54 protein-coding genes and 3 tRNA genes are annotated in these 57,671 nt (G+C 40.3%); 33 read left to right on the top strand and 24 right to left on the bottom strand.

Annotation, left to right across the window (positions count from 1 at the left end; all coding sequences use genetic code 11):
• Window positions 1-68 precede the first annotated feature (68 nt).
• The 18 genes from B1202_RS15815 to B1202_RS15730 all read left to right on the top strand — a co-directional run bounded on the left by B1202_RS15815 (window position 69) and on the right by B1202_RS15730 (window position 19,028).
• Complete coding sequence (locus B1202_RS15815; protein ID WP_078191554.1) at window positions 69-617, top strand: acyltransferase; 549 nt, start codon at window positions 69-71, stop codon at window positions 615-617.
• A 31-nt stretch (window positions 618-648) separates the two neighbouring features.
• Window positions 649-1,767 (top strand): glycosyltransferase, encoded by a 1,119-nt coding sequence (locus tag B1202_RS15810; RefSeq protein WP_078191553.1) that lies wholly within the window; start codon window positions 649-651, stop codon window positions 1,765-1,767.
• Window positions 1,764-2,858 (top strand): glycosyltransferase, encoded by a 1,095-nt coding sequence (locus tag B1202_RS15805; RefSeq protein WP_078191552.1) that lies wholly within the window; start codon window positions 1,764-1,766, stop codon window positions 2,856-2,858. Before B1202_RS15810 ends, B1202_RS15805 begins: the two co-directional genes overlap by 4 nt.
• Entirely contained in the window at window positions 2,855-3,994 is a 1,140-nt protein-coding gene (locus B1202_RS15800; RefSeq protein WP_078191551.1) for a glycosyltransferase family 4 protein, read from the top strand. Before B1202_RS15805 ends, B1202_RS15800 begins: the two co-directional genes overlap by 4 nt.
• Window positions 3,995-4,026: 32 nt before the next feature.
• Complete coding sequence (locus B1202_RS15795) at window positions 4,027-4,566, top strand: serine O-acetyltransferase (protein ID WP_060513820.1); 540 nt, start codon at window positions 4,027-4,029, stop codon at window positions 4,564-4,566.
• Window positions 4,567-4,719: 153 nt separating this feature from the next.
• Window positions 4,720-5,325 carry a sugar transferase gene (locus B1202_RS15790; RefSeq protein ID WP_078191550.1) on the top strand — a complete coding sequence of 202 codons (606 nt, stop codon included), beginning with the start codon at window positions 4,720-4,722 and terminating at the stop codon, window positions 5,323-5,325.
• The gene (locus B1202_RS15785) at window positions 5,322-5,978 is read left to right on the top strand and encodes a NeuD/PglB/VioB family sugar acetyltransferase (protein WP_078191549.1); all 657 of its coding nucleotides are present in this window, start codon (window positions 5,322-5,324) and stop codon (window positions 5,976-5,978) included. Before B1202_RS15790 ends, B1202_RS15785 begins: the two co-directional genes overlap by 4 nt.
• A gap of 35 nt (window positions 5,979-6,013) precedes the next feature.
• A complete protein-coding gene (locus B1202_RS15780) occupies window positions 6,014-7,183 on the top strand; it encodes a DegT/DnrJ/EryC1/StrS family aminotransferase (RefSeq protein WP_078191548.1) in 1,170 nt (389 codons plus the stop codon).
• Between the two features lie 60 nt (window positions 7,184-7,243).
• Window positions 7,244-9,082 carry a polysaccharide biosynthesis protein gene (locus tag B1202_RS15775; RefSeq protein WP_078191547.1) on the top strand — a complete coding sequence of 613 codons (1,839 nt, stop codon included), beginning with the start codon at window positions 7,244-7,246 and terminating at the stop codon, window positions 9,080-9,082.
• 151 nt (window positions 9,083-9,233) lie between these two features.
• Window positions 9,234-10,511, top strand: coding sequence for a Vi polysaccharide biosynthesis UDP-N-acetylglucosamine C-6 dehydrogenase TviB (tviB, locus tag B1202_RS15770; protein ID WP_078191546.1), 1,278 nt, complete (start codon window positions 9,234-9,236; stop codon window positions 10,509-10,511).
• Window positions 10,512-10,525: 14 nt separating this feature from the next.
• Window positions 10,526-11,545 (top strand): NAD-dependent epimerase/dehydratase family protein, encoded by a 1,020-nt coding sequence (locus B1202_RS15765; RefSeq protein WP_078191545.1) that lies wholly within the window; start codon window positions 10,526-10,528, stop codon window positions 11,543-11,545.
• A gap of 44 nt (window positions 11,546-11,589) precedes the next feature.
• A complete protein-coding gene (locus B1202_RS15760) occupies window positions 11,590-13,008 on the top strand; it encodes a lipopolysaccharide biosynthesis protein (protein WP_171262677.1) in 1,419 nt (472 codons plus the stop codon).
• A gap of 6 nt (window positions 13,009-13,014) precedes the next feature.
• Window positions 13,015-13,530 carry an acyltransferase gene (locus tag B1202_RS16725; RefSeq protein ID WP_078191543.1) on the top strand — a complete coding sequence of 172 codons (516 nt, stop codon included), beginning with the start codon at window positions 13,015-13,017 and terminating at the stop codon, window positions 13,528-13,530.
• Window positions 13,531-13,538: 8 nt separating this feature from the next.
• A complete protein-coding gene (locus B1202_RS15750; protein WP_078191542.1) occupies window positions 13,539-14,987 on the top strand; it encodes an O-antigen polymerase in 1,449 nt (482 codons plus the stop codon).
• A gap of 20 nt (window positions 14,988-15,007) precedes the next feature.
• A complete protein-coding gene (locus tag B1202_RS15745; protein WP_078191541.1) occupies window positions 15,008-16,108 on the top strand; it encodes a glycosyltransferase in 1,101 nt (366 codons plus the stop codon).
• A 20-nt stretch (window positions 16,109-16,128) separates the two neighbouring features.
• Window positions 16,129-17,154: a glycosyltransferase gene (locus B1202_RS15740; RefSeq protein WP_078191540.1), complete on the top strand. Its 1,026-nt coding sequence runs from the start codon at window positions 16,129-16,131 to the stop codon at window positions 17,152-17,154.
• An 11-nt stretch (window positions 17,155-17,165) separates the two neighbouring features.
• Window positions 17,166-18,392: a glycosyltransferase family 4 protein gene (locus tag B1202_RS15735; protein ID WP_171262676.1), complete on the top strand. Its 1,227-nt coding sequence runs from the start codon at window positions 17,166-17,168 to the stop codon at window positions 18,390-18,392.
• Between the two features lie 27 nt (window positions 18,393-18,419).
• On the top strand, window positions 18,420-19,028 hold the full coding sequence (locus B1202_RS15730) for a sugar transferase (protein WP_078191538.1): 609 nt from the start codon (window positions 18,420-18,422) through the stop codon (window positions 19,026-19,028).
• 512 nt (window positions 19,029-19,540) lie between these two features.
• Here the strand turns inward: B1202_RS15730 and glmS are convergent.
• The 8 genes from glmS to B1202_RS15690 all read right to left on the bottom strand — a co-directional run bounded on the left by glmS (window position 19,541) and on the right by B1202_RS15690 (window position 27,159).
• Window positions 19,541-21,379, bottom strand: coding sequence for a glutamine--fructose-6-phosphate transaminase (isomerizing) (glmS, locus tag B1202_RS15725; protein WP_078191537.1), 1,839 nt, complete (start codon window positions 21,377-21,379; stop codon window positions 19,541-19,543).
• Between the two features lie 12 nt (window positions 21,380-21,391).
• Window positions 21,392-22,756: a bifunctional UDP-N-acetylglucosamine diphosphorylase/glucosamine-1-phosphate N-acetyltransferase GlmU gene (gene glmU / locus B1202_RS15720; protein ID WP_078191536.1), complete on the bottom strand. Its 1,365-nt coding sequence runs from the start codon at window positions 22,754-22,756 to the stop codon at window positions 21,392-21,394.
• Window positions 22,757-22,777: 21 nt separating this feature from the next.
• Entirely contained in the window at window positions 22,778-23,254 is a 477-nt protein-coding gene (locus B1202_RS15715) for a phosphatidylglycerophosphatase A (protein WP_078191562.1), read from the bottom strand.
• Window positions 23,255-23,276: 22 nt separating this feature from the next.
• Window positions 23,277-24,194: a thiamine-phosphate kinase gene (gene thiL / locus B1202_RS15710; protein ID WP_078191535.1), complete on the bottom strand. Its 918-nt coding sequence runs from the start codon at window positions 24,192-24,194 to the stop codon at window positions 23,277-23,279.
• 20 nt (window positions 24,195-24,214) lie between these two features.
• Window positions 24,215-24,664: a transcription antitermination factor NusB gene (gene nusB, locus B1202_RS15705; protein WP_078191534.1), complete on the bottom strand. Its 450-nt coding sequence runs from the start codon at window positions 24,662-24,664 to the stop codon at window positions 24,215-24,217.
• A 4-nt stretch (window positions 24,665-24,668) separates the two neighbouring features.
• Window positions 24,669-25,139, bottom strand: coding sequence for a 6,7-dimethyl-8-ribityllumazine synthase (ribE, locus tag B1202_RS15700; RefSeq protein WP_067765591.1), 471 nt, complete (start codon window positions 25,137-25,139; stop codon window positions 24,669-24,671).
• An 11-nt stretch (window positions 25,140-25,150) separates the two neighbouring features.
• Window positions 25,151-26,272 carry a bifunctional 3,4-dihydroxy-2-butanone-4-phosphate synthase/GTP cyclohydrolase II gene (gene ribBA / locus B1202_RS15695; RefSeq protein WP_078191533.1) on the bottom strand — a complete coding sequence of 374 codons (1,122 nt, stop codon included), beginning with the start codon at window positions 26,270-26,272 and terminating at the stop codon, window positions 25,151-25,153.
• 314 nt (window positions 26,273-26,586) lie between these two features.
• Entirely contained in the window at window positions 26,587-27,159 is a 573-nt protein-coding gene (locus tag B1202_RS15690) for a TetR/AcrR family transcriptional regulator (protein ID WP_078191532.1), read from the bottom strand.
• 130 nt (window positions 27,160-27,289) lie between these two features.
• On the opposite strand from B1202_RS15690, the gene B1202_RS15685 reads away from it, so the two are divergent.
• Window positions 27,290-28,039: an SDR family oxidoreductase gene (locus B1202_RS15685; RefSeq protein ID WP_078191531.1), complete on the top strand. Its 750-nt coding sequence runs from the start codon at window positions 27,290-27,292 to the stop codon at window positions 28,037-28,039.
• Window positions 28,040-28,089: 50 nt separating this feature from the next.
• Window positions 28,090-28,683 (top strand): 2-hydroxychromene-2-carboxylate isomerase, encoded by a 594-nt coding sequence (locus B1202_RS15680; RefSeq protein ID WP_078191530.1) that lies wholly within the window; start codon window positions 28,090-28,092, stop codon window positions 28,681-28,683.
• Window positions 28,684-28,774: 91 nt separating this feature from the next.
• On the opposite strand, the gene B1202_RS15675 is transcribed toward B1202_RS15680, so the two are convergent.
• Window positions 28,775-30,286, bottom strand: coding sequence for an aldehyde dehydrogenase family protein (locus tag B1202_RS15675; protein WP_078191529.1), 1,512 nt, complete (start codon window positions 30,284-30,286; stop codon window positions 28,775-28,777).
• Window positions 30,287-30,507: 221 nt separating this feature from the next.
• On the opposite strand from B1202_RS15675, the gene B1202_RS15670 reads away from it, so the two are divergent.
• Complete coding sequence (locus B1202_RS15670) at window positions 30,508-31,689, top strand: helix-turn-helix domain-containing protein (RefSeq protein WP_078191528.1); 1,182 nt, start codon at window positions 30,508-30,510, stop codon at window positions 31,687-31,689.
• 21 nt (window positions 31,690-31,710) lie between these two features.
• On the opposite strand, the gene B1202_RS15665 is transcribed toward B1202_RS15670, so the two are convergent.
• Entirely contained in the window at window positions 31,711-32,673 is a 963-nt protein-coding gene (locus B1202_RS15665) for an alpha/beta hydrolase (protein WP_078191527.1), read from the bottom strand.
• A gap of 245 nt (window positions 32,674-32,918) precedes the next feature.
• Window positions 32,919-34,130, bottom strand: coding sequence for an iron-dependent methanol dehydrogenase (gene mdh, locus B1202_RS15660; protein WP_078191526.1), 1,212 nt, complete (start codon window positions 34,128-34,130; stop codon window positions 32,919-32,921).
• Between the two features lie 400 nt (window positions 34,131-34,530).
• Between mdh and B1202_RS15655 the strand changes: the two genes are divergently transcribed.
• Window positions 34,531-36,231, top strand: a complete 1,701-nt coding sequence (locus B1202_RS15655) for an NAD-dependent malic enzyme (RefSeq protein ID WP_078191525.1) — start codon at window positions 34,531-34,533, stop codon at window positions 36,229-36,231.
• A gap of 140 nt (window positions 36,232-36,371) precedes the next feature.
• Here B1202_RS15655 and B1202_RS15650 read toward each other — a convergent pair whose 3' ends face one another.
• From B1202_RS15650 to B1202_RS15610, 9 genes are all read right to left on the bottom strand, one after another.
• Window positions 36,372-37,031: a methionine ABC transporter permease gene (locus B1202_RS15650; protein WP_078191524.1), complete on the bottom strand. Its 660-nt coding sequence runs from the start codon at window positions 37,029-37,031 to the stop codon at window positions 36,372-36,374.
• Entirely contained in the window at window positions 37,012-38,082 is a 1,071-nt protein-coding gene (locus B1202_RS15645) for a methionine ABC transporter ATP-binding protein (RefSeq protein ID WP_078191523.1), read from the bottom strand. Before B1202_RS15645 ends, B1202_RS15650 begins: the two co-directional genes overlap by 20 nt.
• Before the next feature lie 10 nt (window positions 38,083-38,092).
• Window positions 38,093-38,923, bottom strand: coding sequence for a MetQ/NlpA family ABC transporter substrate-binding protein (locus B1202_RS15640; protein ID WP_078191522.1), 831 nt, complete (start codon window positions 38,921-38,923; stop codon window positions 38,093-38,095).
• Between the two features lie 64 nt (window positions 38,924-38,987).
• Complete coding sequence (locus tag B1202_RS15635) at window positions 38,988-40,409, bottom strand: LLM class flavin-dependent oxidoreductase (RefSeq protein ID WP_078191561.1); 1,422 nt, start codon at window positions 40,407-40,409, stop codon at window positions 38,988-38,990.
• A gap of 14 nt (window positions 40,410-40,423) precedes the next feature.
• The gene (locus B1202_RS15630; protein WP_078191521.1) at window positions 40,424-41,647 is read right to left on the bottom strand and encodes an SfnB family sulfur acquisition oxidoreductase; all 1,224 of its coding nucleotides are present in this window, start codon (window positions 41,645-41,647) and stop codon (window positions 40,424-40,426) included.
• A gap of 11 nt (window positions 41,648-41,658) precedes the next feature.
• Complete coding sequence (locus B1202_RS15625; RefSeq protein ID WP_078191520.1) at window positions 41,659-42,861, bottom strand: SfnB family sulfur acquisition oxidoreductase; 1,203 nt, start codon at window positions 42,859-42,861, stop codon at window positions 41,659-41,661.
• 410 nt (window positions 42,862-43,271) lie between these two features.
• Window positions 43,272-43,347, bottom strand: a tRNA-Gly gene (locus B1202_RS15620).
• 46 nt (window positions 43,348-43,393) lie between these two features.
• Window positions 43,394-43,469 (bottom strand) — tRNA-Gly (locus tag B1202_RS15615).
• Between the two features lie 47 nt (window positions 43,470-43,516).
• A tRNA-Gly gene (locus B1202_RS15610) sits at window positions 43,517-43,589 on the bottom strand.
• A 241-nt stretch (window positions 43,590-43,830) separates the two neighbouring features.
• On the opposite strand from B1202_RS15610, the gene B1202_RS15605 reads away from it, so the two are divergent.
• The 5 genes from B1202_RS15605 to B1202_RS15585 all read left to right on the top strand — a co-directional run bounded on the left by B1202_RS15605 (window position 43,831) and on the right by B1202_RS15585 (window position 46,762).
• The gene (locus B1202_RS15605) at window positions 43,831-44,142 is read left to right on the top strand and encodes a BolA family protein (RefSeq protein WP_078191519.1); all 312 of its coding nucleotides are present in this window, start codon (window positions 43,831-43,833) and stop codon (window positions 44,140-44,142) included.
• Between the two features lie 8 nt (window positions 44,143-44,150).
• Complete coding sequence (locus tag B1202_RS15600; protein WP_078191518.1) at window positions 44,151-44,543, top strand: SirB2 family protein; 393 nt, start codon at window positions 44,151-44,153, stop codon at window positions 44,541-44,543.
• 63 nt (window positions 44,544-44,606) lie between these two features.
• Complete coding sequence (locus tag B1202_RS15595; RefSeq protein ID WP_078191517.1) at window positions 44,607-45,443, top strand: ParA family protein; 837 nt, start codon at window positions 44,607-44,609, stop codon at window positions 45,441-45,443.
• Between the two features lie 13 nt (window positions 45,444-45,456).
• Window positions 45,457-45,861 carry a hypothetical protein gene (locus B1202_RS15590; RefSeq protein ID WP_078191516.1) on the top strand — a complete coding sequence of 135 codons (405 nt, stop codon included), beginning with the start codon at window positions 45,457-45,459 and terminating at the stop codon, window positions 45,859-45,861.
• A 307-nt stretch (window positions 45,862-46,168) separates the two neighbouring features.
• Window positions 46,169-46,762 (top strand): LysE family translocator, encoded by a 594-nt coding sequence (locus B1202_RS15585; protein ID WP_078191515.1) that lies wholly within the window; start codon window positions 46,169-46,171, stop codon window positions 46,760-46,762.
• 19 nt (window positions 46,763-46,781) lie between these two features.
• On the opposite strand, the gene B1202_RS15580 is transcribed toward B1202_RS15585, so the two are convergent.
• Entirely contained in the window at window positions 46,782-47,408 is a 627-nt protein-coding gene (locus B1202_RS15580; RefSeq protein WP_078191514.1) for a DedA family protein, read from the bottom strand.
• 194 nt (window positions 47,409-47,602) lie between these two features.
• On the opposite strand from B1202_RS15580, the gene B1202_RS15575 reads away from it, so the two are divergent.
• From B1202_RS15575 to B1202_RS15565, 3 genes are all read left to right on the top strand, one after another.
• Window positions 47,603-48,025, top strand: coding sequence for a DoxX family protein (locus B1202_RS15575; protein ID WP_078191513.1), 423 nt, complete (start codon window positions 47,603-47,605; stop codon window positions 48,023-48,025).
• Between the two features lie 212 nt (window positions 48,026-48,237).
• Complete coding sequence (guaA, locus tag B1202_RS15570; RefSeq protein WP_078191512.1) at window positions 48,238-49,806, top strand: glutamine-hydrolyzing GMP synthase; 1,569 nt, start codon at window positions 48,238-48,240, stop codon at window positions 49,804-49,806.
• A 226-nt stretch (window positions 49,807-50,032) separates the two neighbouring features.
• Window positions 50,033-50,968 (top strand): restriction endonuclease, encoded by a 936-nt coding sequence (locus B1202_RS15565; protein ID WP_078191511.1) that lies wholly within the window; start codon window positions 50,033-50,035, stop codon window positions 50,966-50,968.
• A 46-nt stretch (window positions 50,969-51,014) separates the two neighbouring features.
• Here the strand turns inward: B1202_RS15565 and B1202_RS15560 are convergent, their stop codons facing one another.
• Window positions 51,015-52,349 carry a GGDEF domain-containing protein gene (locus B1202_RS15560; protein WP_171262679.1) on the bottom strand — a complete coding sequence of 445 codons (1,335 nt, stop codon included), beginning with the start codon at window positions 52,347-52,349 and terminating at the stop codon, window positions 51,015-51,017.
• 144 nt (window positions 52,350-52,493) lie between these two features.
• Window positions 52,494-53,669, bottom strand: coding sequence for a GGDEF domain-containing protein (locus B1202_RS15555; protein ID WP_078191509.1), 1,176 nt, complete (start codon window positions 53,667-53,669; stop codon window positions 52,494-52,496).
• A 393-nt stretch (window positions 53,670-54,062) separates the two neighbouring features.
• Between B1202_RS15555 and B1202_RS15550 the strand changes: the two genes are divergently transcribed.
• The 3 genes from B1202_RS15550 to B1202_RS15540 all read left to right on the top strand — a co-directional run bounded on the left by B1202_RS15550 (window position 54,063) and on the right by B1202_RS15540 (window position 56,310).
• On the top strand, window positions 54,063-55,010 hold the full coding sequence (locus B1202_RS15550) for a pirin family protein (protein WP_078191508.1): 948 nt from the start codon (window positions 54,063-54,065) through the stop codon (window positions 55,008-55,010).
• A gap of 68 nt (window positions 55,011-55,078) precedes the next feature.
• On the top strand, window positions 55,079-55,477 hold the full coding sequence (locus tag B1202_RS15545; RefSeq protein WP_078191507.1) for an OsmC family protein: 399 nt from the start codon (window positions 55,079-55,081) through the stop codon (window positions 55,475-55,477).
• Between the two features lie 155 nt (window positions 55,478-55,632).
• Window positions 55,633-56,310, top strand: coding sequence for a glutathione S-transferase family protein (locus B1202_RS15540; RefSeq protein WP_078191506.1), 678 nt, complete (start codon window positions 55,633-55,635; stop codon window positions 56,308-56,310).
• On the opposite strand, the gene phoR is transcribed toward B1202_RS15540, so the two are convergent.
• Complete coding sequence (phoR, locus tag B1202_RS15535; RefSeq protein WP_078191505.1) at window positions 56,307-57,665, bottom strand: phosphate regulon sensor histidine kinase PhoR; 1,359 nt, start codon at window positions 57,663-57,665, stop codon at window positions 56,307-56,309. The genes B1202_RS15540 and phoR overlap by 4 nt on opposite strands.
• Window positions 57,666-57,671: the final 6 nt, after the last annotated feature.

The raw sequence follows: 57,671 nt of genomic DNA, 5'->3' as shown, positions 1-57,671 counted from the left end.
TTTTCAGCGTAAAATAGCTGACTTATTTTCCTCCTTTTAAGTTGCCTCGCCTCATTCAGGTATTGTGTATGTCATTTATGATTTCTGCTTTTCGACAGCTGTTTGATTTGGCTTATTTTATTGCAAAAGGCAGTGTGGCTTATGCACGTAAAAAAGGTGTAAAAGTCGGTGAAAATTGCCGAATTTATATTAAAAGCTGGGGCTCAGAACCATTTTTGGTCAGTATTGGTGATCATGTGACCGTGACCTCAGGGGTGAAATTTATTACCCATGATGGCAGTACTTGTTTAATCAAAGATGAGCAAGGTAAACGCTACCAACGCTTTGCACCAATTCAAGTGGGATCGCATGTGTTTATTGGGGTCAATACAATCGTTATGCCCGGTGTGAGCATTGGCTCCAACGTGGTGATTGGCGCAGGCTCGGTGGTGACCAAAGACATTCCTGATCATAGTGTGGCGATTGGCGTACCTGCTAAAGTGGTATCCAGTTTTGCAGACTATCAAGCCAAAATTCAAAGCACCTGTGCCAGTGACAGTGAGCTTGCTGGCATTACGGATTATCGTGAGCGGGTTGAACGCGCCATTGCGATTCAAGCCTCAAAAACACCACATTAATATTCTCCCATTTTAAAATTTAGGTCTGATTATGTTGAATAAAGTCATGTTCTTTTTGCCAAGCTTGGGCGGTGGCGGTGCAGAACGTACAGTCATTCAACTTGCCAATAGCTTTGCAGAACAAGGTCTCAATATTCATTTGGGTGTGTGTGATGTCACAGGTGATAAAGCCAAACTCTTGCCTGAAGTCAGCCCGAAAATTCAATTGGTCAATTTTAATTGCGGTCGTGTGATGAATAGCCTCACAGCATTGAAAAACCAAATGCAAAAAGAACAATATGATTGTGTAGTGGCCACTCAAACCCATACCAATATTATTGCAGGTATTGCCAAAAAACTGGCAGGCGTTAAAACTGCATTAATTTTCCGTGAAGTGTCGACGCCATCTAAGAATTTGAAATTGCAGGGCATTGCCAAATTTGTGCTGAAAACTTTGGTGAATTGGACTTATCCTATGGCACAGCAAGTAGTCTGTGTCTCCAAAGGGGTTGAAGCAGATTTTCGTGAATACTATGCCTATAAAAATAATAATCTGAGCACCATTTATAACCCCGTATTGGATGATGCCTATTTTGAAAAGCTCAAAGCGCCCGTTACGCATCGCTTTTTTAATAATGACAATAAAGTGATTTTGGCAGTAGGGCGTCTGACTGAAGCGAAAAACTTTGGTTTTCTGATCCGCTCCTTTAAAGCTTTGCATGATCAGCATCATGAAACCCGATTATTGATTTTAGGTGAGGGCGAACTGCGTGCAGAGTTTGAGGCTTTAGTTGCTGAATTGGGTTTAAAAGACGTGGTGGATTTGCCGGGCTTTGATGCCAATCCATACGCTTATTTTAAATATGCATCGCTATTTGTTTTAAGCTCGAATTGGGAAGGCTTGCCGGGTGTACTTATTCAAGCCTTAGCCTCTAAAGTGAAAGTAGTGAGTACCAACTGTCCAAGTGGACCAATGGAAATTCTAGAAAACTCTAAGTTTGGTTTATTGGTTGAATGCAACGATCAGGTAGGGTTAACCCAAGCGATGCAGCAAGCGATATTTGCAGATTATGTGCAATATCAAGATGCTGATTTTGAATCACATATTCAGCAGTTTCATAAGCAAACCGTACTCAAGCAGTATTTGCGAATGATGGAGTCGGCGGTATGAGCAAACCTTTGATGGTACATGTGATCACCAACTTTGCAGGCGTGGGTGGTGCCGAAATGATGTTGGCACGCTTAATTCAGCAAACTGAACATGACTATCAGCACGTGATCATTGCACTGATGAAAACTTCAGAGGTCTATAAAAGCACGCTCGATCGTTGTCAGTCACATTATGCTTTAGGTTGGAATGGCATCAATACCCTGAGTACCATTCAAAAATTACGTAAATTGCTAAAGCAGTTACAACCAAAAACCGTGCAATGTTGGATGTACCATGCCAATGCCTTAACCAGTTTGAGTGTCATTGGCTTAGCAAAAAAACCAAAGGTGGTATGGGGCATTCATCACTCACTTGCTTCTCCAAAAGATGAATCGATCAGTACTAAGATTGCTTTAGGTTTAAGTAAAATTTTATCAAAACAGCCAAGTCACATTATTTATTGTGCGCATTCTTCATTAGAACAGCACCAAGCATTTGGTTTTCAAAACCCGAATAGTGAGGTGATTGCCAATGGGGTATTTCTTGATAAATTTCAGCCGAACCCAGAATTGCATCAACCAACCGTGATTGGCTTTGCCGGACGTTACCATCCTGCAAAAGGCTATCCGTATTTATTTGAAACTATGGGCTTACTTAAAGATAAAAACATCATCTTTAAAATTGCAGGTAGCGGAGCGAGTTTGGAGAATCCTGAGATCAAAGCTTTATTTGATCAGTATCAATTAGATGCCGAAAAAGTCCATTTATTGGATCAAATTTCAGATATGCCTGCGTTTTATCAATCTATTGATGTATTCCTCATGACTTCAATTACCGAAGGTTTTCCGAATGTGTTGGTCGAAGCCATGGCATCAGGTTTGCCTTGTATCAGCACCGATGTTGGTGATGCGCAATATATTGTGCAAGAGCTTGGCGAAATTGTACCGCCGCGCAATTCGGCTGTATTGGTGCAAGCAATTTTAAATTATGTGCAGCAAAGCAATGATCAAAGATTGCAGTTGAAACAAGCCGTGCGTGAGCGCGTAGAAGCACATTTCAGTATTGAGAAAGTGAGTCAGCAATATATGCAAGTTTGGGAGCAAAGCCGTTGAAATTTCTGATGATCAGCAGTTTTTTGCCTTCTGTTTTAAATTTCCGCGGGAAACTGTTGGAAGCTATTCATGCACAAGGCTACGAAATTCATATTATGGCGCCTGAATTCGCATCATTCCCTGAAGAACAGCAAAAACTGCAAGCCCTTGGCTATCATCTGCATGAAATTCCCATGCAGCGCACAGGCACCAATCCGCTGTCGGATTTAAAACTGTTAAAACATCTCTATCAGAAGATCCGTCAAATTCAGCCTGACTACGTACTGTCCTATACGATTAAGCCTGTGATTTATGGCACGCTCGCGTCATGGCTGGTGAAAGTACCGCATCGTTTTGCTTTAATTACTGGTCTGGGTTATGCCTTTCAAAATGTAGAAGCGGGTAAGCGCAGTCTATTTCAAAAACTGGTGCATGGCTTATATGCGCAAGCGCTCAAACGTAGCGACAAAGTTTTTTTCCAAAACCCAGACGATTTAAAGCTGTTCCAAGACATGCACTTACTGGATGCTAGTAAGCCGACGGTGGTGGTGAATGGTTCAGGGGTGAATGTGCAAGACTTTGATGTCTTGCCCTTACCGCAAAATGATGTGGGGACAGTTAAAGCCTCATTTTTACTTATTGCACGGCTTTTGGGTGATAAAGGTGTGCGCGAATATGCTGAATCGGCGCGCATCATCAAAGCACAATATCCTGAATCGGAATTTCATTTAGTCGGTTGGATTGATGATAATCCATCAGCTATTTCTAAAGCCGAACTCGATGAATGGATTGCCGATGATCGCCTCAAATATTGGGGCAAACTCAGTGACGTACGTCCTGCAATTGCGGAAAGCTCGGTCTACGTGTTGCCCTCCTACCGTGAAGGCACGCCACGTACGGTATTAGAGGCGATGGCTATGGGACGGGCGATTATTACCACCGATGCACCAGGTTGTCGTGAAACGGTATCGCACGGTGTGAATGGTTATTTGGTCGGAGTGAAGTCTGTAGATGATTTGGTGCAATGCATGCAATACTTTATTGAAGATCCAAAACTGATTGAGTATATGGGACAGCGTTCGCGGGAAATTGCGCTGAATAAATATGATGTGCATCAAGTGAATAAGCATATGCTGGCTGAAATGGGTATCCATTAAAGGCGATTCACCCAATTTAAGAGGCGATCCAGATGACTTTAAAATATATAAAAAGTGATTTATACCGTTATACGGGCAATCTTGGTTTTAAATCATTTTTGAAAACTTATTTATTCAATCGCGGTTTTAATTTTTCATTTTGGCTGCGTTTGGCCAGTGCAAAATCATTTTGGGCAAAGTTGGCTTATCCAATTTATTATTATAAAAAAAAGCAGTACGGCATAGATATTCATACCACAACTCAAATTGGATATGGTCTGTTTATTGGTCATGGCGGGCCGCTGGTTGTTAACCCTACGACTGTGCTTGGCAATAATGTAAATTTATCGCAATTTACAACGATTGGTGCCAATGGCGGCCGTCAAGCAGCAGAAATTGGTGACAATGTTTATATTGGGCCGAATGTTTGCATCATTGAGCATGTCAAAATTGGCAATAATGCCACTATCGGTGCGGGCAGCGTTGTGACGAAAGACATTCCTGAAAATGCAACTGCGGTAGGAAACTACGCGAAAGTTATCAGCATGAATAACCCGGGTCATGCAGTCAATCGTCGTTGGACCGATCTCTAAACGACTATATTTTCGGGATCTTTTGGAATGGGCACTACTTGAGTCCCTTTGACGATTGAAATATTTTACAAATCTGATGGTCTCGAACAGGGTATAATCATTGCTAGAAATGGATACCATTCCCCCATCTTCATCTAATCTTAAGAGTGAACCATGTTAAAGCGTTTATTGGATATTGTTATTGCATCATCTGCGCTGGTGCTGCTGTCTCCTATTTATGCTTTGGTGGCTTATAAGGTGAAAAAGAATTTAGGTTCTCCTGTTTTATTCCGTCAGCTACGTCCGGGTCTGTATGGCAAGCCTTTTGAAATGGTGAAGTTCCGCACCATGAAAGATGCACTAGATCTCGATGGCAATCCATTGCCAGACAGTGAGCGTCTGACCGCATTTGGTAAAATGCTTCGTGCCACCAGTTTGGATGAAATGCCTGAACTGTGGAATGTGATTAAAGGCGATATGAGTATTGTCGGACCAAGACCATTATTGATGGAATATTTACCGCTCTATAATCGTGAGCAGGCCAAGCGTCATCATGTGCGTCCGGGCATCACAGGACATGCTCAAGTGAATGGTCGTAATGCCATTTCATGGGAAAAAAAGTTTGAGCTTGATACTTGGTATGTGGAAAATCAGTCTTTATGGCTGGATTTTAAAATCATGCTAAAAACCGTGAAAAAAGTGATTGCCAAAGATGATATTAGTGCCGAAGGTGAAGCCACCACGACCAAATTTACCGGAACACCGGAACAAAAAAAATGACAACACTCTATGCGATTTATGGGGTTTCAGGTTGTGGGCGTAGCCTGATGCCTGTCGCGCGTCAGCAATTGGCACGTCAAGGTGATGCTTCTGAAATTATCTTTATCGATGATGCTTTAACAGCAATGGCTTGGGTCAATGGTCATCGTGCCATGAATTACCAAGCGTTTCTCAATGAATTTGCATCGACAAAATACGTGCAAATTGCGATTGCCAATAGTCGTGTGCGTGAAAAAATTGCTCAGCGTTTAGAAGCGGATGGCATTCAGCTTTGGTCGATCACTGCGGATAATGTGGTTTTAATGGATCAGATTGAACTCGCTGAAGGTTCGGCTTTAAGTCCTTTTGTCACCATTGGCTCCAATGTCAAAATCGGCAAGTGCTTCCATGCCAATTTATACAGTTATGTTGAGCATGATTGTGTGATTGGGGATTTCGTTACTTTCGCGCCAGGCGTAAAATGCAACGGCAATATTCATATACACGCGCATGCCTATATTGGCGCGGGTGCGATGATTAAGCAGGGCATACCTGATCAGCCTTTAGTGATTGGTGCAGGTGCGATTGTGGGTATGGGTGCTGTCGTGACCAAAAGTGTACCCGTAGGCGTCACCGTGGTGGGTAATCCCGCCCGAATTCTGACTTCAAAATAGATTTTTAAACTCGATTTTTAGACTGGGAAAATTCCATGTTAAACAGTGCATTTGAGCCTTGGCCAAGCTTTACCCAAGCAGAAGCCGATGCGGTGTCAAAAGTCCTATTATCCAATAAAGTGAATTATTGGACAGGTCAGGAATGCCGTGAATTCGAAAAGGAATTTGCACAGTTTGCAGGAACTCAGCATGCAGTTGCTGTTGCCAATGGGACTGTGGCACTCGATTTAGCACTCAAAGCTTTGGGTGTGGGTGCAGGTGATGACGTGATTGTCACCTCACGGACCTTCTTAGCGTCAGCAAGTTCAATTGTCACCGCAGGTGCCAATCCGATTTTTGCCGATGTGGAACTGGATTCACAAAATATTTCACGCCGTACAATTGAAGCAGTCGTCACTCCCAATACCAAAGCCATTATTTGTGTGCATTTGGCAGGGTGGATGTGTGATATGGATCCGATCATGCAATTGGCTGAGGAAAAAGGCATCTTCGTGATTGAAGACTGTGCCCAAGCGCATGGTGCAATGTACAAAGGTAAATCGGCAGGTTCAATTGGTCATATTGGCGCTTGGTCATTCTGCCAAGACAAGATTATGACCACAGGCGGTGAAGGCGGTATGGTCACCACCAATGATGAAGGTCTTTGGAAAATAATGTGGTCGTATAAAGATCACGGCAAAAACTTTGATAGCGTTTATAACAAGCAACATCCACCGGGCTTCCGTTGGTTGCATGACTCATTTGGTACCAACTGGCGCATGATGGAAATGCAAGCCGTGATTGGCCGTCTGCAACTCAAACAAATGCCTGAATGGACGGCAAAACGTAATACTAATATGGCTCGTATCCAAGCTATATTTGAAAGCAGCCCTTATTTTACCGTAGCGAAACCGTCAAACGATTATGTACATGCCGCTTATAAATGCTATGTGCAAGTCAATGTCGATGCTTTGCCAGAAGGCTGGTCACGTGACCGCATCATGGCGGAAATTTCATCTCAAGCTGTTCCATGCTTTAGCGGTTCATGCTCAGAAGTGTATTTAGAAAAAGCCTTTGATGGCACAGCATGGCGTCCAAAAGAATCATTGCCAAATGCAAAACAACTTGGTGAAAGCAGTTTGATGTTCTTGGCACATCCAACATTGTCGGATGCCAGCCTGCAAAAAACAGTGGATGTCATTACGCAAGTCATCGCAAAAATCTAAACCTGAAAAGCGCGTATAATAATACGCGCAAATATTTCCTTGACCTGATTCGAGCACGTTGTGAAAGACATTATCCGATCTATAGCATCACTACCGCGTCGCCAAAAGCAAATTGTTTTGGTGCTGATGGATATCTGTGTTTTACCGTTGATGATGTGGCTGGCGTATGCCATTCGTTTGGCGCGTCCGAATGTACAGGTCATGCAAGGCTTAGACGCTTGGTATATCTATGTCGGTATTTTTGGCATTGCTATTTTTGCTTTGCTTGGGATTTACCGCGCAATTGTCCGTTCTTTTAATGAAGACTATTTACTGCGGATATTAATCGGGACATTTATACAAATTGTAGTGCTGTACAGCATTAAAAAATTGAATGTCGCATTTATTCCCATGAGTATTCCACTCATGTATGGCTTTATGCTGTTTTCATACATGTGGTGGAGCCGTGCAGTCATTCGTTATGCAACCTTAAAAACCTTTGCCAAAAAACAAAGCCGTAAGCGCGTGGCAATTTATGGTGCAGGCTTAGCAGGTCAGCAAATTGCAGCAGCGCTAAACCGTTCAGATGATTATTTACCTGTTTGTTTTATAGATGATAAAAAATCATTACGTAGTCAATCTTTAAGCGGTTTAAAGATTTATTCACCCCAAAAAGCACAAACCAAATTGGGTAAATTTGGTATTGAAGAAGTCTTACTTGCCATGCCTTCAGTCGGACGTGCACGGAAAAAAGAGATTATTGAATCTTTTGATTCGGCAGATGTTAAAATTATGGAGTTGCCTGGGGTCACCCAGTTGGTCGATGGGCAAGTCCAAGTCTCTGATATTCGTGAAGTGGATATTATTGATTTACTAGGACGTGATCCTGTACCGCCTAAAGCTGAACTGTTAGAAAAAAATATTAAAAATAAAGTGGTCATGGTGACAGGGGCGGGTGGTTCGATCGGCTCTGAGTTATGCCGTCAGATCGTGAAGCATCAGCCGAAATTGCTGGTGCTGTTTGAAATGTCTGAATTTGCTTTGTATTCAATTGACCGTGAATTGCAGGCATCTGATATACAAATTATTCCAGTCTTAGGTTCTGTCACCAATCAGCCAAAGTTAGAACGTATATTGCAACAGTATGCGGTACAAACGGTTTATCACGCGGCGGCTTATAAACATGTGCCGCTTGTGGAGGCAAACCCATTTGAAGGTATTTATAATACGTCCATTGGTACGCAGCGCAGTGTAGATGCTGCGGTGAATCAAAATATTGAAACCTTTGTATTAATTTCAACTGATAAAGCAGTGCGTCCTACCAATGTGATGGGTGCGTCTAAACGCATGGCAGAGCTGTATTGTCAGGGCTTGGCATCGACGAATCCAAAGACCCAAATCAGTATTGTCCGTTTTGGGAATGTATTAGGATCTTCGGGATCTGTTGTTCCTTTGTTTAAAAAGCAGATTGCTCAAGGCGGGCCTGTTACAGTAACGCACCCAGAAGTCACGCGTTATTTTATGACGATTCCTGAAGCAGCTCAGCTGGTGATTCAAGCAGGTGCGATGGGGACAGGTGGTGATGTATTTCTGCTTGATATGGGCGAGCCAGTTAAAATAATAGACTTAGCTAAACAAATGATTCGTTTAAGTGGTTTTCGAGCAATCGATGAAAATGGTATAGGTGATATTGAGATACAATTTACAGGTCTACGTCCGGGTGAAAAGTTATATGAAGAGTTGTTAATTGATGCTGAAAATGTTGAAAAAACGGATCATGAACGGATATTAAAGTCTTATGAAAAGTATTTATCTTTTGATGAGGTGTTAAAGGTATTTGAAGATTTGAAAGACAATCAAATGCTATTATGTAAGTTGAAATTAATTTTAAATAAATATGTAGATGGTTATAAGCTTTAAATGTAATTTTATATTAATTTAGTTGCATTATTGTTTTAATATAAAATTTATCTATATAAAACAAAGCTGGGGATTATGAACGAAATCTGTTATATTGTGCCCGTTTTTTTTATTTACTGAAGTAATAATACATAATATAAGGCTTGATGGAATGTTACAACGCTCTGAATTAAAAATTGCCATAATCGGATTAGGGTATGTCGGTTTGCCGCTAGCTGTTGAGTTTGGAAAAAAAGTTCCCGTGGTGGGCTTTGATATTCATCAGAAGCGTATTGATGACTTACGTGGCGGTTGTGATCATACCCTGGAAGTTTCTCCTGAAGAATTAGCACAATCAGCTCAATTAAGTTACAGCGCAAATTTAGAAGATTTAAAAGACTGTAATTTCTTTATTGTTACAGTGCCAACCCCGATTGATGAATATAAGCAGCCAGATTTAACCCCTTTGGTGAAAGCTTCAGAAAGCATTGCTAAAGTACTGAAAAAAGGTGATGTGGTTGTCTATGAATCAACGGTTTATCCTGGTGCGACTGAAGAAGTCTGTATTCCTGTTTTAGAGAAAAATTCAGGCTTAATATTCAATCAGGATTTTTATGCAGGCTATAGCCCTGAGCGTATTAACCCGGGTGATAAACTGCACCGTGTCACCAATATTTTAAAAATCACCTCAGGTTCAACGCCTGAAGTCGCTGATTATGTTGATGCAGTTTATAACCTGATTATTGAAGCAGGCACGCATAAAGCTTCAAGTATTAAAGTTGCAGAAGCAGCCAAGGTGATTGAAAACACCCAGCGCGATGTGAATATTGCCTTAATTAATGAATTGGCGCTGATTTTTAATAAAATGGGCATTGATACTGAAGCGGTATTACAAGCGGCAGGTACTAAGTGGAATTTCCTGCCGTTCCGCCCGGGTTTGGTTGGCGGTCACTGTATCGGTGTTGACCCGTACTACTTGACCCATAAAGCGCAAGCGATTGGCTACAACCCAGAAATTATTTTAGCGGGCCGCCGTTTAAATGATGGTATGGGGGCTTATGTAGTAACGCAGTTGGTGAAAGCCATGCTGAAAAAACGCATTCAAGTAGAAGATGCTAAGGTCCTCATTTTAGGTTTAAGTTTTAAAGAAAATTGCCCAGATATCCGCAATACACGCATTATTGATATTGTGAATGAGCTGAAAGAATACAATGCTAATGTAGATGTTTATGACCCTTGGGTAGATACATCTGAGGCTGAGCATGAATATGATATTAGTCCAATTTCATGCTTAGAAAATGGCAAATATGATGCAGTAATTTTAGCGGTTGCGCATCACCAGTTTACAGACATGGGTGTAGATGCTATCCGTGCTTTGGGTAAAGCTGATCATGTGCTGTATGACTTGAAATACGTGTTATCTCAAGCCGAATCTGATCTTCGTTTATAAGTGAGCCATACCAAATGAACCAATATCAACAGGTATGTGAGAACCTTAAAACAGCGCCTAAAACATGGCTGGTAACTGGAGTTGCTGGATTTATTGGCTCTAATTTACTCGAGACCTTGTTAAAACTGGATCAAACCGTGGTGGGTTTAGATAACTTTGCCACAGGTCATCAGCATAATTTGGATGAAGTACAAAGTTTAGTGACAGCTGAGCAATGGGCGAAATTCAGTTTTATTGAAGGTGATATTCGCCAATTTGCCGACTGCCAAAAAGCCTGTGCAGGTGTGGATTATGTCTTGCATGAAGCTGCTTTAGGCTCTGTACCGCGTTCGATTGCCGATCCGATCACGACCAATGAAACCAATATCAGTGGTTTCTTAAATATGCTTACTGCGGCACGTGATGCAGATGTTACTAGCTTCACATATGCAGCCAGCAGTTCAACCTATGGTGATCATTCTGCATTGCCAAAAGTCGAAGAAAATATTGGTAATCCGCTTTCACCGTATGCAGTGACGAAGTATGTCAATGAGTTGTATGCCGATGTTTTTGCACGTAGCTACGGTTTTAAAGCGATTGGTTTACGTTATTTCAACGTGTTTGGTCAACGCCAAGATCCAAACGGTGCTTATGCTGCGGTGATTCCGAAATGGACGGCATCAATGATCGCTGGTGAAGATGTCTTCATCAACGGTGACGGTGAAACCAGCCGTGATTTCTGTTTCATCGATAACACGGTTCAAGCCAATATTTTGGCGGCGACCGCATCAGATGAAGCAAAAAACCAAGTGTATAACGTGGCTGTGGGTGACCGTACTACGTTGAATGAGTTATATCGTGCCATTCAGGTGGCACTTGCGACAAATGATGTGAACTTTGAGCGTGATCCAGTCTATCGTGAATTCCGTGCAGGCGATGTACGCCATTCACAAGCCAGCATTGCTAAAATTGAGCAACATTTGGGTTATGCACCGCAGTTTAAAATTGCCGAAGGCATTCAATTGGCCATGCGTTGGTATGTGAATAATAAGTAATTTATAGGTTGTAATATTAAATGAATACTTCCCTGCAGAAGAGCATGTTGGTCAATACTATATGGTCATTCGTAGGGAGGTTTGGCTATCTAATAATAAATTTATTTGCAAATATTATTTTGGCAAGAATATTAGGTCCAGAGGTTTTTGGACAAATGGCAATAATCCTTTTTTTTATTACTATAGCATCAGTTTTGACTGAATCAGGATTATCGGGAGCGTTAGTAAGAGCTGAAAATGTAATTGAAAGTGATTATTTCACTGTTTTTGTTTTTAATTTATTTGTTTCTTTGATTTTGTATATAATAATAATATCATGTTCCTCATTAATTTCAAATTTTTATAATATTTCAAATTTAAGAGATTTAATTGTTGTTTCATGTTTAGTGATAATAATAAATGCATTTAAAATTACACAATCAACTAAATTGATTAGAGAAATGAAATTCAAAAAGAAATATATCTATGAGATTGTTTCTATAGGTATTGCTTCTTTAGTTGGAGTTTTTTTAGCATTAAATGGTTGGGGTATTTGGTCATTAGTTTTAATGCAAATAGTAAATTCATTAATATTAACTGTGATGTTGTGGGTCACTTTAGGACGGTTGAAGGTTTATAATTTTGATTTTAAATATTTTAAAAGTATTTATAAGTTTGGTGTAAATACAACGCTAGCATCATTAATTAACACTATTTTTGATAATATTTATCAGTTGATATTAGCTAAATATTTCTCTATTTCACAAACTGGATTATATTACCAAGGGCGGAAACTTCAAGAAATACCCGTTGGAATATTGCAGTCAACAGTTTTAAATGTTGTATATTCAGGTTTATCAAAAATAAAAAATGATCTTATAGGATTTAATGAATTATATACAGCTGTAGTAAAGCTATTTACAATAATACTTTCTTTGATGTGTGTTTTAATATATTTATATGCAGATATTATTATTTTAAATTTATATGGAGATGCTTGGATTGAATCAATTATATATTTACGATTATTGATTATAGCTGGGTTTTTTTATTTGCAAGAAATGCTTAATAGATTAATATTTAAGATATTTGATAGGACTGAAAAGATTTTACAATTAGAGATAATAAAAAAAATTATACAGTCTATAACTATTGTATATGGTGTATGGCATATGAGTATACTTTACTTGCTATACGGATTTATCTTAACAAGTGTTTTAAGTTTTTTTATAAATTATTATTATGCGAGAAAAATACAAGGTTACTTCTCGTATGATGATTTAAAATGTATATTTTTAAATATTGTATTAAGTGTTTTGTTGGTATTGGTTTTTAATAGTGTTAAAATTTATTTTGATTTGAATCAATTTATTTTAATTTTCATAATCCCAGTTGTTTTATTATTTTATTTTCTTGGCTTGATATTTTTAAAAGTTTTAGAAATAAGAGATATAGTGAAGCTAAAAAAAATGTTGTTTAGGTGATTAAATATGATATTGAAAATTCTGAACTTAATAAGACGAAAATTTTGGTCAACAGAAAAATATGCAAGATACTTAGGAGTAAAAATTGGTAAAAGTTGTGATATTCAAAATGTAAATTTTGGTTCTGAACCTTATTTGATAGAAATTGGTGATGATGTTCAGATTACAGATGGAACAAAAATTTTCACTCATGGTGGTGCTAAAGTTTTACGAAAAAAGCATCCAAACATGGACTTTTTTGGAAAAGTTAAAATAGGTGATAATGTATATATAGGGAATAATTGTCTGATCATGCCTGGAGTTACAATTGGTTCAAATGTAATAGTTGCAGCAGGCTCTGTAGTAACTAAATCCATACCTGATAATGTTGTTGTTGGGGGGAATTCTGCGAAAATATTAAGTAGTCTAAATGATTTTGAGGTAAAGATACTTAAATATAATGTTGGAACAAAGGGAATGAGTAAATCTCAAAAAAAATTATATTTATTATCTTTGACTGATAGTGAATTTATTAAGAAGTAATATTGAATATGAAAAATGTTGTTCTCGCATTATTATTGATTATAGTTTTTACTATTCTCATGACTATGTATTTAAATTTAAATTTAAATTCATTAATAATGAGTAATCAATATTTGGGTTTTGTTTTATTCTTAAGTTTTATTTCTTGGGTTGTTTTTTTAAATAGAAAAAAGCGAACTAATGGCGTAGAGCAATATGTAAGTATAACCTCACTCTTTATTTTTAGTTTTTTTGTGGTTCATTTTCAGTTTTATGTTGATTATTATCTTGGTTTTAAAGCTGATTTGTCATTAAGAAATTACTTTGATGCAGGTCTTATGTCAAAAGCTATAACATTATCAAGTATTGCACTGGTTTGTTTTTTTATAGGAAATGTTTTACAGCTATCTTTTAATAAACAAAGTTTAAGATTAACAAGTGGTAGAGAGTATAAATTTTCATTTTTAATTCTTAAATTTTTCACTTTTGTTTTTTTTATTATTTTCTTTGTATCTACACCAGCAGACTACTTTAATGGTGGTTATGGCGAGATGATGAATAATGACGGTATTGGTTATTTGCAAGCAAAGTCGAATCATCTGTTTCAGATGTTTTTATGGGCTTATATGATTTGTGTTATCATAGATAGTGGAAGAAATAATGAAAAATATAATATTATAAATTATATAAAGTTATATGATATAAAAATTATAATTTTAGCACTATTATATTTTGTCTTGTCGATATTGTCTGGGGATCGAGGGCCAATAATTAATATTACAATATTGGCTTTTGTTGGATATCTAATTTTATCTAGGAAAAAGCTTGCTTTCAGTAAAATTATTATATTTATTTTGGTTGGTGGGATTTTTATTCAATTTTTAGGTTATTTTAGAGAGACTGATGGTCATTTATCATTTTATGATCGATTTAATGAAGGTATTGCCCTAAAAGAAAATATAGATAATAGAGGTGAAAAAACGATTATTCCAATAACTGAAGAGTTGGCAAGATCGTTAAGGTCATACCATGCCGCTATAATGGATCAGGAAACTAATCCGCCATTATATGGGATGGGAAACTTAGATGACATAATTGCTGTAATACCAGGTTTTGGTTTAATTTTAAATAAGATTTTTTCTATTAAGTTTGAAAATACATCTAAATATATAACAATCATAATGGGTACAGATCATGGTATGGGTACTACAGCACTAGCTGATGTATATCTTAATTATAGAGAGTTTGGTGTTATATTTTTATTTATATTGTTTGGATGGATTTTTTCAAAATTAGATTATTTAGCTTACTCGAATTTTAATAATCTTAGATTAGCCACTCAAGTCTCTTTTTTTGTGTTTATAGTATCTGCTTTTTATTTAGGAAGATCCTCATTTGTTTTGGTTTTAAGTGATATAGTTTTGGTATATTTAATTATAAGGTTATCAATATTTTGTAGAAAAAAGGGTTTTAGTTAAATGCATTGTTGGTGTCTTTCATGAGTTTTAATCATAAAAAATTGGTAACCTTCTTTTCTCCAGATATGCAAGGTGGCGGTGCGGAGCGTGTTATTTCCACTTTGATTACTAGTTTTTCGAAAAAAGGTTATAATATTGATTTGTTGTTGTTAAAAAAGGAAGGGCCTTATCTTAAAGATATTCCTTCAAATGTAAATATTATTGAGTTTAGGACTAAGAAGTTGATCTATTCTATTCCTAAATTAATTAAATACTTATTTTTGAATAAACCAGATATAATATTTACATCACACATTCATTTTAGTACGGTTGTGTCATTCTTTAGTAAAATCTCATCTCCACAGACAAGCGTTATAATACGCCAACCGACTATGCTTTATCCTAGTCAAAAAAAAATGAATTTTTTAGATTTATTGAGATTAAAAATCTTTAGGTACTCTTTAAGTTTTGTTGATAAGATTGTACTTAGTAGTAATTTTATGAGGGATGAATTTTTAAAATTTGCATTCAGTACTTCACATAAAATTTATGTAGTTCACAATCCAGTTAATATCGATAATGTTAAGATTAATTGTAAAGAAAAAATTACTGATTTATTTTTTGTTGATAATCTTCCTAAAATTATTTCGGTTGGAAGGATGACTGAGGTAAAAGATTTTTCTACTTTAATTAAAGCATTTTCTATTGTTAGAAATAAGGTTCCTTGTAAATTAATAATTTTAGGTGACGGTAGTCTGAAACCTAATTTGATTAAATTAACAAAAAAATTATGTATCGAAGATTATGTATTGATGCCTGGATTTGTTAATAACCCTCATAAATATATTGTAGCTTCGGATATATTTGTATCATGTTCCTTATGGGAAGGTTTTCCTAATGTTTTAGTAGAGGCAATGGCCTGTGATGTGAAGATTGTAGCTACAAATTGTGAAGGTGGAACTAGCGAAATTTTAGAAAGTGGTAAGTGGGGGAGTTTAGTACCAATTTCTAATGAATTTGAGTTAGCTAATTCTATAATTAAATCGTTGCAAGAGTCTAAAAGCAATGAAGCCTCTGTACGAGTTAAAGACTTTTCTGTTCAAAAAATTTCTGATGAATATGAAAAAATTTTTTTTAATTAATTGATTTTAAAGGTATTTAGATGAGCAGAAATATGATACTTGTTATAGGCTATTTTGGTAAGATGAATAATCAAATAGATGGACAAACTATTCGTACTAACAGTATCTATAATTTGATAAAGGAAAGAAGTGATTCAGAGGTTATTTTTTTTGATACTCAATCATTTAAAAATAATAAACTTAGTATTTTAAAAATGATTTTTTTAATATGTAAATCAAAAGTTATTTTTGATATTGCAGCACATGGTAATTTAAAATATTTATTTCCTTTAATTTTTATATTATGCTTTTTTTTAAAAAAAAAATTAAATTATGTTGCTGTAGGTGGATGGTTATTTGATTTTATTGAAAATATGCCAATTCACAAAAAATTATTGATGAAAACACAGAATGTTTTTGTTCAGACGGAAAATCTTTGCATAAAATTAAAAGAAAACAATTTTACCAATGTCAGGTTGCTTAATAATTTTAGACTTACTAATTTTCAGAGAAAAATAGTAAGAAATAATAGAATTAATAAAATTGTATTTATGGCTAGAATACATGAAATGAAAGGTGTTGATGTTATTTTTCAATTAGGCCATAAACTAATTGAAATGGGTTATACAAATATTGTTATAGACCTATATGGCCCTATTCATCATGAATATGAAAAATCATTTTTAAAAAATCTAAAGAATTCATCAATTAATTATGGTGGTATTGTCGATCCTCTAAATGTATACGATGTATTGGAGAACTATGACCTCATGGTTTTTCCAACAAAATATTTTACTGAAGGTTTTCCTGGCTCAATCTTGGATGCTTATATTTCGGGTATACCAGTAATAGCATCTGATTGGATGAATGCTCATGAATTTATAGTTGATAAATGTACAGGATATATTGTTGAATTTAATAATCCAGCTGCATTTATTGAAAAAGTTATTTGGTTAATTGAAAATCCTGATAATTTACTTTTATTAGATGCTAATATTATTCAAAAAAGTAAGCAATATAGTAGTGACTCGGCATGGTCTACATTAATAGAGAATAAGGCACTTTAATGGTTAATAAAATGAATAATACTCCTAAGACTGTATGGTTAGTTAATCAATATGCAAGTACTTTAGATTATGGATTTGGCGGTAGATTTTATTATTTTGCAAAAGAGCTTTCTTTATTAGGCTATGACGTACATGTTTTTGCATCAGGAAATCATCATCTTTTAAAGAAAAAGCCAATTTTAAATAACTTGTTAACTACGGAGCTAGTTGAAGGTTTTAATTTCCATTGGATTAAGTGCCTAGATTATCCTAATGCACATAGTAAAATAAGGATTCTTAGTGAATTTGATTTTTCAAAAAAGATTTCTAATTTAAATTTGAGTTTAAAAAATCCTGATTGTATAATTTATTCCACACCATCTTTAATTGGTTATAGAGGAGCGTTGAAACTATCTAGAAGATTTGAAGCAAAATTAATTTTAGATATTAGAGATTTGTGGCCGTTAACCCTAATTGAAATGGGGGTGTCAAAGTATCATCCATTTATAATGTATTTATCTTGGCTAGAAAAAAAAGCATATAATACTTGCGATTATATTATTTCTAATTGGCCTTATGCTAATAAGTATATAAATAAATTTAATAATAAGATTAAATTTAAGTGGATTCCTAATGGTTTTTCATTAGAAGAATTTAATGATTTTGAAAAATTAGATCAGACTTTAATTAATGAGATTCCTAAAAATAAATTTATTGTTGGATACTGTGGCACAGTAGGTTTCGTTAATGCTTTAGAAACATTAATTCAGTCTGCAGAGATTTTGAGGAATAATGTTGATATTTATTTTTTAATTGTTGGTTCTGGAAAAGAAAAGAAAATAATTCAACAATATGCAAAAGATAGGAATTGTCATAATGTTATTTTTATAGATGCAGTTAATAAAAAACAAGTTCCACATATATTATCTTTTTTTGATTGTTGCTATGTAGGGTTTATGGATATTCCTTTGTATAATTATGGTAGCTCTTTGACTAAGCTGCCAGAATACCTAGCGAGTAAAAGACCTATAGTATATGCTAGCAACTCACCATTTCAACCAGTATTAGAATCAAACTCAGGTGTTAGTACTAAAGCTGAAAATCCGCAAGAAATATCGGAAGCAATTCTAAAGCTATATAATATTTCTAAAGAAGAACGAAATACTTTAGGTGAGAATGCATATAATTTTGCGAAAGAAAATTATGAGTATCAAATGCTTGGTTCTAAATTGGCAGATATTATTGAAAGTTTAACTTAACTTTCATTGAATATTGGAGTTATTTATATGAAAAGGTTAGTTGATATATTAATTGCGGCATTTGCATTAATAATTTTAAGCCCTGTATTTGTTTTGGTTGCCTACAAAGTTCGCAAAAACTTAGGTTCACCAATTTTCTTTTACCAAGACAGACCTGGTAAAAATGCAAAAATATTTAAGATGATTAAATTCCGTTCTATGCTAGACGCGATTGATAAAAATGGTAATCCGTTGCCTGATGATCAGCGTATTACTTCTTTTGGGCATAAGTTACGATCAACAAGTTTAGATGAAATGCCACAACTTATTAATGTTTTGAAAGGTGATATGAGTATTGTTGGGCCTAGACCACAGATGAAAGATTTTTTAGAACACTATACTCCCGATCAAATGCGCCGCCATGATGTCAAGCCTGGTATGACTGGTCTAGCTCAAGTGAGTGGCCGTAATAATTTGACTTGGGAAGAGAAATTTGCATTAGATGTGGAATATGTAAATAGAAGATCAATTTTTTTAGATTTTCAAATTATGTTTAAAACGGTTAAAGTTATGTTAAACAAAGAGGGAATTAATGCGCCTGATCAAGAAGTTGGTGCGGAAAGGTTTGTAGGAAGTGTCAATAAAAAAGCTAAGTAGTCTGTACAATGATATATTTGAATATTTTTTTGGTGATTCGATAGTTGCTCAATGTCTTAGATTGCGGTAGGTCAAAACGTTCGACTTCAATACAAGTTTATAGCTGATATACCATAAATTTGGTTTTATCATATTTATATAATTTATTCCGTACTATTCTAGATGTGCTAAAAAATCTGCGAATTCTAGAAAATCAATGCTTCAAAATATTTGGTTGGTATAGTTGATTAAATGAACGAGGCGATAGTTAGCAAAATTCACTAGAGTATTTTGAATATATTTTCTTTACTTATTTAATTAAGACTATGTAACGAGTAAGCACTTTGATTTTGTGTTTTCGGGCTTATTTTCGGTGCGGTTTTTCGGATAATCAGAATAGTGGTGGGTTACTCAATAGGGATTAGAATAAATCTGACGTGATAGTTTGAAGTAAAATCTACAATCTCAATGGATATACTTGAAAAGCGCGTCTAAAAAAGGGAGCATAAGCTCCCTTTTTTAGACTTTAAATTTTATTCCACCGTCACAGACTTCGCCAAGTTACGTGGCTGATCGACATCTGTTCCACGTAGCACTGCAACATGATAAGAGAGCAGTTGTACTGGAATGCTATACACAATCGGTGCCAAGATTTCATTCACACTTGGCACATAAACCACGTGTTGACGATCTTTCGCTTTGATCCCGCTGTTTTCATCGGCAAAGACAAACAACTCACCACCACGCGCTTGAACTTCTTCCATATTTGATTTGAGTTTATCCAACATGTCATCTTGTGGAGCAAGAATCACCACAGGCATATCATTATCAACCAGTGCCAATGGACCATGTTTTAATTCACCAGCCGCATAACCTTCTGCGTGGATATATGAAATCTCTTTAAGTTTCAAAGCACCTTCAAGGGCGATAGGGAACTCAGTTCCACGACCCAAGAATAGACAGTGATTTTTTTCAACAAATAATTCTGATAGACGTAGAATCTCAGCATTATTTTGTAAAGTATCTAAAATCACTTTTGGTGTATGCCAAAGCGCTGCAATAATTTCAGAAACACGGTCAGCTGAAATGCTTTGCTTAATTTGGCCTATTTTCAATACCAATAGCATTAATGCCGCAAGCTGTGTGGTAAATGCTTTGGTCGAAGCAACACCAATTTCAGGGCCTGCGAGCGTCAACAAACTGTAGTTGGTTTCACGTACCATCGACGAGGTTGCCACGTTGCAAATGGTCATGGTGGTGATATTCAAGCTCTTCGCTGCTGCACGCTTTTGCGTATCACGCAGTGCAGCTAAAGTATCGGCTGTTTCACCTGATTGAGAAATACAAACATACAGTGTGTTATTCACAATCACAGGCGAGCGATAACGGAATTCACTGGCAATTTCGACTTGGCAAGGTACATCAATCAGTTGTTCAAACCAATATTTAGCAATCATGCCGGCATGGTAGCTGGTACCACATGCGATGATTTGTACTTGTTGAATTTGGCTGAAATCTTGAGCTGCATTGACAAGGAAATCATCACGAAGCGCATTACCATTTAAGGCTTGTGAAATCGTTTGTTTAATCGCTTCAGGCTGCTCATAAATTTCTTTGAGCATATAGTGCTTATATTCACCTTTTGAAGCATTGCTTACAGTCGCATCAAGCTCTTTGATTGGTCGATTCACTAATTTACCATCGACGAATACTTCAATGGTATTACGTGTCAAACGTGCAATATCACCTTCTTCAAGGTAGATAAAACGGTTGGTAATCGGTAAAAGTGCCAATTGATCCGAGCTAATAAAGTTCTCGCCAATACCGACACCAATCACGAGTGGTGAGCCTTCACGTACCGTGATTAATTCATCAGGATGGTCGGTATGTACTATACCCAGTGCATAAGCACCTTTGAGTTGAGGCACGACACTTTTAACCGCTTCCAAAAGACTCGGAGTGCTTTTTAAAGCGTCATTGACTAAATGCGCAACAACTTCTGTATCAGTTTGTGAGGTAAAAACATAACCAAGCGCTTCTAGATCATCTTTAAGCTCTTGATAGTTTTCAATAATACCGTTATGAACTACAGCAACATTACCTGAAATATGCGGATGGGCATTATTTTCAGTCGGTTTACCATGGGTTGCCCAGCGCGTATGTGCAATACCGACTGAACCTGCGATATCTGCTTCTTCAACGGCTTGTTCAAGATTTGCAACTTTACCTACGCGACGTTCACGTAGAACGTGGCCTTTATTAATCAGCGCTAAACCCGCAGAGTCATAGCCACGATATTCAAGACGCTTTAAGCCTTCAATTAAAATATTGGTAATACTACGTTCTGCGACGCCACCGACAATACCGCACATAATTTAATCCTCTTATTTCTTCAATTTTTGGGGACGTTGATAGTTTTCTTTGGCAAATTGCTTCGAACGTTCTACCGCAAGGCTATTGTCTGCCACGTCACGTGTAATGGTTGAGCCAGCACCCACTGTTGCACCATGACCAATGGTGACAGGAGCGACTAATGAGCTATTTGAGCCGATAAAGGCTGAGTCACCAATAATGGTTTTAAATTTGTTTGCGCCATCATAGTTGCAGGTAATGGTGCCTGCGCCAATGTTTGAACCAGCACCGACTTCTGCATCACCTAAATAGGTAAAGTGGTTGGCTTTTGAGCCTAACCCGACAGTGGTATTTTTAACTTCAACAAAGTTACCAATATGTACTTCTGCAGCTAATTTTGCGCCTGGGCGTAAACGTGCAAATGGACCGATTTGAGCGTCTTCACCAACAATGGCACTGTCAAAAACACTATACGGTTGAACTTTAGTACCTGCCTCAATCTTGGTGTTTTTAATGATACAGCCTGCACCAATTTCAACGTTATCACCAAGTTCAACATCACCTTCAATAATCACGTTAATATCGATACGGACATCTTGACCAACAGTCAGTGTGCCACGTAAGTCGAAACGTGCAGGATCAATCAGGTGAACGCCTTGTTGCATTAGTTGTTTAGCTTGGAATGCTTGAAATTCACGTTCAAGGGCAGCCAATTGTACGCGGTCATTGACACCTTCCACTTCGAACGCACGTTCTGGTTCAACAGATGCCACTTCGAGATCGTCTGCAATCGCCATGGCAACGATATCGGTCAGGTAATATTCACCTTGCGCATTATTATTGCTTAATTTTGGCAACCATTCGTGCAATTTAGCATTACTTACGGCATAAATACCGGTATTAAATTCTTTGATTTTACGTTGTTCTTCAGAGGCATCTTTGTGTTCAACAATGGCTTGAATTTTGCCATTTTCACGTACAATTCGACCATAACCTGTCGCATCATTAACTGTTAAAGTTACTAAGCCAATGCCGGTTTGAGCAGATGCATCTAATAGTTTTTGTAATGTTGCTTCAGTGATGCAAGGCACATCACCCGAGAGAATCAAAGAAATCCCGGTTTTTGCTAAGACAGGCAGAGTCACTTTGACTGCATGGCCTGTACCCAATTGTTCTGCTTGTTCAACCCATTTGACATTTTCATGTGCAAACGCGTTTTGAACCAATTCACCGCCATGCCCATAAATGGTAATTATTTCTTCTGCATTTAGTTTTTTCGCAGTGTTGATGACATGGCCAAGTAGTGGGTGTCCTGCGAGTGGTTGTAATACTTTGGGTAAACGAGAACGCATACGTGTCCCTTTACCTGCAGCAAGAATAATAACGCTAGTAGACATGTTTAATCCTAGGTGTTTCTATTACATAGACAAAATATAAAAATAAATACAGATGCAAAGCGCGGCCCAAAGACCTGCAATAATGTCGTCAAACATGATGCCAAAGCCACCACCGACCTGACGGTCAATGACGCGAATAGGCCACGGTTTCCAGACATCAAATAAACGGAATAAAGCAAAACCAATCAATGCCCAAGTCCAGCTCATTTGCCCAAGATATAAAATCGGGAGGAAGGTAATGGACTGACCGGCAAATTCATCCCATACGATGCGGCCATCGTCATGAACACCCATGACTTTGGCGGTTTGACCACAAATATAGATACCAATAATCGACATGATGATCATGACTATAATGGAGTTGAGAAAGCCGATTGCAAGCCAACCGGGAATAAACAACAAAGCAAAAGCAGAGCCAAAGGTACCCGGTGCTTTGGGTGCAAGACCCGAGCCAAATCCCACGCCACAAAAGGCGATGACCCGGTTAAACCAAGACATGGATTTAAAGTTAATGGCTGGCTTATGCAAAATGCTGGTATCCCTTAAATTTTATGACTTGGTCAACACCGTGGTTGTTATAACGGATTCCCAAATTAGGGGTGATTTGACCGATTTTACTAATGTTTACATCTAATTTTAGTTGCAGAAGTTTTTTATAATTCTGCGGACTTATTGTAAAGCATAACTCATAGTCATCTCCACCCGCGAGTGCGTATTGCCACTGCATTTCTTGTTGTAATTGTTTTACATCGGGATCGATAGGAAGTTGATCTAATTCAATTTCTGCACCGACGTGTGAAGCAGCGAGGATATGTCCTAAATCTTGTGCGAGCCCATCAGAGACATCAATCATACTGTTGGCTAAGCCTTTGAGCTGTTGGCCCAATAAGCAACGTGGTGTGGGATAATCTAAACGGCGTTGTAAGCGATGACCTAAATGGTTTAAGCCAAATGCAGCATCACCGACTTGTCCGCTGACGCAGATATAATCACCGATTTGGGCACCTGAACGTGGGACAGCTTGTCCTGATTTTACCCAGCCAAGGGCTGTGACTGAAATCGTCAGATGAGGACTTTGTGTGGTATCACCACCAATTAAACTCACACCAAATTGATCGCAACAATCATATAAACCCTGACTAAAGCCTTTGAGCCAGTCATGATCAATTTGGGGTAGGCTCAATGCCAATAAAATACTGTGCGGTTTGGCGCCCATTGCAGCAATATCAGAGAGATTGACGGCAACAGATTTCCAGCCGATGGCATGTGGGTTTGTGTCGAGGGGAAAGTGACGCCCAGCAACCAGTGTATCGGCACAGATGACCAATTGTTGCTGTGGAGGAGGGGTGAGCAAGGCTGAGTCATCACCGACCCCTAAATCGACAGAATTGATATTCTGACGATTAAAATAGGTATCAATGATCGAGAACTCAGCCATACAACGTACTACTTAAAAAATTAATTAGCTTGTTGTTTTTCTGCTGCACGCAATGTAGTCGCTAAACGATCCAATACACCATTGATGTATTTGTGGCTGTCTGCACCGCCAAAATGTTTAGCTAACTCGATCGCTTCATCTAACACGACGCGATATGGAATCTCAAGATGTTCTTTGAGTTCATATGCACCAAGACGAAGTGTTGCAAGTTCAACACCATCTAAAGCGTCTACTTCACGATCGAGCACAGGGATTAAAAGCGCATCCAATGCTTCATGATTGGCAACAACCTCGGTCAATAACTCGTGGTAATAGCCGAGGTCGACCTTGTGCATGGCATTATCCACACGTGTACGTGCTTCAATCTCATGGACAGGATTGCGGCTCATTTGCCATTCATAAATTCCTTGTACAGCAAAGCGACGTGCTTTACGTTTTGCTGCATAAGTTGCTTGAAGTGTTTGCGACATAGCGTTAAATAGCCTTTAACAAGTTAACCATTTCAATAGCAGTCAAGGCAGCTTCACTACCTTTATTGCCTGCTTTTGTACCTGAGCGTTCAATCGCTTGTTCAATACTATCCGTAGTCAATACACCATTAATTACTGGTAAGCCAGTGTCTAGACCAACAACGCCTAAACCTTTGGCACATTCGCCAGCAACAAAATCGAAGTGAGGCGTGCTACCACGAATCACTGCGCCAAGCGCGATGATGGCATCGAAACGATCTGAAGCTGCAAGTTTCTTCGCAACCACAGGAAGTTCCCAAGCACCCGGTGCATGAACAACAGTGATATTATCCTCTGATACGCCATGACGTTTCAATGTATCAACGGCACCTTCTAGCAAATGTTCAACAACAAAGCTATTAAAACGACCAACTAAAATCGCATAACGGTCTTCGTTCGCGAGATGTAACATACCTTCAATACGGCGAACTGCCATAGCAACCTCGATTATTTCTCTGATGTTTGATTTGCGGTGATGTATTCCACCACTTCTAAGTTAAAACCTGATAGTGCATTAAAGCGTAGTGGCGAGCTGAGAAGCTTCATTTTTTCCACGCCTAAATCACGTAAAATTTGTGCCCCGACACCAATGGTTTGATACTGCTGAGACAGTGCTGCATTGGATTTAACATTTTTCGGTGCAGTTAAATTTTCTAAAGCAGGACCTAAGTCCTGTAAATGACGCTGACCGATCCACACTAAAACACCACGATCGCTGGATGCGATTTCTTTGAGTGCTTTATCGAGATTCCACGCCGGAGCGCCATCTTGTTTATTGAGTTTTAATAAGTCACGAACTGGGCTGAAACCATGTACACGGACTGTGGTTACGCCTTGTTTCGGTTCGCCTTTAACCAGTGCCAAATGAATGTCTGGGTTACCAATTTCACGGTAACGGAACAATTCAAAAGTACCATATTCAGTATCTAAAGTTTGTTGATCAATGCGCTCAACGGTTTGCTCATTGGTCATGCGGTAGTGAATTAAGTCCGCAATCGTCCCCATTTTTAAGCCATGCTTTTCAGCAAAAACTTCAAGATCAGGGCGACGTGCCATGGTGCCGTCTTCATTGATGATTTCACAAATCACCGAAGCTGGTTCAAGACCTGCTAAACGCGATAAATCACAACCGGCTTCAGTATGACCTGCACGGTGAAGGACACCACCAGGCTGCGCCATCAGCGGGAAAATATGGCCTGGCTGTACAATATCCGCCGGTTTAGCATGTGCTGCCACCGCCGTTTGAATGGTGTGCGCACGTTCAGCAGGTGAGATGCCTGTTGAAATGCCATTTGCTGCTTCAATCGACAAGGTAAAGTTGGTACCGTGCTGTGCACCATTGGCATCTACCATGAGTGGTAGATTTAACTGTTGGCAACGCTCTTTGCTGAGCGTTAAGCACACAAGACCACGCGCATGCGTAATCATGAAGTTGATATCTTCAGGGCGTACGTGGGTCGCAGCGATAACAAGGTCGCCTTCATTTTCACGATCTTCATCATCCATCAGGATGACCATTTTTCCTGCACGAATATCAGCTACGAGCTCTTCAACAGTATTGAGCGGCATCAATCTTCACCTTTTTGTTTGTCTCGAATGACATTTACTTGCATTGATTGTTGCATAGTCTAACGTTTTTTTGCGTTCTTTGCCTATGCTTATCATTTTCCTTTAATGGCTCATTGTTATACACAGTCGTCAGAACCTTGAAAAGAGGACTTTATTTGAATTGTGCCATTTATGCCCAATCTTTAAGCGATTGAAAAGCATAAAAATTGGCAACCTTATACGGATATTGAATAATTAAGCCAAAGGAAGCTGACAATTTGTCGGAAGCGTTTAATCGCTTAACTACATGAAGGATCACATAAAATAATCGTTACTTATGCAGCTGAGTGTGCAGCTAAATAATCTTGAATGATCATTTTATTGGCCTGCAAAATGCTTTTTTGTAATTCGGGATCATGCATTGCCCGTGCAATTAAAACCGCACCGACCAATTGAGACATCATGGCCCAAGCTTTTTCTTCACTCGCCAAATGTGTACTAAATAAAGCATGACCGCGCAGTAATTCCTTTTCATAGGCCTGTTTAATCGTGTCATCTGCACGAGCTACTTCGGTCGCAAGTGTCGGCAAAACACAGCCTTGTTCAGGATGTTCAAGGTGGGAAGGGGTTAAGTAACGGTCTAATTCAAAATTAATCCAGTCGGCTGCATTGTGATGCGGGTTGCTTTGCCACAAGTTAAAGCTTTGCTGCAATTCATATTCAACCAATGCTTTGAGTAAATCCTGTTTTGACGAAAAATGTGAATAGAATGCGCCACTGGTCACACCTGCAGCTTGCATTAAGCCGTCAACACCTGTTGCTGCAAAGCCATTTTTTTTCGCAATTTGCCCCGTAATGTTGAGCAATTCTTGTCGTTTTTGTTGTTTGTATTCGGGTTTATAGCGCATGTGCATGACCCTAAAAATTATGATTGACGATAAATTAATCATAACATAGTATTCGTTATAGTAACGATCGTTATTCAATAAAATTGATCGCACGTGGAATATAAAAACTATCCAGCACGAGGAGATCGTCATGGGAAATAATCATTTATCTAAGCCTGCCAAAGGTGTGGCATTGATCATTGGTGCAGGAGATGCCACCGGCGGTGAAATTGCCAAGCGCTTTGCTCGTGGTGGTTATACCGCATGTATGACGCGGCGTAATGTGGACAAATTACAGCCCTTAATAGCTGAAATTCAAGCGCAGGGAGGGACTGCTTTTGGCTTTGGTTCGGATGCTCGAAAAGAAGAGCAAGTGATTGAACTCATCGAGCACATTGAATCAAACATTGGCCCGATTGAGGTGATGGTTTTTAATATCGGTGCCAATGTGCCATGTAGTATTTTGGAAGAAACAGCACGTAAATATTTCAAAATTTGGGAAATGGCATGTTTCTCGGCATTTTTAACGGGTCGGGAAGTGGCAAAACGCATGGTGAGCCGTGAATCTGGCACGATTATTTTTACTGGCGCAACAGCAGGTGTGCGCGGTGCGGCTGGCTTTGCCGCTTTTGCTGGCGCAAAACATGCGCTTCGTGCCTTGGCACAAAGCATGGCGCGTGAACTAGGGCCAAGAAATATTCATGTGGCGCATGTGGTGGTTGATGGGGCGATTGATACCGACTTTATTAAAGATACTTTTCCCGATTTGTACGCAAAAAAAGCGCAAGATGGTATTTTAAATCCAGTACATATTGCGGAAAATTATTGGCATCTCTCACAGCAACCACGAGATGCATGGACGCATGAATTAGATCTGCGACCGTGGATGGAACGTTGGTAAGCACTGATTTAAAAATATTAGGAAAATAAGCAAAAAAAAGGACGAAAAAAATGAAAGTCATTGAATTTTATTTTGATGTCGGCAGCCCATATAGTTATATCGGTTTTCATCGCATTCAACAGATTGCACAGCAGTATCAAGCCGAGCTGATCTGGAAGCCGATGCTACTTGGTGGCGTGTTTAAAGCCACAGGCAATAGTAGCCCGATGGCGGTTCCTGCTAAGGCACGTTATTCCATGATTGATCTTCAACGTTGGGCAAAGCTATGGCAGATACCCGTACAGATGAATCCTTATTTTCCAATCAATACCTTGCAATTGATGCGCTTACTCACAGCCGTTCAGCTGTTTCAGCCTGAAAACTTCGTGCAAGTGGCGACGGGTGTTTTTGATGCCATGTTTGGGCAACCCCGCAATTTAAATGATCTCACCATCTTCATGCAACTCATGCAAGAACTGGGGCTAGGTGCAGAACAAGTGAAACAGTGGTTGGATGATGAAAAAGTCAAATCTGAGCTGAAAGTGGTGACCGAAGAAGCCATTGAACGGGGTGTTTTTGGCGCACCGAGTTGGTTTGTGAATGATGAGCTATATTGGGGTGTGGATCATCTACATTTCGTAGAGGATGCGTTACACGCGCAGTAACGCTTGGTGATACATGCCTAGATCAATTAAAAAATTGAAATAAAAAAGCGAACCTCGGTTCGCTTTTTTATGCTCTGGATTAAATCAAGATTTAGAAGAAGCCCATTGGTTTGGTGTCATAGCTCACCAATAGGTTTTTGGTTTGTTGGTAATGATCCAACATCATTTTGTGGTTTTCACGGCCGATCCCTGATTTTTTGTAGCCACCAAATGCTGCGTGTGCAGGGTAGATATGATAACAGTTGGTCCATACACGACCTGCCTGAATGGCACGACCCGCACGATATGAAGTATGTGCTGAACGCGACCAAACCCCAGCACCTAGACCATAAATCGTGTCATTGGCAATTTTAATGGCATCATCAAAATCTTTAAACGTTGCAACAGAAAGTACTGGTCCAAAGATTTCCTCTTGGAAAATCTTCATGTCATTGGTACCTTTAAAAATCGTTGGCTCAATATAGAAACCTGTACCGACTTCATTTCGTGGGTCACCACCAGTAATCAGCTGAGCACCTTCATTTTTACCTGTCGCAATACAGCCCAAGATTTTATCTTGCTGCTCTTGCGATGCTTGTGCGCCGATCATGGTATCAGTGTCTAAAGGATGACCGGTCTTAATACGTTTGACACGTTCGACAGCCATTTCCAAGAATCGATCAGCAATGCTTTCCTGTACCAAAGCACGTGAAGGGCAGGTACAGATTTCACCTTGGTTCAGCGCAAACATGGCAAAACCTTCGAGCGATTTATCAAGGAACTCATCGTCTTTGTCCATGATGTCTTCAAAGAAGATATTTGGCGATTTTCCGCCAAGTTCTAAAGTCACAGGAATGATATTTTCAGTCGCATATTGCATGATCATTTGACCGACAGCGGTTGAACCCGTGAAGGCGATTTTTGAGATGCGTGGGTTGGTCGCCAGTGGACGACCGACTTCAACACCATAACCATTCACAATATTCAGCACGCCCGGTGGGAGTAAGTCTTGAATGAGTTCAGCCAAGACCAAGATGCTGACAGGTGTTTGCTCCGCAGGTTTCAACACGATGCAGTTACCCGCAGCCAATGCTGGAGCTAGTTTCCAAGCCGCCATCAAGATTGGGAAATTCCACGGAATAATTTGCCCGACCACGCCAAGTGGCTCATGGAAATGGTAAGCAATGGTATTTTCATCAATTTCAGAAATGCCGCCTTCTTGCGCACGGATACAACCGGCAAAATAACGGAAATGATCGATACACAGTGGAATATCAGCGGCTAAGGTTTCACGAATCGGTTTACCGTTGTCCCATGTTTCTGCGACCGCAAGGAGCTCTAGGTTTTCTTCAAGTCGATCGGCAATTTTTAATAAAATATTTGAGCGTGTGGTTGGGGAAGAGGCATTCCATTGGGCTTTGGCTTTATGCGCTGCATCCAAAGCCAATTCAATATCTTCAGCAGAAGAACGTGGCACTTTGGTAAAAACTTTACCGTCTACAGGGGAGATATTTTCAAAGTATTCACCTTTCACTGGCGCGACCCATTGGCCACCAATCAGGTTTTCATACTGAGCTTTAAACTGAACTTTTGAACCGGGTTGATTAGGATCGACATAACGCATATGAATTTTCCTTTGCTTGTTTATTATGATCTTGTTGGGCTGCCCATCTGTGGCAATCTACAGCTTTGGTATAAGGTACTTTTGTACATTATTTGATTAGCATAGCCTGTATAAGGTTGGAAAAAGGTTGGAGACAAGAAGGTTTACAATATTTTTTTTCAGTCTTAAAAACAAAAGCCGGGAAACGGATTTTTAGTCATGAATTGTTGTGAGAATAATGAATGATGATACAGAAGGATTTATCTGAAAAACGACAGAATGTCGAACGGTTAAGACAGGGCATGAGTCTGTCAAAGCAGCAAACCTCGCAATTGAATGAGAGCATTGCGAGTTCTTGGCAGCGATCGGCGCAGGCAGAAATTCCGGAAAATCGGAGTGCTGCGCCTTTGGTAAATTTAAGCCCCCAAAGTCAACAACAGTCGGCATTGCATCATGCGTTGCAACATTGTGCCGAAGATTTAAAACACATTGCCGAACAGTCGTCGATGGTACTTGCCGTGGGCGATGTAGGGAGCACGATTATTTGGAGTGCGTCGAGTCGGCAAATGCAAAGTGCTGCGGAAAGCGTGCATTTTATTGCAGGTGGGCAGTGGCGCGAAGAATTGGTCGGAACCAATGCTTTAGCGTTGTCTTTAAAAACGCAACAGTCGAGTTGCGTGTTTTCAAATGAACATTACATGCCATCAGTACATGAATGGGTCTGCTATGCAGCACCGATTATCGATCCACATACGCAGCAAATTTTAGGTGTGGTTGATTTATCCACCGTGTGGAAAAACCACAATAGTTTAGGCCTACTTGCGGCTGAACGCTGCGCTTCGATTATTCAATCGGCTTTGCTCGATTTTCAAAAACAGCATTTGTACATTCGGGCCTTTGCTGTGCCGCAAGTGTTATTTAATGGCAAAGTGATGGTGCTGACCCCACGGCAAATTGAAATTTTGACCATCTTGGCGCTATGTCCGCAAGGCATGACCTTAGATACTTTGCATCAAGCCTTATATGGTGAACGTAAGGTGAGTGTTGGGACTTTAAAAGCGGAAATGTCGCAGCTTCGTGATATTTTGGGCGGTATGTTAGGCTCAAGACCCTATCGTTTATTGGCGCAAGTCGAAGCGGATTTTTTACAAGCCGAGCAAGCTTTAGATGCCGGTTATCTCGATTCGGCATTAAAACTGTGTTCAGGGGTTTTCTTGGCCAAAACCGAAAGTCCTTTTTTAGGGGCATGGCGTGATTGTCTTGAGTCACGATTAAGCCAAGCAATTTTTAATGCCAAAGAAACAGATGTTCTGCTCAAGCATGTCGCGCGCTTTCCTGAAGCTATTGATGCGGTTGAACGTCTGATCGAGCTGATGCCGAGATCGCATCCCGTACATCAGACCTTGTTGAAATTAAAACAGTAAGTCGCAACATCATACAGGCTGTTAAAGACCTTTATTGGCCAGCCATTGAAAGAGCTGGTTATAGACTTGTTCTCGCGCAGTTTTTTCCGAAAGCACTAAATCATGCAAGCCATTGTGAATGCTTTGAATGGTGACATCGCCCTGAATTTTCTTGGCATATTTTTGGATGTCTTTTACTCCTAGAATCACATCACTGGTCTGCGCTGCTTTACCCCATCGTTTTGGGTTTTGTGTTTGATGCGAGTGCATGACCAAGACTGGTACATCTAGGCTGACACCTCGGTGGATCTCTTTTTGAGCCTCATAGATTGTCCGCACGAAACTTAAATACACCATTGGATAGCGGGTCTTTTTCCAGTCTAAATTGAAGTCCCATTCACCCTTGAGTTCACGGTGTAAGCTGGCGGTGTACCATTTATTCAGTTCACTCGGAAATTTTAAATTGGGAAAGGTTTTTGCCAATTTACTCAGCTGTGGAATACCCAGTGCGCGTTTCACTGGATTCATGTTGAAATCATAAAATGGGCTGTTAACCCAAAGGGCTTGAATTAAAGGATGATTTTGATGATGCGCCGCATACAAGGTGGTAGTTAAGCCTCCGGTTGAATGACCACAGAGCAGTAAGGCATCATGACCTTCATCAGCAATGATCGCTAAGGCTTGATCTATTTCGGCATCATATTCAGACAGTGCATGCACATTATAGTATTTTTGATGCGGGCGGATGGAGCGACCATATTTTCTTAAATCTAAGGCATAAAAGTCGAAACCGTGCTGATTAAAGCGTTCAGCCATTTCGGTTTGGAAAAAATAATCGATAAAGCCATGGATATAGAGCACCGCTTTGGAGGTAGGAGCCGCTGCTTTTTTTCGAACCAGTGTGGCAACCACTGGGCCTTCATAATCATCTGGGAAGGTCAGCGTGGCTTGTTCATAACCTGCGCCCAAAATATCAGGCTGATACTGAATTGGTGAATGGCTCATTATTATACTCATCAATATTATTGGACATTATGCTTTATCCTTGATGAGCCATGAGCTTTTGTCAAATGAATAATCGATGCTGTTTTTGCGGACTAAAAAGAGTGACCTCAGTATGAAAGCAACCAATCTATGGTCGCTTTCCTGAAATAAAAGGTGAAATGGATTCAGTTGAGCCTACATCACCAGACTCAAAGGGTAATGTAGGCACTTGGGTCACTTAAACATGAAGACTTTTTGGGCTTAACTTAAACGGCCGCTTTGAAGTCGACCACAGAAGCATTGGCTTTAAGCGCTGCCTTGAAAATATCAACCACTTGAGCATGATTCGCTTTACGTGGATTGGTTAGCATGCAGGCATCTTTTTGCGCATTTTCAGACATGATGCTGAGGTCTTGTTCTTTCACACCAAGTTCAGAAAGGCTCGATGGAATGCCAATCGAAGCAGAGAGTTCACGGATTGCTGCAATCGCTGCATAAGCCGCTTCAGTCACCGTTAAACCGTCGGTTGGCACACCCATGAGCTGCGCGATACGTGCATAGCGGTCAGGGCAGGCGATCAGGTTAAATTCGCAAACGTGTGGTAACAGCACGGCATTACATACACCATGTGGCAAGTTGTAGAAGCCGCCGAGTTGGTGCGCCATCGCGTGGACATAACCTAAAGATGCATTGTTAAATGCCATCCCAGCTAAGTACTGTGCATAGCTCATCGCATCACGTGCTTCTAGGTTTTCGCCATTGGCGACGGCAGGGCTGAGCCATTCACTGATCATTGCAATGGCCTTTTCAGCACAAGCATCGGTAATAGGATTGGCTGCTGTAGAAACATAAGCTTCGACCGCATGCGTTAATGCATCCATACCGGTTGCTGCAGTGAGCGCCGCAGGTTTTGCAATCATTAGTTTCGGGTCATCAATGGCGATAAGAGGCGTACAACGCCAATCGACAATCGCCATTTTAACGTGGGTGTCAGTATTGGTAATAATACAGAAACGGGTCATTTCTGATGCCGTACCTGCGGTGGTATTAATCGCAATGAGTGGAGTCATTGGGACTGTACTTTTATCGATGCCTTCATAGTCACGAATATGACCACCACCTGCAGTGACTAAGCCAATGCCTTTGGCACAGTCATGAGAAGAACCGCCGCCGAGAGAGACAATAAAGTCACAGCCATTGTCATTGTAGGCATCAACACCGCTATGTACGTTGGTGTCAGTTGGGTTGGGTTCTGCGCCCGGGAAGATGTGACTTTCTACGCCAGCTTCAGTTAAATATGCGGCAATGGTGTCTGCCACACCAAATTTGTATAGACCGGCATCGGTCACGATGAGCGCTTTTTTTGCGCCAAGATTTTGCGCCTTTGCGCCTATTTCTTTAGCGCAGCCGGGGCCAAAAAGTGAAACACAAGGGATGTAAAAACCGTTTGTTTGATCTGCAATATTTTTAAAAGCCATGGTGCGATTCCTTCTACCATTCATTGTCATTTGTTATGGGTGATACTCACCTAAACTGAGTATTGCGAGGGATGTTTTAAATTCACACCTACCAAAGACCTACCAAATTTAGGGCTTTGTATTGAATTTATTTAATTGATTGAAATTTAATCATTAATTATTTTTATTATTTTCTGAGATTCGCTAAAAGTCGTATAAATTTAAGCCAAAATAGGCGTTGCTGTGACTAGATGCATGATCGAGTTATCAGATTATAAAATCTAACTAAAACTACTATCAATTTACTAAATGCCCAAAAGCACTCGAATCAGGATAGGCTATAACAAATAACGAGATAGTCACTTTTGTGCATTTCGCTTTTTGCAGTGCGAAACAAAAGATTAATTAAACGAGTTAAATAATGCCCAGTGAAAATTTGAAAACGAAACGACCTTTATATATTCCTTATGCCGGAAATACACTTTTAGAACTCCCACTTTTAAATAAAGGTTCTGCGTTTAATGAAGATGAACGGAAGAGCTTTAATTTACACGGTTTAATTCCACACGTTACTGAAAGCATTGAAGAGCAAAGTCAGCGTTCTTATCAGCAATATTGTGCATTTAATAGTGATATCAATAAGCATATCTACCTGCGCAATATTCAAGATACCAATGAAACATTGTTCTATCACTTAATTGAAAACCACCTCAGTGAGATGATGCCGATCATCTACACGCCAACAGTGGGTGAAGCATGTCAGCGCTTCTCGGACATTTACCGCCGTCATCGTGGGATTTTTATTTCATATCCTGACCGTGATCATATCGATCAAATTATTCATAACGTGAATAAAAAGAATGTGAAAGTGATCGTGATTACGGACGGTGAACGTATTCTTGGTCTTGGTGACCAAGGCATTGGGGGGATGGGGATTCCGATTGGTAAGTTGTCACTGTACACCGCATGTGGTGGGATCAGTCCAGCTTATACATTGCCGATTACTTTAGATGTCGGAACCAATAATCAACAGCTCTTGAATGACCCGATTTATATGGGGTGGAGTCAGCCTCGTATCAGTGGTGAAGAATATTATCAATTTGTCGATGACGTGATTAAAGCCATACAACAACGTTGGCCTAAAGCGCTGATTCAATTTGAAGACTTTGCACAAAAAAATGCGATGCCTTTACTGGAAAAATATCGCGATAAAATTTGCTGCTTCAATGACGATATTCAAGGGACAGCAGCAGTGTCTGTCGGAAGTTTAATAGCAGCATCACGCGCAGCAGGTAAACAGCTCAAAGATCAAATTGTCACATTCTTAGGGGCAGGTTCAGCAGGCTGTGGGATTGCAGAACAGATCATCAAGCAAATGGTGGCGGAAGGTTTAACCGATGCTCAAGCACGTGCGCGGGTGTTTATGGTCGACCGCTTTGGTTTAATTACTGAAAATCAGCCGAATCTTTTAGATTTCCAACGCAAACTTGCGCAAACACCGGATAACGTCGCACATTGGGCAAATGCAGATTCAGTCATTTCGCTATTGGATGTGGTCACACATGCTAAACCGACTGTATTGATTGGGGTTTCGGGACAACCGGGACTGTTTAGCCAAGAGGTCATTGAAACGATGGCTGCGAATTGTGAACAGCCTATTGTGTTGCCATTATCTAATCCGACATCGCGTGTCGAAGCGGTGCCTGCAGATATTATTGAGTGGACTAAAGGTAAGGCTCTGATAGCGACTGGCAGTCCATTTGCACCAGTGAATTATCACGGCAAGATTCATCATATTTCACAGTGCAATAACTCCTATATTTTCCCGGGGATTGGTCTCGGTGTGATTGCATCTGGGGCGAAACGTGTGACGGAAAATATGTTGATGGCATCTAGTACGGCATTGGCAGACTGTTCACCAAAATTGGCAGATCCAAATGCCGATTTATTGCCAAGTTTGGATTATTTACAGGATATTTCGAAGAAAATCGCATTGAAAGTCGCATTGGCTGCGATTGCTGATGGTGTTGCACCAAATGTCAGCGTTGAAGTGCTAGAACATGCGATTGAAGCGAATTTCTGGAAACCTGAATATCGTGATTATGTCCGTGTGACCTATTAATTTGGTCTAAAGATTCTGTTTAAACAGAATCGATTTTGCATCTGATCGAAAAAATACCCTAATCCAGATTAGGGTATTTTTTTATGTGTAGCGACACGGTTTTTTTCTAAGAAATACGAAAAATAATCGTGAGGGGCGTTTTAAATTTTGCGTTTATCCAATTGGTTGGAAATGTGATCACCACAGGCTTGAACCAGCATCACGATCGCGACCAAGACCACAATCACTGCCAACATGATTTGCATATCAAAGCGTTGATAACCGTAACGGTAAGCAATATCCCCCAAACCACCTGCACCGATCGCCCCTGCTATGGCAGAAGAGTTGATCATGGTCACCAAGGTCACGGTAAAGCCTGCAACAATGCCGGGAAGTGCTTCAGGGAGCAGCACATGCCAAATGATTTGTTTGCGATTACATCCAATGGCTTGAGCGGCTTCAATCAGACCTTGATCGACTTCACGTAAGCTTACTTCAGCTATACGTGCAAAAAAAGGCGTGGCCGCAAGGGTTAAAGGCACGACAGCAGCCCAAACGCCATAACTGGTGCCCACGATAAAGCGCGTGAGCGGAATGAGCGCCACCATTAAAATCAGAAAAGGCACCGAACGGGTAATATTGACCAGCCAGCCTAGCGTGTGGTTTAGGCTTTTGGAAGGATAAATCCCGTGTTCAGCACTACACACCAATACGACCGCTAAAGGCAGGCCGATTAGAAAGGCCACAAAGGCTGAAACGCCGACCATCAGTAAGGTATCAATGGTTCCACTAATCAGTAAATCAATGAGTTGGTCGTGCATAGCCGAGTACCTCAATCTGTGCGATATGGTGTTTAAGTTGTTCAGATAAGGCGTTGATCTCTAAATGGCTGTTGTCCACAGCAACAATCAACGAACCGATTAAATGCCCTTGAATACTATCGATATGACTTTGATACAGATGTACTGGCGCCTGAAATTGATCAAAAATAAACTTTAAGTCCGGTGACTGTTGTAGTGTCGATTCATAGCGTAATTTTAAAATGATTTGATCATTTGGATCTGAAGGCTGTGGTTGAATATCGCTTGGTAAATCAAGCTGTTCAAGGTTGAGTAACTCTTGTGTGATCTGCTGCTGAGGCGTTGAAAATACTTTCCAAACCTTTCCTGCTTCTACAATTTCGCCTTGATCGATCACCACAACTTGATCGCAAATCTCGCGAATGACCTGCATTTCATGGGTAATCAACACAATGGTGATACCGAGCTTTTGATTAATTTCTTTAAGCAAAGACAGCACAACAGAGGTACTTTCAGGATCGAGTGCAGAAGTCGCTTCATCACAGAGTAAAATCTCCGGATGATGAACTAGCGCTCGTGCAATCCCGACACGTTGTTTTTGCCCACCGGAAAGTTGAGAAGGGTAGTGCGCTGCTTTATTCTCGAGTCCCACCAGCTTCAGCACTTCATTCACTCGCTGAGCGATATCAGCTTGACTGAAATTAGCAATTTTAAGGGGCAGCGCGATATTGTCATACACAGTTTTGGCAGACATCAAATTAAAATGCTGAAAAATCATACCTATGCGTTGACGCAGAGCAATCAACTCTACGTGATTTAGGCGAGACAATTCTTGTTGATGGATGTGAATACTACCATTACTGATTTGTTCTAGGCCATTCAGCGTTCGAATCAGCGAAGATTTACCTGCGCCGCTTTTCCCAATAATGCCGAATATTTTGCCTTGTGGAATATTCAGATTGATATCTTTTAAGGCGTGAACTTGCTGTCCTTGCACATCATAAAATTTATTTAAATTTTTGATTTGGATATGGGGGACGGCAAATTCAACCGATGAACCGAAACTCACCATGAGCGACTCCTTATTTCCAACCGGGGAACCACAGTTTTGCACCAAAATCTGCGTCCAATGCTTGTTTAACTTTAGGTGAGTTTTGATAAATATCGACAAATTTACGCAGTTTATCGTCACGATCTACATAGTCATCACGTACGGCAAATAAGATGGCAAAACGCTTGTCAGTGTTGGAGTCAAACAGTAAGGCATTTTCAGGATCGGCAGTTTTTGCTAGACGTAAATAATGTGGATAGCCAAAAGCCAGATCGACATCATCAATTGCACGTGCCGTTTGAGGGCCTTCCACCTCAATAAATTGAAGCTGTTTAGGATTCGCTGCAATGTCATTTAAAGTCGATAAAAAGTTATCTGGCTGTTTCAGTTCAATGAGCTTGGCTTGCTGTAACAGTTGTAAGGCACGGCCCTGATTGACCGGATCATTCGGAATCACCACTTTGGCTTTATGGGGTAAATCAGCAAAGTTTTTATACTTTTTTGAATACAGTCCGACATGGGTAGCAGCACCGACATCAAAGGCTTTGATTTTAAAATCCGTTTCTTTTTTTGCATTGTCTAGAAACGGCTGATGTTGGAAAAAGTTCGCGTCAATATCGCCGTGGTTTAGGGTGATATTCGGGGTATTCCAGTCCGAAAATTCCACCAATTTCACGTTCAGTCCTTGCTGCTTGGCTTCATCTGCGGCGACTTGTAAGGGTTTAGCAAAAGATGGGCTAATCCCAATCACCAATTCACTTTGATGACTTTTCTTTTGTTGATTCCAAATAACTAAGCCAATCACCAAGATGGCCACGATTACACCAATCAGTGTGAATTTAGATTTTGCTGTTTGTGCCATGGCACACCTCTATATTTCGAAATAATTAAATTTTTTGACTAAAATTTTGTTTTTTAAGTGCAGCTTATGCTGTCTCAACGTTTTTAAGTGCTGCCTGAGATCCCGCGTCGAAAGTGGGACATCGATAGCGATGAGCAGGATGTGTCGTGGCTAAATGGTCACCTTGTTGAAACAGTTTTTGCCGCAAACTACCGGTGTCATATGCAGTTTTATAGCGACCACGTTGCTGTAATTCAGGAATGACCAAACGGATAAAATCTTGATGTGACTCAGGTGCAACGGTGCGAGTCAGATTAAATCCATCGATGCCAGTTTCATCCAAATAATCAATCAACTGCTTTGCAACGTTGGTGCCACTCCCGACAAAGAGCGGATAACGCCCACCTAGAACGTGCTGAGCACGCAAATCTTGGCGAGTAATTTTTTGCTCTTTAAATTTTTGATTGACCGATGCGATGCTATTGGTCTGCTGATACGGAATGGCTTCATCTTCTGCAAAATTGGCGAGGTTCATCCCAATCGAACTGGAAAAGTGTGCCAGTCCCGCTTCAGGATTGGCATAGCGAATGTATTCAGCCAATTTCTCTTGGGCGAGCTCATCGGTCTCTGCGGTCACTACCGTAATGCCAACAAAGAGTTTCACGGCTTGTGGGTCACGACCTTGCGCTGCGGTTTGGCTGCGAATTTTTTGTACCTGATTTTTGACTTTTTCAGCGCTGTCCGCACCGATAAACATGCCTTCTGCATGTTGCGTAGCAAAAGCTAAACCACGTGGTGAAGCACCGGCCTGATACAACACAGGGGTGCGCTGAATCGATGGAGAAACTTGAAATACCCCTTGGCTTTGATAGAACTTCCCTTGGTGTTGAATGGCATGTACTTTTTTTGGGTCGCTAAAGATGCGATGAGCTTTATCTTTTTGAACCGCATCATTTTCCCAAGAACCTTCCCAAAACTTATAGCAAAGCTGCAAAAACTCTTCAGCTTGTTCATAGCGTAGATCATGATCTTTCAAGCCTTTTTGCCCAATCAAGCGTTCTGCACTGTCTAGATATCCCGTCACGATATTCCAGCCGATTCGGCCTTGGGTCAGGTGGTCTAGGCTGGCAAATCGACGTGCAAATTGATAAGGCGTTTCATAGCTCAAATTGACTGTTACACCAAAACCTAAGTTTTCAGTGACTACAGCCATTGCAGAAATCAGGGTGCTGGGGTCATGGCTCGGCAGTTGGATTGACTCTTTAAGTGTGAGATCAATATTGCCTTCATAAACATCATAGACCCCGGTGATATCCGCAATAAATAGCCCATCAAACAGCCCTTGCTCCAAGGTTTTGGCAAGATCGGTCCAATAGCTCAGTTCATTAAAGCGGTGCGACTCATCGCGTGGATGGGTCCATAAGCCATGATTGATATGCCCGACACAGTTCATGTCGAAGGCATTCAGTAAAATTTTCTTGGCTGTATGTGATCGGGTATCTGCCATCGTGATTTGGCTCATTACAAGGTCCCTCGACGTGGGGGCAATACGCCATTCAGGAGGTAATTGGCAATGAAGAAATATTTCCATCGCCCTGCATCATGCAAGGTATGAACACGTGCATTACGCCAAAAACGATCTAGACCATCTTCACGCTGACTGCCACGGCTGCCTGCAAGCTCAATCAATTTTGAAGCCGCTTTAAGTGCGGTTTCAGTACTATGCGCACGCACTTTCGCGACATCTAGAGAAGCTTTTGCGATGTTTTCGGCATTCGGCTGTGGGCGAGCAGCATCGATGGCACGAGCGGCTTGTTTCAGCAAGACCTCACTGGCGCGAACATCTGCAGCAATGCGACCGAGTTCGTATTTGGTTAAAGGATCTTCGCTTGCAAGATCAAGACCGGAATCAATCCATGGTCGAGCTTGGTGTACGCGGCGCAAACTTTCTTCAAAGGCTGCACGGGCAATCCCGACTTCAATCGCAGCATGCATAATTTGCGCAAATGGCCCCACCAATGTCGGTTCCGTAAATGCATGATCAAAGGGAATGACATCTGTGGCAGGAACCGCAACTTGATGAAATTTAACAGAGCCGCTACCCGTGGTGCGTTGTCCAAACCCTGTCCAATCATCGATCAACTCTAGACCTGCACTTTCACGTGCAATAAAGGCTAAATATTCACGACCATCAGGGGCTTTGACTAATGTGGGAATGCGATGCGCAAATAAACTGCCGGTGCAATAAAACTTTTCACCATTCACTACAAAACCATCGTCATGAGGGCGAATCGACGTTTGTTTTTGCGCAGCGGTTTTGGTTTTAAACTCGGCTAAGGCATTGCCAAAACGTGCGCCAGCAAGCACTTCGGCATAAAGCTTTTGCTTTTGTTCAGCTGTACCGGTGTTTCGTAATACTTCTAGTGCATAAAAATGGTTTTGTGGAATTTGTCCAATTGAACCATCAACACCACTCATAAGCGCAATCACTTGCGCCACGGTATCACTTGAAACTTCGGCACCGCCAAAAGCTTTGGGAACCGTGATTGCCCAGAGTCCAGATTGGCTATAGGCCTCGATTTCATCAAAAGGGAGTATGCGTTCGGCATCACGTTGCACGGTATTTTTTCTAAATTGTTCGGCCAATTGTTTTGCAATTTCAATCGCTTCTGCATCGGACTGAATAATATGCGCAGGTGTTGTTGATGCGGCCTGTAGCGAATTAATATTTGGAAATGAGGTCATCAGAATTCTCCTTAAATCCACGCATGGCGTGCAGGTAATTTATGATTTAAGTAATAGTCGCCTAAGGTATGCAGCTTCCAGCGCACAGGATCATGTAAGGTGTGTACTCTGGCATTGCGCCAGTGTTGATCAAGGTTATGGGCACTCAAACTTGCACGGCTGCCGCCTAATTCAAGGAGTTTTTCAGAGATCTGTAAGGCTGCATCATTGGCATAGATTTTGGCTTCTGCGACACGAATCGAAGCCAGAGCAGCTTGTTGTTCACTCACCTGAACAAGCTGATCTAATTCATCGAGGTAATCTGCGGCTTCATCTAAAAGTAAAATCGCAGCATCCAATAAAACTGCAGATTTCCCCACTTCTTGTAGGGTGTAGGGCTCAAAACTGGCTTTCTCAACTTGTGCATCCACAATCGGACGGGCTTTTTGTACCGCAGAAAGGGTGTCTGCAAAGGCAGCTTCCGCAATCCCGACATCGATTGCAACTTGCATCAATTGCGAAAAGGCACCTCGATACGTTGGCCCTGCAGAAAGCTTACGTTCATCAAAAATTAATAGGGGGTCTACTGCCACATGGTTTAGTTTGACGGTGCCACTTGACGTTGTGCGTTGACCAAAACCATTCCAATTATCAGTTACTTCTACGCCTGTAGCATGTCGATCAATAATGGTCAGGACAACATGACCTTCAGGGTGAACGGCTTTAATTGCCAACCAATCTGCAAAACTACTGCCAGTCGAATAGAACTTTTCACCATCGACCACATACCTTCCATTTTCAATGCGCAGCGTTGTATTTAAGGTTTTGGTATCTTTGGTATTGCGCTCTGGGCCACCATTGGCTAAACGTTTTCCCTGTAAAATTTCATTAAAAATAAAGGTTTTTTGCTCATCCGTTCCCATGAGGTCAATCATATACAGCAAGGCAATTTGGTTTTGTGGAATTTGGCCCACGCTAGAATCTGCTTTGTTGATAATGCGAAAAACCTGCGCCAGTGTCTTGTTAGACACGTAGGCACCGCCAAATTTTTTGGGAATACGAATGCCGCCTAAACCTTTCTGACTGAATAAGTCGATTTCTGCAAAAGGCAGTAGGCGGTTCTGATCACGTTCATTTCGACCTTCCAAAGCAAAATCTGCAACGTGATACGCTGCATGAATTGCTTCTAAGTCATTTTCAATAACATGAATATTTTCAGAGATTAAATGAGACATAATGACACCTTTAATAGATATCAAAACGCTACTCGTAAATGCGTGATTCTTTAAATGATGGATTATTCTTAACTTAGCAAAATGTCTGTTTAGCATTTAATCTGCATAAAAATTATGCAGATTTGATAAAATAAGTGTTTGATTTAAAACAATAGATGTAGGAAAAACAACAAGAGTATTGATGATGTAAATCTGGTGTTAGCAACTTTGTAGATATTCAACCTTAAAAATAATATATCTAAGACAGGGGCTTAGCTGTTTTTATTTTTTGAGTGGCAGCCATTTTGAACTCCAATTGATACTCAACATCATAGAGCTATGCAAAGATTAAAAAAGGGCTGGAAATTGATAGGGATGTTTTCATTCTGCAATAAAAAAGCCCCCATCTTTCGATGAGGGCTTTTTGAATTTGGAGCGGGAAAGGAGACTCGAACTCCCGACCCCAACCTTGGCAAGGTTATGCTCTACCAACTGAGCTATTCCCGCGGAGTCTATCCTGTTTTTTTACTAAAAAACTGAATCGAAAAAAATTTGGAGCGGGAAAGGAGACTCGAACTCCCGACCCCAACCTTGGCAAGGTTATGCTCTACCAACTGAGCTATTCCCGCGGAGTCTATCCAATTTTTTAAATAAAAAACCGAATGAAAAAATTTTGAGCGGGAAAGGAGACTCGAACTCCCGACCCCAACCTTGGCAAGGTTATGCTCTACCAACTGAGCTATTCCCGCATAGCCACGTATAATACATTAAGGATTTTTCAGGTCAATAACTTTATGAAAATCTGTGCATCGTTTGCATAAAATAAAAACAATTTGTTTGAAATTCGGAAGATTTTTGCAGGTCCAAGGCTTCCCTTTTGATGAAATCATGCAATTCAGGCGGTTTCAGCAACTTTGCGACACAAGAACTTGAACAAATACAGGCTATACTAAGACCAGTTGAACCTTTTTTTAATTTGGGAGAGCCGTTTTGAGTTTAGAACAGCAATTAATTGAGCGTCTACAGACATTAGCGCCTACACATCTTGAAGTGGTGAATGAGTCCGCAGGTCATGGTGGTTATTTCCCAGGTAAAGAGTCGCATTTTAAAGCAGTGATCGTGAGTGAGGCTTTTGCAGGCTTACGTTTGGTGCAACGTCATCAAAAAGTCTATGCCGCAGCCGGTGATTTACTTAGTCCGGGGCAAATTCATGCCTTGGCTATTCATGCGTTTTTACCCGAAGAATGGAAAGGTCAAGACACCACTAGCCCTGAATGTGCGCATGCACCAAAGTCATCTTAAGGTGAGCCATGGAAACGCAATTAATCATTAAAATTATTCATATGTGTGGCGTGGCTTTAGGCTGCGCTGCCATTTTCATTCGTGCTTTTACGCTGTTTAAAGGGACGCAGGGCAATTTACCCAATCCGGCAGGGCGGAAGTTTTTTGTCGCTATGCAACATGGCTCAATGACATTAATTGCCGTAACGGGAATTATCTTATTGTTTATGAAGAACTTTGATGTGCAGCCATGGTTCTATGCCAAAGTTGTACTATTTCTAGCGCTGCTGTCTTCTTTATCTAAAGCGTATAAAAAAGATGACACTGTTTTATTGGTTCAGCGCCGTGCGGGCTTATTTATTGCAGCTGTTGCACTTATTTTCATCATTACATTGGTTATAATCAAACCAGTTTTTGGATAAATGGCTTATCCACATGGCCGATTTCAAGGCTTGAGTAGAAAAACAAAGATTAGAGGGTTTTGAATGCGTACGCGTGTGGTATTTAACCAAAAAGGTGGTGTGGGGAAATCGAGTATTACGGTCAATTTAGCTGCGATAAGCGCTCACCAAGGTTTAAAAACTTTGGTGATTGACCTCGACCCTCAAGCCAATTCAAGTCAATATTTGTTGGGGGATGATGCGACGTATTCGGCAGATAAGCCTGCACTTGAACCCAATATTGAAAATTATTTTGAAGAAGTCTTGGGGACACAACAAAGTAAAGGTTTGTTGGGAAATGCCATCGGTTCGATTTTGAAAGGTCGTGCCAAAGGTTTGGAAAGCTATCTGCATGCATCGCCTTATCCACGTTTAGATGTGATTCCTGCCAGTCCAAATTTGGGCGCGTTGGCACATGCCTTAGAATCTAAGCATAAAATTTACAAACTCCGCGATGCTTTGCAGCAGATGAGTGGTCAATATGATCGAGTGTTTATTGATACACCGCCGGCCTTTAACTTTTTTACTTTATCTGCGCTGATTGCAGCAGATCGCGTGCTGATTCCATTTGACTGCGATGTATTTTCAAAACGTGCCTTACAGACCCTGATCGAAAATGTGTTAGAAACGCAGGATGATCATAATGATCATTTGGAAATTGAAGGCATTGTGGTCAATCAATTTCAGGCACAGGCGAAGTTGCCGCGCGAAGTTGTACAACAACTCAAAGATGAAGGTCTTCCTGTATTGGACAGCATGTTACCGCCTTCGGTGCTGATGAAAGAATCTCATCATAAAAATCAACCTTTAATCCATTTGGCTGCAGATCATAAATTGACGCAAGCCTATCAATCATTGTTCAATGAAATTGAGCAAAAGTAGTATCGAGAAAAGTATGAATGCACTTAAATGTGGTCTAGTTGCTTTCACTGCTGTTGTATTGGGTGCATGTGCAAGTACGCCTAAACCAAGCTATGTTTCACCTACACAGTATCAGTCTTTGAGTTGCCAACAATTGCAAAGCGAATACAACCGAATCCACGACTATATTCAAAATGGTGTAGAAACACCGAAGCGTACAGGCGTTGGTGTGGGTGTCGGCCTTGGTGGTGGCTGGGGCAGCCGTGGAGGTTGGGGCATTGGTCCGAGTATTTCGGTCAATATGGGACAATCTTCAAATACTAAACGTACCGAACTTTCACGCGTTTTAGGTGAGCAAGAAGCGATCGTACAGGCAGCAAAATTTAAAGGTTGTCCGATTATCGTTCGCGCAAATTCGGCTACCGCAGCAAAATCATAAGCGGATCATGAGCAGGGGCTCAGGCCTGTGCTATGAGAAAAGTGTAATAAAATTTGTCAGTAGGGGAGGCGTCTACTGGCATTTTTTTTGAGCCAAATAAACTGCACTATTTAGAGCCAATAAAATATTTAAATCTATGAAAAAATTAAATTAAATATCATTCGTAAATTTTAATACTTCCTTCTGGTCTTGAACATTCAGCGTGAGTGCATTGACTTGTACAAGGATAAAACTGACCTAGCGCGTACTTGTTTTTTTAAATTCATTTCGGCTAAGGTGTGCGCTTTGAAACATTGTCTGAGTATTTATGATTGAGAGTTGGCTTTTTGTATTGGCAATGATTGCGGTGATGATGACGCCGGGACCTAGCAATGCACTAATGGCAAGCTCTGCACATCAACAAGGCATTGCAAAGACGTGCATGCTGATTCCTGCAGAATTATTGGGCTATTTCTATGCCATAAATTTGTGGGCGTTGATTATTCATTTAAGCGCTCCAGTGTGGCCGAATTTAATTCACTTACTGCATTTTCTCAGTATTGCCTATGTTTTATGGTTGGCTTTTCATTTGTGGAAATCGACGCATTTACACCAGTACAATCAAAAACATCCTTCAATTCAACCACGTGAATTATTCATTTCCTCATTAAAAAATCCGAAAGCCTTGCTTTTTGCTGCAGGTATTTTCCCGATAGAAACTTGGGCAAGCCCATTAAATTTTATTTTGGTTTTTGCTGTATTTAGTGTGGTTTTGCTGCCGGTTGCATTGTTTTGGATGGCATTTGGACGGACGATTTTGGCGGGTAAGACCCAAAAAATTAAGGCCGATCTTCTGTATAAAGGATCGGCCCTGATGCTGATTTTATGTATGTTTCCCGTGGTTTTGCGCTTTTTTGCTTAAAGGCGTTCACCACATCAGTTTATTTCTTTAATTTTGCTCGAATAAAACCAATTACACCTGGTAAAACACTAATAATAATAATGCCGAAGATCAGATGGGTGAAGTTATCTTTCACGATGGGCATATTGCCAAATAAATAGCCCAAAGTGATAAATGAACCGACCCAACAAATCGCACCAATCATGTTAAAAGTCAGGAAGTACTTGTAGTTCATGCTGCCTGCACCTGCCACAAAAGGCGCGAAGGTTCGTGCAAAAGGAATAAAGCGGGCAAAAATAATGGTTTTACCACCGTGTTTTTCAAAGAATTTTTGCGTATTGACCAAATGTTGGCGGTTAATGAAGCGTGATTCAATTTCAAAGACACGTGGGCCAATATATTTACCAATATGGTAGTTCAGCGTGTCGCCCAAGACCGCAGCGATAAACAGCAAAATCACCAAAACCCATGGATCCATGGCACCTGTTGACGCAGCGAGCGCGCCTGCTGCAAACAGAAGACTGTCACCCGGTAAAAAGGGCATGACCACTAAACCGGTTTCAACAAAAATAATCAGGAACAGAATTGCATAAATCCATACGCCATAATTGGTAATGAACTCGAGTAAATGGTCATCAACATGTAGTATAAAATCAATCAGTTCCATGGGGCTTATATGCGTAAAATAGTGGTCTGATGCTATCAGTCTGGGGCAGCAAAGTCAGTATTAAAACGTAATTAATTATCAGTAAAATCGTTCTATATATGGAATGATGATTATCATAAAAGCATATTTAAAGAGAATAAGAAACGACCTAATCTAAGCACATCTTTTGAACAGTATTAAAAATAGGTTTCAGTATGTTTAATCCAAATCTAGTGGTGAAAAATCTGAGTCAACAGCCTCAAATCAATGCAGTAATCAGTCTGGTTGCACGTATTTTGATGGCTTATATTTTTATTGTGGCAGGTTGGGGGAAAATTACCGCTTACACTGCAACCGCAGGTTATATGGAGTCAATGGGTGTGCCGGCAGGGCTACTTCCGATCACCATTTTAGTCGAGTTGGGTGGTGGCTTAGCTTTATTGTTTGGTTTTCAAGCGCGTTTTGCGGCACTGGGTCTAACCGTATTTAGTTTAATCACTGCATTTTTATTCCATGGCGGTGCAGAAGATGGCATTAACTTTATGAAAAACTTGGCGATGTCTGGCGGCTTATTATTTCTCATGCTGCATGGTGCTGGTAAATTCAGTTTTGATCATTGGATTGAAAAATCAAAATAAAATGATCATGAGTCCGAGCATCCATCAAAGCGTCGTTCAGCCGCTTTTTTCATGTCTATCGCTGATTTAAAGCAAATCAATAAAGCCCTGAAATGTGTTGTAAAAAACATCATTTGGCTTGCGGTTTTTGCCCCTGTCCGAATAGTGTGCGAAAGTCCAAGAAAAATGTTAGAATACGGCGCTTATATTCGTTGCCTGCATAGTTGTTTGCCATGACTACCAATACCCAAATTACTGAAGACCGTATCCTGATTTTGGATTTCGGTTCTCAATATAGTCAGCTTATTGCACGTCGTGTACGTGAAGCTGGTGTTTATTCAGAAATGTACGCATTTGATATGTCTGAAGAAGACATTCGTGCATTTAACCCAAACGGGATCATTCTTTCAGGTGGTCCAGAAAGTGTTCATGAAGAAGGTAGTCCGCGCGCACCACAAGTTGTATTTGAACTTGGTGTACCTGTTTTAGGTATTTGCTATGGTCTACAAACCATGTCAGAACAGCTTGGCGGTAAAGTTGAGCCAGGTACTGTGCATGAATTTGGTTATGCAGAAGTTGATATTAAAGTCCGTGATGCTTTAATTGGTGATCTTGAAGATACCAAAGACCAATTAAAAGTATGGATGAGTCATGGCGATAAAGTGACTCAAATTCCTGAAGGTTTCCAAATCACTGCAAGCACACCAAGCTGCCCAGTGGCGATGGTTTCTGATGAAAAACGTCGTTTCTACGGTATCCAATTCCACCCAGAAGTGACACACACTGCGAAAGGTGCTGAGTTATTGTCTAACTTCGTACATGGCGTATGTGGTTGCCGTAACTTGTGGAACTCAGAAAACATTATCGATCTTCGCGTAGAACAACTGCGTGAGCAAATTGGTGATCAAAAAGTTCTATTGGGTCTTTCAGGTGGCGTAGATTCATCTGTTGTAGCTGCACTTTTACACCGTGCGATTGGCGACCAATTGACATGTGTATTTGTAGATAACGGTTTACTTCGTTTGAACGAAGGCGAGCAAGTGATGGACATGTTTGCGAAAAACATGGGTATTCGCGTGATTCGTGCCGACGCTGAAAATCGCTTCTTAACAGCGCTTGCTGGTGAAGTTGATCCAGAGAAAAAACGTAAAATCATCGGTCGTGAATTCATTGAAGTTTTTGCTGAAGAAGCACGTAAGCTTGACGGTGTGAACTTCCTTGCTCAAGGTACTATTTACCCAGACGTAATTGAATCTGCGGCAAGCAAACAAGGTAAAGCACACGTGATTAAATCACATCACAACGTGGGTGGTTTACCAGACGATTTAGCATTCGAATTGGTTGAGCCAATCCGTGATTTGTTCAAAGACGAAGTACGCCGTTTAGGTACAACACTTGGTCTTCCATTTGAAATGCTTTACCGTCATCCATTCCCAGGCCCAGGTCTAGGTGTACGTATCCTTGGTGAAGTGAAAAAAGAATATGCTGACATCCTTCGTCTAGCAGATGACATCTTCATGCAAGAACTTCGCGCAAGCGGCTGGTATGACAAAACTGCGCAAGCATTTGCTGTATTCCAACCTGTGAAATCTGTGGGTGTCGTAGGTGATGGTCGCCGTTATGCATGGGTAATCGCGCTTCGTGCTGTAGAAACTGTGGACTTTATGACTGCACGTTTTGCACACCTTCCTTATGATCTTGTAGACAAGATTTCTACACGTATCATGAACGAGATTGCTGAAGTTTCTCGTGTTGTTTATGACGTATCGTCTAAACCACCTGCTACGATTGAGTGGGAGTAAAACTGGGGTTTCACGAAGCACTGCTTCGTGCCAGTTTTACGCCAAGAGCTATGCTCGCGGCAGTTTTGGATTTCAAGAAACAACGTTTCTTGCCTAAATTACGGCAAAGGCTATGCCTGCGGCTATTTAGGGAAACCTAAATATTTCTAATAAAAAAAAGGACGCTTCAGCGTCCTTTTTTTTGTTTATAATTATGAAAAATACTATTTTAAAAAGAGCAAGTTAAATGTCATTGCCTACATACGATCAGTTGATGCTTCCATTAATGAAACTTTTAGCAGAACAAAAAGAGGCAATAAAATTAAGTTCTGCCACAAAAATTTTAGCTGAAAGATCTGGGTTATCTGAAGCTGATTTAAATTTAAGGCTATCTAGTGGTACAAAAACAGTATTTTATGATCGTGTTGGCTGGGCGAAAACATATTTGGTTAAAGCAGGTTTGATACAACAACCATCACGTGGTCTTTGCGAATTAAGTACTTTAGGTTGGTCTATTGATTTGTCCAGCTTATCCAATATAACTAATCAGTATTTGATGCAGTTTGAAGGGTTTTCTGATTATAAAATTGGTTCTAACCATAATAAAAATATTCAAAATCTAGTTCTAATAGAAGAGCATGCTACATCTATTCAAACAGAACATTTAACGCCTGCAGAAATAATCGAACAATCATCAAAGGAGCTTAATCAAACAATTAAAGATGAGCTATTAAATAAAATTAAAAGTAATTCACCCAAATTCTTTGAGCAATTAGTTGTCGATTTGTTGGTAATAATGGGTTATGGCGGTTCACATCAAGACGCAGCCCAAGCAATAGGTAAAACCAGTGATGGCGGCATTGACGGTATTATCAGTGAAGATCGTTTAGGTTTAGATAAAATATATATTCAAGCTAAACGTTGGGAAAATACGGTGGGGCGCCCTGACATTCAACAGTTTAAGGGAGCTTTGGCTGATCAAGTGGCGAAAAAGGGCGTATTTATTACTACTTCTTGTTTTAGTAAAGAAGCAATTGAGTCAGCAAAGAAATCAGGCATTGTTTTAATTGATGGAGACAAGCTTACATCTCTCATGATTGAATTTGGCTTGGGTATTCAAATTGAAAGAAGTTTCCATATTTATAAAATAGATCAAGACCGTTTTGATGAAGATAGTTTTTAAATAAACTTAAAAGACGCCTCGGCGTCCTTTTTTCTATTTCAACATTCTATTTATAAACAATTGACCAACTACTATCGCTTTCATTATTCGGTTCAGCTTTGGGCTTTGCTTTATGGGTAAAGCTTTGCCATGACTTTGTCGATTTACGTTCCGGTTTCATGCTTGAATCATAGCGCTCTACACGGTTACGGCCATTTTCTTTTGCCTGATACAGCGCAATATCCGCTTGCTTAATCAGTTCAGTTAAATTTTGTTTATGTGATTTAAGCTGTGAAACACCAATGGAAACGGTAAATTGGATCGGGTGATTTGCGACATTCAGCAAAGATTGATTTTGAAGCGTTAAACGAATACGTTCCGCGATCAACATTGCATCCTGTATTTGCGTTTCAGATAGAAGCACAATAAATTCTTCACCACCAAAACGAGCCAAGACATCTTTTTGGCGCATTTCTTTGCGGGTGGTTTCAGCGATACATTGCAATACTTGATCACCAACATCATGTCCGTAATTATCATTAATATGTTTAAAATGATCGACATCAAACATCAATAAGCAAGTACTTGCAGGCGTTGGCCATTCATGGATGCGATGCTCAGCCAACTGAACAAACTGACGACGGTTATATAACTGGGTGAGCTCATCTGTATGCGCAAGATTTTTCAGTGTATGCATATTCCAGTCGTCAAGCAGGGTACGTAAAAAATGACGACGTGCATTGAGTGTATTGTTCCAACTCATATGCAGGCTGATCATCCAAACAGGAATAGACACCACCACAAAAATCAGTGCTTCTTGCCATGATAAAAGCTGACTCACCGCAAAATAGACCAATAGCGAAATGAGGCCTGAACAATACAAGGCTGGCTTAAATTGTGTTTGTACGCAGACATTGGCAATCAAGATAAAGATCGCTGCACCATAGATATAGGACGAGACCATTGGGCTATTTGAAGCCAGTAATAAGCCAATCCAAATCGCGGTGCTACAGACAGTACCAATCGGTAAGATCATGTCGAGCACACGAATATCTTTTTTGTATTTAAACAGATAAAAGCTGACCAATAGGGCAGCAATAATCATGGCCACTCGAGAAAGACCTGACCAAAAGAACATGTCTGGGATAATAAAAATGTCAGCAAAGAAATAAAGAAGAAACGTAATCTGCGCCATGTAATTCACTTGACGTAAATAAGGTAACTGATGGGCATACTGATGTTGTAGAAAATAGTTTCTAAACTGCGTAGGAATACGTGCAAAAGGATCTGCAATGGCTTGTTCAATCTCGGCACGATTGGCAAGATCACACTCAGAAAGTTTCAAAGTATGAGTATGATTTTTACGAACTTCCTGAGCAGACGAATTAGTCCGAGAACTCATTCGTACATCAACAGACATGTCCCTTCTCCATAAATGGCTTAGGACAAATTATGAACAAAAAACACACAAAAATATCTACCTGAAACTAGGGGTTTTTCGAATGGATGATAAAAAATCGTCTGTTGAATGTTACAAAATATATTATTAACTTGCTGTTTTATAAGTTGAAATTTGATTGCGTCCTGCAGATTTTGCTTGGTAAAGTGCCTGATCGGCCATGCGAATTACACTTTGTAAATCTCGGTTTTTTTGACCAAATTCGGCAACACCAATTGAAACGGTAAATTTAAGTTTTTGTAGTGTATCAAGTTCTAAATAATCATCGGCTATTGCCCGTCGTAGACGTTCGGCAATGTCTTGAGCCTGACGCAGGTGTGTCTGCGGTAAAAGAATTATAAATTCTTCACCGCCGAAGCGGGCAATGATGTCTTGACTACGTAAGGTATGTCGGCACGTTTCAGCAATTTGTTGTAAAACATGATCACCAATATAGTGCCCAAACTGATCATTAATATTTTTAAATTTGTCGACATCAAAAATCAGTAATGAAAGCGGCTGTAACGGTTTGGACTGATGATGAATATGATAATTGGCAAGTTGAATAAATTGACGTCGATTGTTTAAGCCAGTCAGCACATCGGTATGCGCCATAATATTGAGCGCTTCACGGTTCAACTGATCGAGTTTACTGTGTAAAAAAACAATTCTGGATTTTTGTGTTGAATTCCAACTGATATACAAACTAAATAACAACACGGGGGAATAGATCAAGATAAACAGTTGCAGTTGATGGATATTGCCAGAAACGGCGAAATACACCCCAATCAGCAAGATTAGACTGATACACAGAGAAATGAGCACAGCAGCCTTAAAGCGGATTTGCACACATAAATTGGCTAACACAATAAAAACCAAAGATGCATATAAATAGATCGGCACATCGGGGCTATTGGATAAATTGAGGAGGCTAAACCACAGCGCAGAAGCACCAACGATCGATAGGGGAAGCATCAAGTCAAAGAGTAAAATGCTTTTACTATATGTATAAATGCCCCATGTGATGCCCATCATCAGTAAGGTATAGGCCGTTTTTAAGCCTATCGCGAGCAAGCCCACATCGGGCAACATAAACCAATCCGCTATGGCATAAGAGAGATAGGCCAATTGTGCAACGATGTTGACTTGGAAAAAGAATTTAAAAAGTTGACGACGATGGTAGTGGAAAAATTCTTGACGAAATTGAGCAGGAACGCGAATAAAGGTTCCTTTCAAGGCTTTTTGGATCAGTGCACGTGATTCTTTCTTATACTCATTGATCATGCAAGATTACCGACGGGTGAGCATGGTTTATATGTAAATTTATGTAACTCAAATAATCTATATTATTTTTATTTAAAATTAAACACGTTATTTCAATGATTTGTGAATTATTTGGTATTGTTTGGTCAAAAGTGAGTGTTAATTTGTGTTACTTAAATTTACATTTCACGTGATTTGAACAAGTAATTTCGCATTGGGTGTTGTCTAAATAAGCATCAATAACTGTTATGCTGTATGTCATATTAGGCAACAAAAAAATGATTGTCCTATCTCTGTGATTCAGCGTATTAATGACAGCTGAAGAAGATTAAGTTAATGCAGATATAATGGAAAAAAATGCATAGCTCTAGCCGATAGTCCTTGCATCGGCTTAGCCAAATTTAGGGTAAGAATATGACCAATACCAATTACACAGAAATATCTCATTCCGACGATTGTGAAAAATACGTCAATCAGTTCATTCAAGAATTTCCACTGCGCCGTGCTGAAATTGGTCAAGGCACAGTGATTAAACGTGCTTTACCGAGTCGGCATAAACGGATGATTGGTGCATGGTGTTTCCTTGACCATGCCGGTCCAGTGCATTTTCCTCAAGGTGATGGCTTAGATGTAGGGCCGCATCCACATATTGGTTTGCAAACGTTTACCTGGATGATTGATGGCACCATGATGCATACCGACAGTTTGGGCACACATCAGTTAATTCAGCCCAAACAAGTCAATCTCATGACGGCAGGTTATGGTATTTCACATACTGAAGTCGCTCCAGAGTCTGAAACGCAAATGCATGCTGCGCAGCTTTGGATTGCATTGCCAGATGACAAAATCAATATGGCGCCCCAGTTTGACCATTACCCAGAATTGCCTGTGGTGACACAAGACGGGATTGAGTTGACGGTCTTGGTCGGTGAATTTTTACAGACTAAATCGCCGGTAAAAGTACATAGTGAATTATTGGGGGTTGATCTGCGTAGTCAGGAAAGCCAAAGTACCGTCTTGCCGCTCAATCCAAAATTTGAATATGGCTTTATGGCCCTCGAAGGGACTGCCAGTGTCAATGGTCACGAGCTCAATGAAGACAATATGGTGGTACTTGAGCCGGGCTTAACCCAAGTCAAAATTGATCTGCATGCAGGTGGTCGTGTTTTATTATTAGGGGGGGAACCTTTTGAATCACCGATTCTGCTGTGGTGGAATTTTGTGGGGCGCACACAAGAAGAATTGAATATTGCCCGTGAGCAGTGGATTAATCAGGACGAACGCTTTGGATCTATTCCTGACTATGATGGTCCACGACTAGAAGCACCGGCGTTCCCTGATAAAATGCGTCCATCACGTTAACTTGAGAATAAAAATGAACAGCCGTACCCGTGGTGAAAATGGTGCGGCATAACCAAGAGGGAGTCATTATGGGTATCGTCGCAACGGCAACAGTAAACACCTTAGAAGCACCGTGGTCAGGTGAAGTTCAGAGTGGAAAACATCAACTTATTACCGATAAGCCCGAATCATTTGGTGGCGGGGATTTAGGTTTAGCACCGTATGATTTACTGTGTGCCTCCTTAATTTCATGCACCATGATTACCTTGCGCATGTACGCAGCACATAAACAAATTCAATTGGGTGAGTTTCGTGTCGAGGCAGACTTTTGTGCGAACCGTGAAGGTGCTGAATGGGTTGAGCGACGTTTGCATTTTCAAACGCCCTTGGATGCAGAATTAGAGCAAAAAATCTTGTCCATTTGTGAAAAAACCCCAGTGACAAAAACTTTATTGCGCAGTGTAGACATTAAAACCACTCTAGTTTAATTTAAATGCAGGTCGCTGCTGTACTGTACAAAATTTTGTTTTGATATAGACCCAAGCAGTGATCTGACACTTTTTATGATTTACGTACTTCAAAATAATAATAATGGCCTGCCAGAAATAAGAAAATTTTTAGACTTCATATAGGAGATGAACCCATGCGGGTGCTACATCATCTAGAAAAATCTCGTTCGTTTCGTATTTTATGGGCAATGCAGGAATTGGGACTGGATTATCAGGTTCAGTTTTATCCGCGACAGCCAAATTTATCTGCTCCCCCTGAGCTTAAAGCCATCCATCCTTTGGGGAAGTCGCCCATTTTGCAGGATGATGGATTGGTCTTGGTGGAATCTGCAGCGATCTTGGAGTATTTACAAGAAAAGTATGATCGGCATGATTTTTTTGCAGCCAAGGCAGAACATTCAAAACAACAATATCGCTTTTGGATGCATTATGCCGAAGGTTCTTTGATGCCGTTATTGGTGATGCAGTTGGTCATGAGCAATGTGCCATGCCATGTACCATGGGTCATCAAACCCATAGCTAGCCGCATTTGTGATGGGGTCAAAAAAGGTTTTGTACGACCGCGTTTAAAAGAACATATCGTGTTTTTAGAAAATCACTTAGCGGAAAATGAATATTTTGCGGGGCCGTTTAGCTTTGCGGATATTCAGATGACGTTTCCATTAGAAGCTCTCATGACCAGAACACAAGGGCGATATCCACAAATTCAGTCTTTCTTACAACGGATGCAGCAGCGTCCTGCATATCGCCGTGCCAAACAACAAGAACAACAGTTGGAAGCGCAGCAAGACCGGCAGGATGATTCTGCTTAGCTTACGTGATATAAGCGTTCTTTCGGAAAGACCACTTTAAACAGCGAGCCACGGTTTTCTTTGGATTCAATTTCAAGGTGTGCCTGATGTTGCATCAAAACATGTTTTACGATGGCTAGACCTAAACCTGTACCCCCCGTTTGGCGGCTACGGGCACTGTCCACACGATAAAAACGTTCCGTCAAACGGGGTAAGTGTTTCGGGTCAATCCCGATACCGGTATCTTCAACGGTAAAATAACCATGCGTACCATCATCATGCCAACCAATGGTCACAGTACCTCCTTTCGGGGTGTATTTAATCGCATTGGTGATGAGGTTGCTAAAGGCACTTGCCAATTCCATATCTGATCCGATCAGGTCACAGTGACTATCAATCTCGAGATTCAGTGTATGCCCATAATCCACATTGTAAGCATGTGCATCGTCATACAGTTGGTTCATTAGGCTGGGCATTTCAATGATTTGATTTTTAGCAACTTTTTTATCATTTTCCAGACGAGATAATAATAGCAAGTCATTGACCAAAGCATTCATACGGCGGGTTTGAGACTGCATTTGATCGAATGCACGTTTCCAACGTGGATTTAAATCTTCCTGATCGGTAAAGGTTTCGATATAACCACTTAAAACCGTGAGCGGAGTGCGTAGCTCATGTGAAATATTATCGACAAAGTCTTTACGCATCTGCTCAAGGTTATGCATGCGGGTGACGTCATAGGCCACCAGTAAACGACTTTCGCGACCAAAACGGGTCAATTTGACTTGCACATAATGGTCTTCAAGTACCGATGATTTCATTTTCAAACCATCGGGGGCTAAATCGATATTGGTAAAGTATTCGATAAAACTGGGCTGTCTTAAAATACTTAAAATATTTCGCCCTTGATCGAGCTGTTGAATCCCTAAAAGCTTTTCTGCGGCAGGGTTCCACCATTCGATTTGGTGTAATTCATCAATCAATACCACCGCTTCAGCAAGTGCCACCAAGGAAGATTGAGCGCGGTCAATCAGGCCGACCATTTCAGCTTGTACAATGCGTTCTTGGCGCTGCGCACGGTATACATTAAAGAGCAAAGCCCCCCAAATACCGTCTAAATTCGGCGGGACATCATAGGGACGGTTTGAAATCCATTCGTTAACCAAGTACAGCGAACGCATTTGCAATGCAAAGAACACTGCAAAGGCAATTAAGATGCAGATCCATAAGTACCCGATACCAAAGCCGATGAGTGCAGCAATGAGCAGGAAGAATGCCAGAAGTCTTAAATCCTGCTTGGCAAAAGTCCATAAACTGCTGTAACGGAATTTTTTATGTTCACTGGCAAGTTCAGGGACGGGATACGGTTCGTACATAGAAAA

Source organism: Acinetobacter amyesii (assembly GCF_002018365.1).
Lineage (GTDB): Bacteria > Pseudomonadota > Gammaproteobacteria > Pseudomonadales > Moraxellaceae > Acinetobacter > Acinetobacter amyesii.
Note: the sequence above shows the minus strand (reverse complement) of the source record. Positions and strands in the feature narration are given on the sequence as shown.

What these genes read in the sequence shown, in the direction of transcription:
- B1202_RS15730 (WP_078191538.1), top strand. Translation starts at nt 18,420, where the DNA reads ATGAAAAGGTTAGTTGATATATTAATTGCGGCATTTGCATTAATAATT.
- B1202_RS15680 (WP_078191530.1), top strand. Translation starts at nt 28,090, where the DNA reads ATGAAAGTCATTGAATTTTATTTTGATGTCGGCAGCCCATATAGTTAT.
- B1202_RS15580 (WP_078191514.1), bottom strand. Translation starts at nt 47,408, where the DNA reads ATGGAACTGATTGATTTTATACTACATGTTGATGACCATTTACTCGAG.
- B1202_RS15630 (WP_078191521.1), bottom strand. Translation starts at nt 41,647, where the DNA reads ATGACCTCATTTCCAAATATTAATTCGCTACAGGCCGCATCAACAACA.
- B1202_RS15690 (WP_078191532.1), bottom strand. Translation starts at nt 27,159, where the DNA reads ATGCGCTATAAACCCGAATACAAACAACAAAAACGACAAGAATTGCTC.
- B1202_RS15735 (WP_171262676.1), top strand. Translation starts at nt 17,166, where the DNA reads ATGAATAATACTCCTAAGACTGTATGGTTAGTTAATCAATATGCAAGT.
- B1202_RS15740 (WP_078191540.1), top strand. Translation starts at nt 16,129, where the DNA reads ATGAGCAGAAATATGATACTTGTTATAGGCTATTTTGGTAAGATGAAT.
- B1202_RS15645 (WP_078191523.1), bottom strand. Translation starts at nt 38,082, where the DNA reads ATGGTGAGTTTCGGTTCATCGGTTGAATTTGCCGTCCCCCATATCCAA.
- B1202_RS15555 (WP_078191509.1), bottom strand. Translation starts at nt 53,669, where the DNA reads ATGATCAATGAGTATAAGAAAGAATCACGTGCACTGATCCAAAAAGCC.
- B1202_RS15795 (WP_060513820.1), top strand. Translation starts at nt 4,027, where the DNA reads ATGACTTTAAAATATATAAAAAGTGATTTATACCGTTATACGGGCAAT.
- phoR (WP_078191505.1), bottom strand. Translation starts at nt 57,665, where the DNA reads ATGTACGAACCGTATCCCGTCCCTGAACTTGCCAGTGAACATAAAAAA.
- B1202_RS15595 (WP_078191517.1), top strand. Translation starts at nt 44,607, where the DNA reads ATGCGTACGCGTGTGGTATTTAACCAAAAAGGTGGTGTGGGGAAATCG.
- tviB (WP_078191546.1), top strand. Translation starts at nt 9,234, where the DNA reads ATGTTACAACGCTCTGAATTAAAAATTGCCATAATCGGATTAGGGTAT.
- nusB (WP_078191534.1), bottom strand. Translation starts at nt 24,664, where the DNA reads ATGTCGCAAACACTTCAAGCAACTTATGCAGCAAAACGTAAAGCACGT.
- guaA (WP_078191512.1), top strand. Translation starts at nt 48,238, where the DNA reads ATGACTACCAATACCCAAATTACTGAAGACCGTATCCTGATTTTGGAT.
- B1202_RS15590 (WP_078191516.1), top strand. Translation starts at nt 45,457, where the DNA reads ATGAATGCACTTAAATGTGGTCTAGTTGCTTTCACTGCTGTTGTATTG.
- B1202_RS15665 (WP_078191527.1), bottom strand. Translation starts at nt 32,673, where the DNA reads ATGAGCCATTCACCAATTCAGTATCAGCCTGATATTTTGGGCGCAGGT.
- mdh (WP_078191526.1), bottom strand. Translation starts at nt 34,130, where the DNA reads ATGGCTTTTAAAAATATTGCAGATCAAACAAACGGTTTTTACATCCCT.
- B1202_RS15780 (WP_078191548.1), top strand. Translation starts at nt 6,014, where the DNA reads ATGTTAAACAGTGCATTTGAGCCTTGGCCAAGCTTTACCCAAGCAGAA.
- B1202_RS15670 (WP_078191528.1), top strand. Translation starts at nt 30,508, where the DNA reads ATGATGATACAGAAGGATTTATCTGAAAAACGACAGAATGTCGAACGG.
- B1202_RS15640 (WP_078191522.1), bottom strand. Translation starts at nt 38,923, where the DNA reads ATGGCACAAACAGCAAAATCTAAATTCACACTGATTGGTGTAATCGTG.
- B1202_RS15685 (WP_078191531.1), top strand. Translation starts at nt 27,290, where the DNA reads ATGGGAAATAATCATTTATCTAAGCCTGCCAAAGGTGTGGCATTGATC.
- B1202_RS15750 (WP_078191542.1), top strand. Translation starts at nt 13,539, where the DNA reads ATGAAAAATGTTGTTCTCGCATTATTATTGATTATAGTTTTTACTATT.
- B1202_RS15545 (WP_078191507.1), top strand. Translation starts at nt 55,079, where the DNA reads ATGGGTATCGTCGCAACGGCAACAGTAAACACCTTAGAAGCACCGTGG.
- B1202_RS15585 (WP_078191515.1), top strand. Translation starts at nt 46,169, where the DNA reads ATGATTGAGAGTTGGCTTTTTGTATTGGCAATGATTGCGGTGATGATG.
- B1202_RS15810 (WP_078191553.1), top strand. Translation starts at nt 649, where the DNA reads ATGTTGAATAAAGTCATGTTCTTTTTGCCAAGCTTGGGCGGTGGCGGT.
- B1202_RS15785 (WP_078191549.1), top strand. Translation starts at nt 5,322, where the DNA reads ATGACAACACTCTATGCGATTTATGGGGTTTCAGGTTGTGGGCGTAGC.
- B1202_RS15600 (WP_078191518.1), top strand. Translation starts at nt 44,151, where the DNA reads ATGGAAACGCAATTAATCATTAAAATTATTCATATGTGTGGCGTGGCT.
- glmS (WP_078191537.1), bottom strand. Translation starts at nt 21,379, where the DNA reads ATGTGCGGTATTGTCGGTGGCGTCGCAGAACGTAGTATTACCAATATT.
- ribBA (WP_078191533.1), bottom strand. Translation starts at nt 26,272, where the DNA reads ATGCCGCTCAATACTGTTGAAGAGCTCGTAGCTGATATTCGTGCAGGA.
- B1202_RS15675 (WP_078191529.1), bottom strand. Translation starts at nt 30,286, where the DNA reads ATGCGTTATGTCGATCCTAATCAACCCGGTTCAAAAGTTCAGTTTAAA.
- B1202_RS15565 (WP_078191511.1), top strand. Translation starts at nt 50,033, where the DNA reads ATGTCATTGCCTACATACGATCAGTTGATGCTTCCATTAATGAAACTT.
- B1202_RS15815 (WP_078191554.1), top strand. Translation starts at nt 69, where the DNA reads ATGTCATTTATGATTTCTGCTTTTCGACAGCTGTTTGATTTGGCTTAT.
- B1202_RS15805 (WP_078191552.1), top strand. Translation starts at nt 1,764, where the DNA reads ATGAGCAAACCTTTGATGGTACATGTGATCACCAACTTTGCAGGCGTG.
- B1202_RS15635 (WP_078191561.1), bottom strand. Translation starts at nt 40,409, where the DNA reads ATGGCAGATACCCGATCACATACAGCCAAGAAAATTTTACTGAATGCC.
- glmU (WP_078191536.1), bottom strand. Translation starts at nt 22,756, where the DNA reads ATGTCTACTAGCGTTATTATTCTTGCTGCAGGTAAAGGGACACGTATG.
- ribE (WP_067765591.1), bottom strand. Translation starts at nt 25,139, where the DNA reads ATGGCAGTTCGCCGTATTGAAGGTATGTTACATCTCGCGAACGAAGAC.
- B1202_RS15715 (WP_078191562.1), bottom strand. Translation starts at nt 23,254, where the DNA reads ATGTCTTGGTTTAACCGGGTCATCGCCTTTTGTGGCGTGGGATTTGGC.
- B1202_RS15760 (WP_171262677.1), top strand. Translation starts at nt 11,590, where the DNA reads ATGTTGGTCAATACTATATGGTCATTCGTAGGGAGGTTTGGCTATCTA.
- B1202_RS15765 (WP_078191545.1), top strand. Translation starts at nt 10,526, where the DNA reads ATGAACCAATATCAACAGGTATGTGAGAACCTTAAAACAGCGCCTAAA.
- B1202_RS15745 (WP_078191541.1), top strand. Translation starts at nt 15,008, where the DNA reads ATGAGTTTTAATCATAAAAAATTGGTAACCTTCTTTTCTCCAGATATG.
- B1202_RS15540 (WP_078191506.1), top strand. Translation starts at nt 55,633, where the DNA reads ATGCGGGTGCTACATCATCTAGAAAAATCTCGTTCGTTTCGTATTTTA.
- B1202_RS16725 (WP_078191543.1), top strand. Translation starts at nt 13,015, where the DNA reads ATGATATTGAAAATTCTGAACTTAATAAGACGAAAATTTTGGTCAACA.
- B1202_RS15655 (WP_078191525.1), top strand. Translation starts at nt 34,531, where the DNA reads ATGCCCAGTGAAAATTTGAAAACGAAACGACCTTTATATATTCCTTAT.
- B1202_RS15560 (WP_171262679.1), bottom strand. Translation starts at nt 52,349, where the DNA reads ATGAGTTCTCGGACTAATTCGTCTGCTCAGGAAGTTCGTAAAAATCAT.
- B1202_RS15575 (WP_078191513.1), top strand. Translation starts at nt 47,603, where the DNA reads ATGTTTAATCCAAATCTAGTGGTGAAAAATCTGAGTCAACAGCCTCAA.
- thiL (WP_078191535.1), bottom strand. Translation starts at nt 24,194, where the DNA reads ATGGCTGAGTTCTCGATCATTGATACCTATTTTAATCGTCAGAATATC.
- B1202_RS15650 (WP_078191524.1), bottom strand. Translation starts at nt 37,031, where the DNA reads ATGCACGACCAACTCATTGATTTACTGATTAGTGGAACCATTGATACC.
- B1202_RS15550 (WP_078191508.1), top strand. Translation starts at nt 54,063, where the DNA reads ATGACCAATACCAATTACACAGAAATATCTCATTCCGACGATTGTGAA.
- B1202_RS15625 (WP_078191520.1), bottom strand. Translation starts at nt 42,861, where the DNA reads ATGTCTCATTTAATCTCTGAAAATATTCATGTTATTGAAAATGACTTA.
- B1202_RS15790 (WP_078191550.1), top strand. Translation starts at nt 4,720, where the DNA reads ATGTTAAAGCGTTTATTGGATATTGTTATTGCATCATCTGCGCTGGTG.